General features: G+C 47.2%; 49 protein-coding genes, 2 rRNA genes, 1 pseudogene and 2 riboswitches (1 of these 54 running past the window's edge). Of the genes and pseudogenes, 32 read left to right on the forward strand and 20 right to left on the reverse strand.

Features of this window, described 5'->3' with window-relative positions:
- The 5 genes from BLV50_RS10865 to BLV50_RS10885 all read left to right on the forward strand — a co-directional run.
- Positions 1 to 110 (forward strand): 23S ribosomal RNA (locus tag BLV50_RS10865); the annotation flags it as partial.
- A 143-nt stretch (positions 111 to 253) separates the two neighbouring features.
- Positions 254 to 370: ribosomal RNA gene (rrf, locus tag BLV50_RS10870) — 5S ribosomal RNA — on the forward strand.
- Positions 371 to 594: 224 nt separating this feature from the next.
- Positions 595 to 1218: a deoxynucleoside kinase gene (locus BLV50_RS10875; RefSeq protein WP_063568458.1), complete on the forward strand. Its 624-nt coding sequence runs from the start codon at positions 595 to 597 to the stop codon at positions 1216 to 1218.
- Positions 1215 to 1871 (forward strand): deoxynucleoside kinase, encoded by a 657-nt coding sequence (locus BLV50_RS10880; protein WP_072735026.1) that lies wholly within the window; start codon positions 1215 to 1217, stop codon positions 1869 to 1871. Before BLV50_RS10875 ends, BLV50_RS10880 begins: the two co-directional genes overlap by 4 nt.
- Before the next feature lie 264 nt (positions 1872 to 2135).
- Positions 2136 to 2618 (forward strand): hypothetical protein, encoded by a 483-nt coding sequence (locus BLV50_RS10885; RefSeq protein ID WP_083584822.1) that lies wholly within the window; start codon positions 2136 to 2138, stop codon positions 2616 to 2618.
- A gap of 385 nt (positions 2619 to 3003) precedes the next feature.
- Here the strand turns inward: BLV50_RS10885 and BLV50_RS10890 are convergent, their stop codons facing one another.
- The 12 genes from BLV50_RS10890 to BLV50_RS10945 form a co-directional block, all read right to left on the reverse strand.
- Positions 3004 to 3747, reverse strand: a complete 744-nt coding sequence (locus BLV50_RS10890) for a MerR family transcriptional regulator (RefSeq protein ID WP_090807608.1) — start codon at positions 3745 to 3747, stop codon at positions 3004 to 3006.
- A 172-nt stretch (positions 3748 to 3919) separates the two neighbouring features.
- On the reverse strand, positions 3920 to 4585 hold the full coding sequence (gene thiE, locus BLV50_RS10895; RefSeq protein WP_090807610.1) for a thiamine phosphate synthase: 666 nt from the start codon (positions 4583 to 4585) through the stop codon (positions 3920 to 3922).
- Positions 4585 to 5397 carry a bifunctional hydroxymethylpyrimidine kinase/phosphomethylpyrimidine kinase gene (gene thiD / locus BLV50_RS10900; RefSeq protein ID WP_090807612.1) on the reverse strand — a complete coding sequence of 271 codons (813 nt, stop codon included), beginning with the start codon at positions 5395 to 5397 and terminating at the stop codon, positions 4585 to 4587. The genes thiE and thiD overlap by 1 nt, the downstream gene beginning before the upstream one ends.
- A complete protein-coding gene (gene thiM, locus BLV50_RS10905; RefSeq protein WP_072735030.1) occupies positions 5394 to 6206 on the reverse strand; it encodes a hydroxyethylthiazole kinase in 813 nt (270 codons plus the stop codon). The genes thiD and thiM overlap by 4 nt, the downstream gene beginning before the upstream one ends.
- Positions 6207 to 6463: 257 nt before the next feature.
- Positions 6464 to 7531 (reverse strand): ABC transporter substrate-binding protein, encoded by a 1068-nt coding sequence (locus BLV50_RS10910; protein ID WP_090807614.1) that lies wholly within the window; start codon positions 7529 to 7531, stop codon positions 6464 to 6466.
- A gap of 47 nt (positions 7532 to 7578) precedes the next feature.
- Complete coding sequence (locus BLV50_RS10915; RefSeq protein WP_371129242.1) at positions 7579 to 8391, reverse strand: ABC transporter permease; 813 nt, start codon at positions 8389 to 8391, stop codon at positions 7579 to 7581.
- The gene (locus BLV50_RS10920) at positions 8378 to 9145 is read right to left on the reverse strand and encodes an ABC transporter ATP-binding protein (RefSeq protein WP_090807616.1); all 768 of its coding nucleotides are present in this window, start codon (positions 9143 to 9145) and stop codon (positions 8378 to 8380) included. Before BLV50_RS10920 ends, BLV50_RS10915 begins: the two co-directional genes overlap by 14 nt.
- Positions 9146 to 9319: 174 nt before the next feature.
- A riboswitch (TPP riboswitch) is annotated at positions 9320 to 9422 on the reverse strand.
- A 108-nt stretch (positions 9423 to 9530) separates the two neighbouring features.
- Entirely contained in the window at positions 9531 to 10652 is a 1122-nt protein-coding gene (gene hisC / locus BLV50_RS10925; protein ID WP_090807618.1) for a histidinol-phosphate transaminase, read from the reverse strand.
- A 24-nt stretch (positions 10653 to 10676) separates the two neighbouring features.
- A complete protein-coding gene (locus BLV50_RS10930; RefSeq protein ID WP_090807620.1) occupies positions 10677 to 11453 on the reverse strand; it encodes an ATP-binding cassette domain-containing protein in 777 nt (258 codons plus the stop codon).
- Between the two features lie 23 nt (positions 11454 to 11476).
- Complete coding sequence (locus BLV50_RS10935) at positions 11477 to 12262, reverse strand: ABC transporter permease subunit (protein ID WP_063568384.1); 786 nt, start codon at positions 12260 to 12262, stop codon at positions 11477 to 11479.
- 27 nt (positions 12263 to 12289) lie between these two features.
- Complete coding sequence (locus tag BLV50_RS10940; protein WP_256337936.1) at positions 12290 to 13345, reverse strand: ABC transporter substrate-binding protein; 1056 nt, start codon at positions 13343 to 13345, stop codon at positions 12290 to 12292.
- A complete protein-coding gene (locus BLV50_RS10945; RefSeq protein ID WP_090807622.1) occupies positions 13342 to 14484 on the reverse strand; it encodes an iron-containing alcohol dehydrogenase family protein in 1143 nt (380 codons plus the stop codon). Before BLV50_RS10945 ends, BLV50_RS10940 begins: the two co-directional genes overlap by 4 nt.
- A gap of 295 nt (positions 14485 to 14779) precedes the next feature.
- On the opposite strand from BLV50_RS10945, the gene BLV50_RS10950 reads away from it, so the two are divergent.
- From BLV50_RS10950 to BLV50_RS10995, 11 genes and pseudogenes are all read left to right on the forward strand, one after another.
- A complete protein-coding gene (locus BLV50_RS10950; protein WP_064640556.1) occupies positions 14780 to 15655 on the forward strand; it encodes a radical SAM/SPASM domain-containing protein in 876 nt (291 codons plus the stop codon).
- Between the two features lie 280 nt (positions 15656 to 15935).
- Complete coding sequence (locus BLV50_RS10955) at positions 15936 to 18746, forward strand: S-layer homology domain-containing protein (RefSeq protein ID WP_090807624.1); 2811 nt, start codon at positions 15936 to 15938, stop codon at positions 18744 to 18746.
- A gap of 325 nt (positions 18747 to 19071) precedes the next feature.
- Entirely contained in the window at positions 19072 to 19740 is a 669-nt protein-coding gene (locus BLV50_RS10960) for a pectate lyase (RefSeq protein ID WP_090807626.1), read from the forward strand.
- A gap of 319 nt (positions 19741 to 20059) precedes the next feature.
- A riboswitch (TPP riboswitch) is annotated at positions 20060 to 20170 on the forward strand.
- A 241-nt stretch (positions 20171 to 20411) separates the two neighbouring features.
- Positions 20412 to 21005, forward strand: a complete 594-nt coding sequence (locus BLV50_RS10965) for an ECF transporter S component (protein WP_063566052.1) — start codon at positions 20412 to 20414, stop codon at positions 21003 to 21005.
- 90 nt (positions 21006 to 21095) lie between these two features.
- A pseudogene (locus BLV50_RS33780) lies at positions 21096 to 21446 on the forward strand (ATP-binding cassette domain-containing protein); the annotation flags it as partial.
- A 21-nt stretch (positions 21447 to 21467) separates the two neighbouring features.
- A complete protein-coding gene (locus BLV50_RS10970) occupies positions 21468 to 22514 on the forward strand; it encodes an ATP-binding cassette domain-containing protein (protein WP_371129255.1) in 1047 nt (348 codons plus the stop codon).
- Positions 22489 to 23283, forward strand: coding sequence for an energy-coupling factor transporter transmembrane component T family protein (locus tag BLV50_RS10975; protein ID WP_090807630.1), 795 nt, complete (start codon positions 22489 to 22491; stop codon positions 23281 to 23283). Before BLV50_RS10970 ends, BLV50_RS10975 begins: the two co-directional genes overlap by 26 nt.
- A gap of 109 nt (positions 23284 to 23392) precedes the next feature.
- Positions 23393 to 25675 carry an outer membrane protein assembly factor BamB family protein gene (locus BLV50_RS10980; protein WP_090807632.1) on the forward strand — a complete coding sequence of 761 codons (2283 nt, stop codon included), beginning with the start codon at positions 23393 to 23395 and terminating at the stop codon, positions 25673 to 25675.
- Positions 25676 to 25806: 131 nt separating this feature from the next.
- On the forward strand, positions 25807 to 26625 hold the full coding sequence (locus BLV50_RS10985; RefSeq protein ID WP_090807634.1) for a methionine ABC transporter ATP-binding protein: 819 nt from the start codon (positions 25807 to 25809) through the stop codon (positions 26623 to 26625).
- Positions 26612 to 27283, forward strand: coding sequence for a methionine ABC transporter permease (locus BLV50_RS10990; RefSeq protein ID WP_090807636.1), 672 nt, complete (start codon positions 26612 to 26614; stop codon positions 27281 to 27283). Before BLV50_RS10985 ends, BLV50_RS10990 begins: the two co-directional genes overlap by 14 nt.
- 76 nt (positions 27284 to 27359) lie before the next feature.
- Positions 27360 to 28199, forward strand: a complete 840-nt coding sequence (locus BLV50_RS10995; protein ID WP_090807638.1) for a MetQ/NlpA family ABC transporter substrate-binding protein — start codon at positions 27360 to 27362, stop codon at positions 28197 to 28199.
- Positions 28200 to 28324: 125 nt separating this feature from the next.
- On the opposite strand, the gene BLV50_RS11000 is transcribed toward BLV50_RS10995, so the two are convergent.
- Positions 28325 to 29188, reverse strand: a complete 864-nt coding sequence (locus BLV50_RS11000) for a helix-turn-helix transcriptional regulator (RefSeq protein ID WP_090807640.1) — start codon at positions 29186 to 29188, stop codon at positions 28325 to 28327.
- A 142-nt stretch (positions 29189 to 29330) separates the two neighbouring features.
- Between BLV50_RS11000 and fabF the strand changes: the two genes are divergently transcribed.
- From fabF to BLV50_RS11025, 5 genes are all read left to right on the forward strand, one after another.
- The gene (gene fabF / locus BLV50_RS11005) at positions 29331 to 30569 is read left to right on the forward strand and encodes a beta-ketoacyl-ACP synthase II (protein WP_090807641.1); all 1239 of its coding nucleotides are present in this window, start codon (positions 29331 to 29333) and stop codon (positions 30567 to 30569) included.
- Between the two features lie 307 nt (positions 30570 to 30876).
- Positions 30877 to 31296, forward strand: coding sequence for a hypothetical protein (locus BLV50_RS11010; protein ID WP_090807643.1), 420 nt, complete (start codon positions 30877 to 30879; stop codon positions 31294 to 31296).
- A gap of 23 nt (positions 31297 to 31319) precedes the next feature.
- The gene (locus BLV50_RS11015) at positions 31320 to 36305 is read left to right on the forward strand and encodes a DUF4132 domain-containing protein (RefSeq protein ID WP_090807645.1); all 4986 of its coding nucleotides are present in this window, start codon (positions 31320 to 31322) and stop codon (positions 36303 to 36305) included.
- Positions 36306 to 36617: 312 nt separating this feature from the next.
- Positions 36618 to 37076: an acetyltransferase gene (locus BLV50_RS11020; protein ID WP_079694976.1), complete on the forward strand. Its 459-nt coding sequence runs from the start codon at positions 36618 to 36620 to the stop codon at positions 37074 to 37076.
- A 51-nt stretch (positions 37077 to 37127) separates the two neighbouring features.
- Positions 37128 to 38114, forward strand: coding sequence for a WXG100 family type VII secretion target (locus BLV50_RS11025; RefSeq protein WP_072735047.1), 987 nt, complete (start codon positions 37128 to 37130; stop codon positions 38112 to 38114).
- 203 nt (positions 38115 to 38317) lie between these two features.
- On the opposite strand, the gene BLV50_RS11030 is transcribed toward BLV50_RS11025, so the two are convergent.
- From BLV50_RS11030 to BLV50_RS11040, 3 genes are all read right to left on the reverse strand, one after another.
- On the reverse strand, positions 38318 to 39106 hold the full coding sequence (locus tag BLV50_RS11030) for a formate/nitrite transporter family protein (protein ID WP_053784134.1): 789 nt from the start codon (positions 39104 to 39106) through the stop codon (positions 38318 to 38320).
- 104 nt (positions 39107 to 39210) lie between these two features.
- The gene (locus BLV50_RS11035; RefSeq protein ID WP_256336496.1) at positions 39211 to 39429 is read right to left on the reverse strand and encodes a hypothetical protein; all 219 of its coding nucleotides are present in this window, start codon (positions 39427 to 39429) and stop codon (positions 39211 to 39213) included.
- Between the two features lie 393 nt (positions 39430 to 39822).
- A complete protein-coding gene (locus tag BLV50_RS11040; RefSeq protein WP_079694978.1) occupies positions 39823 to 40812 on the reverse strand; it encodes a quinone oxidoreductase family protein in 990 nt (329 codons plus the stop codon).
- A 137-nt stretch (positions 40813 to 40949) separates the two neighbouring features.
- On the opposite strand from BLV50_RS11040, the gene BLV50_RS11045 reads away from it, so the two are divergent.
- From BLV50_RS11045 to BLV50_RS11060, 4 genes are all read left to right on the forward strand, one after another.
- A complete protein-coding gene (locus tag BLV50_RS11045; protein ID WP_090807651.1) occupies positions 40950 to 41825 on the forward strand; it encodes a LysR family transcriptional regulator in 876 nt (291 codons plus the stop codon).
- Between the two features lie 6 nt (positions 41826 to 41831).
- Complete coding sequence (locus BLV50_RS11050) at positions 41832 to 42932, forward strand: threonine aldolase family protein (protein WP_090807653.1); 1101 nt, start codon at positions 41832 to 41834, stop codon at positions 42930 to 42932.
- 209 nt (positions 42933 to 43141) lie between these two features.
- Positions 43142 to 43612: an SMI1/KNR4 family protein gene (locus BLV50_RS11055; protein ID WP_072735051.1), complete on the forward strand. Its 471-nt coding sequence runs from the start codon at positions 43142 to 43144 to the stop codon at positions 43610 to 43612.
- A gap of 32 nt (positions 43613 to 43644) precedes the next feature.
- A complete protein-coding gene (locus BLV50_RS11060) occupies positions 43645 to 44538 on the forward strand; it encodes a LysR substrate-binding domain-containing protein (protein WP_090807655.1) in 894 nt (297 codons plus the stop codon).
- Between the two features lie 45 nt (positions 44539 to 44583).
- Here the strand turns inward: BLV50_RS11060 and BLV50_RS11065 are convergent, their stop codons facing one another.
- On the reverse strand, positions 44584 to 45573 hold the full coding sequence (locus BLV50_RS11065; protein ID WP_090807658.1) for an aldo/keto reductase family protein: 990 nt from the start codon (positions 45571 to 45573) through the stop codon (positions 44584 to 44586).
- A 140-nt stretch (positions 45574 to 45713) separates the two neighbouring features.
- The gene (locus BLV50_RS11070) at positions 45714 to 46745 is read right to left on the reverse strand and encodes a PocR ligand-binding domain-containing protein (RefSeq protein WP_090807660.1); all 1032 of its coding nucleotides are present in this window, start codon (positions 46743 to 46745) and stop codon (positions 45714 to 45716) included.
- A 371-nt stretch (positions 46746 to 47116) separates the two neighbouring features.
- On the opposite strand from BLV50_RS11070, the gene BLV50_RS11075 reads away from it, so the two are divergent.
- From BLV50_RS11075 to BLV50_RS11090, 4 genes are all read left to right on the forward strand, one after another.
- On the forward strand, positions 47117 to 48259 hold the full coding sequence (locus BLV50_RS11075; RefSeq protein ID WP_090807662.1) for a glycerol dehydrogenase: 1143 nt from the start codon (positions 47117 to 47119) through the stop codon (positions 48257 to 48259).
- A complete protein-coding gene (gene dhaK, locus BLV50_RS11080; protein ID WP_090807664.1) occupies positions 48260 to 50029 on the forward strand; it encodes a dihydroxyacetone kinase subunit DhaK in 1770 nt (589 codons plus the stop codon).
- A 450-nt stretch (positions 50030 to 50479) separates the two neighbouring features.
- Complete coding sequence (locus tag BLV50_RS11085; RefSeq protein WP_090807665.1) at positions 50480 to 51655, forward strand: alanyl-tRNA editing protein; 1176 nt, start codon at positions 50480 to 50482, stop codon at positions 51653 to 51655.
- Positions 51656 to 51731: 76 nt separating this feature from the next.
- Positions 51732 to 53036, forward strand: a complete 1305-nt coding sequence (locus BLV50_RS11090) for a DUF1963 domain-containing protein (protein ID WP_090807667.1) — start codon at positions 51732 to 51734, stop codon at positions 53034 to 53036.
- Positions 53037 to 53243: 207 nt separating this feature from the next.
- Here the strand turns inward: BLV50_RS11090 and BLV50_RS11095 are convergent, their stop codons facing one another.
- Both BLV50_RS11095 and BLV50_RS11100 read right to left on the reverse strand, forming a co-directional pair.
- A complete protein-coding gene (locus BLV50_RS11095; protein ID WP_090808749.1) occupies positions 53244 to 53585 on the reverse strand; it encodes a DUF1801 domain-containing protein in 342 nt (113 codons plus the stop codon).
- A gap of 2 nt (positions 53586 to 53587) precedes the next feature.
- Positions 53588 to 54163 carry a GNAT family N-acetyltransferase gene (locus BLV50_RS11100; RefSeq protein WP_090807668.1) on the reverse strand — a complete coding sequence of 192 codons (576 nt, stop codon included), beginning with the start codon at positions 54161 to 54163 and terminating at the stop codon, positions 53588 to 53590.
- A 256-nt stretch (positions 54164 to 54419) separates the two neighbouring features.
- Between BLV50_RS11100 and BLV50_RS11105 the strand changes: the two genes are divergently transcribed.
- From BLV50_RS11105 to BLV50_RS11115, 3 genes are all read left to right on the forward strand, one after another.
- Positions 54420 to 54875, forward strand: a complete 456-nt coding sequence (locus tag BLV50_RS11105) for a GNAT family N-acetyltransferase (RefSeq protein ID WP_090807670.1) — start codon at positions 54420 to 54422, stop codon at positions 54873 to 54875.
- Between the two features lie 357 nt (positions 54876 to 55232).
- The gene (locus BLV50_RS11110) at positions 55233 to 56585 is read left to right on the forward strand and encodes an amino acid permease (protein WP_143038108.1); all 1353 of its coding nucleotides are present in this window, start codon (positions 55233 to 55235) and stop codon (positions 56583 to 56585) included.
- 253 nt (positions 56586 to 56838) lie between these two features.
- Positions 56839 to 57671 carry the start of an ATP-binding protein gene (locus tag BLV50_RS11115; protein WP_090807671.1) on the forward strand. Its footprint extends 2269 nt past the window's final position, so the window shows 833 of its 3102 coding nt (coding positions 1-833); its start codon is at positions 56839 to 56841; its stop codon lies off the right edge, out of view.

The raw sequence follows: 57671 nt of genomic DNA on the forward strand, positions 1-57671 counted from the left end.
GATTTCCCAGTATGTAAGACCCCTTGAAGACGACGAGGTAGATAGGCTGGGGGTGGAAGTGCAGCAATGCATGGAGCTGACCAGTACTAATCGGTCGAGGGCTTATCCAATATGCAAGTTATAAATCGCACATTTCGTTTCGGATCTAGTTTTCAGAGAATAATCTCTGAAATGAAAATCGGTACATCACAGAATGTGTGTATGATTTTCAGTTCTACAATGATTTCAAGAAGCAATGCTTCGACAAATCGCGTTTGGTGGCGATGGCGGAGGGGTTCCACACGTACCCATCCCGAACACGACCGTTAAGCCCTCTAGCGCCGATGGTACTTGGACCGCAGGGTCCTGGGAGAGTAGGACGCCGCCAAGCAATCAAAAGACACGATCGTAGATAAGCGATCGTGTCTTTTTCTGTTATTATGATCATGGGAATGAATATAACTCCTGTAGGCTGTTTTATATATCTTGGTCTTAGAGATAAAACTCATTTTATACATAAAATACTGGCCTTCCCATCATCCAAGCTGTGATACAATAGGTGGGGTCTATATAGAAACGGAAACACGCATGAGTACGAGGAGGAACTGAATCACGATGAAATCAGCCCCGTTTATTGCCGTGGAGGGTCCGATTGGTGCGGGGAAAACAACGTTAGCAACGATGCTTTCTCAGGAATTGAACCTTCCGCTGGTCAAGGAAATTGTAGAAGAGAATCCCTTTTTGGCTTCCTTCTATCAGGATATAGATGAGTGGAGCTTCCAGCTTGAAATGTTTTTTCTGTGTAACCGGTTTAAGCAACTGGAAGACACAGGCGTGCACTACATTAAGAAGAATACACCCGTCATTTCGGACTATCATATCTATAAAAATATGATTTTTGCCGATCGTACCTTAAAGGGCACGAAACGGGACAAATACCGTCAAATCTATCACCTCTTAACGGATGATCTGCCGAAACCCAATCTGGTGCTCTATATTGAGGCTGAGCTCGATACATTAATGAACCGGATCAACAAACGTGGACGGTCTTTTGAGCAGGATATGGACCCCGCTTATATGGAGCAGTTAATTGCAGATTATAAAACAGGTATGGACTACCTGGCTAGCAGCCCGAATCCGCCAATTATCATTAAGGTGAATGCGGAGCAGCTCGATTTTGTAGAACATCCCGAACATTTCAAACAGATTGTTAATCAGGTAAAGGAGTACATCACATGAACAATTATGGCATTCCGGCCAATGCATTAATTACGGTAGCAGGTACCGTTGGGGTGGGCAAATCCACTCTGACAGCGGCACTGGCAGACCGTTTGAGCTTCAAGACTTCGCTCGAGCAAGTCGACCACAATCCATATCTGGAGAAGTTCTATCATGACTTTGAACGCTGGAGCTTCCATTTACAGATTTATTTCCTGGCAGAGCGTTTCAAGGAACAGAAGAAAATCTTTGAACTGGGCGGTGGATTTGTACAGGATCGTTCCATCTATGAGGATACAGGTATCTTTGCACAAATGCATGCGGATCAGGGCACAATGTCGGCTACGGATTTCGAGACGTACAGCAGTTTGTTTGAAGCTATGGTGATGACACCGTATTTCCCTCATCCGGACGTACTGATTTACCTGGAAGGTAGCCTACCATCCATTCTGAATCGGATTACGGAACGCGGACGGGAGATGGAGATTCAGACGGACCGTTCCTACTGGGAGCATATGCATGAGCGCTATTCGGTATGGATTAATCAATTTACGGCCTGTCCGGTACTGCGTTTGAACATCGATGAGTATGATGTGAATGACCCAGCATCGGTGGATGCCATTTTGGCGCAGATTGCTGCTGTCATTAATCCTTCCAACGCGACGCAATTATAAACATTAACTTATCTAAGTATGTTATTCATAGGTTAATGAAAGAGTTATTAAATTAATAAGATTAAATGAGATCCCCTCGCTGCCAATTCAAGGCTGATAGAGGGGATTTTTTGCGTTATATTGAGATAAAAGCATTGGTGCAGAACCTATTTTAATGATTATAAGATAGTAGAAATTTGTTGAATAAAAGGAGTATTTGTGGTTTCATAGGAAAGGTGAATTCTGGAAAAGAAGCATAAGCATGACTCAGGAGGGAAAGACAACGTGGAAGAGAAACAAGGGATCAAGATCGGCATGCCAATCGTTGGTGGATTATTGGCAGCAGTTGTAGGGGGCATTGTGTGGGCAGTGATCGCTGCCATGACGGAAAGGGAGCTTGGGCTCATTGCTATCGTTATTGGGGCGCTCACAGGCTACGCGGTTGTATTGTTTTCGAACAAACGGATCGCGACAGTACACAAAGCCATTGCAGTCATCTTTGCACTTATCGGCATTTTGCTTGGGAAGTATCTGACGGTGGTGTATTTTACTTCCGAGTTGTTCAGCGATGCAAGCATGTTGGATCTGGTGTTCGATGGTGAGATGGTTAGTGCATTTGTGGACACCTTTACGGATTATTTCAGCGAGCCGGTTGACCTGTTATTCATCGTACTGGCGATCGTATCGGCATGGCAGATTCCAGGACGGATGGCGAAGACCAGTCTGGCATCGGATGCTTCCTCGTCAGATCACGCTCCTAGAGCTTAACCGATGGATAGAAGGAAGCAAGACCTGTGTAATACAGGGATTGCTCCATTAAAAAAAGTACTCAGAGTGAATAACTGTAAATGGCTTATTCACATTGCGGCTGAGATACTACAAGAGGGACGTGACGCCTTAGGGCGTGCGTCCCTTTTTGTGTAAACTGAGTAATTGTTGAATCCTGGGCTGTCCAGCACATTGCATGAATACGGAAAAGATGTGACAGAACGGAGTTCTATTTAATACGAGCATATTGCCTATAACGAGAGAGCAAGTTTTCATTAGCAATAGAAAGTTCGAAATGGAACTACTTGTCTACAACGTATACCTGATTGCGAGGGGCATCGGATAATACGGATAATGCTATAGGTGGAATCAATGTAGGCCTAGATTAGCTGTTTCGATCAGCAAACACAGCCATGGCATCCCTCATAAATACAGCCAAGCCTTCGCCGAATTGATCAATATTACGTGTAAAACGTTCGTCGTCTACGTACATTTGGCCTAACCCTCTGAAGACTTCAGGAGAATAATTGCCCATGTTGTTCAGATAGCTGTACCATTCCGAGATTCCGGCTTGAGCTTCGGCAGAGTTTGGATCCGTGTGACGAATTGCTGCAAGACGAGAGTAGATTGAATTCATTTGATCGGATAGAGCTTTTTGCTCCCCAGTAGACTGGTTGTGTAACTTTTGATTAGCCTGATCCACTGCTTGGTCTCCCCAACGTTCCCGCGCTTCCTGCTCATACGGATTATGACTGAAATTAAACCCTTCAAATTGTTCTTTGGCTGTCATCTTAATTTCTCCTCTCACGTGTTGAACCGATTTATCAATGGTGGCGATCATTTGGTCCAACCGCTGGCGTTTCTCCAGCAAAATACGGCGATGCATATTCAGGGCTTCTTCTCGATCGAACGATGGATTGTTTGTAATCTCCTTGATATCTTTCAGAGAGAAATCGAGTTCTTTAAAAAATAAAATCTGCTGCAGCATTTCCAGATTGGCATCTGAATACAGTCGATATCCGGCAGAAGTCACTTCGTCCGGTGTTAACAGTCCGATCTCATCATAATGATGCAGTGTGCGCACACTGATCCCGACAAGTTCGGCCACTTCTTTTACTTTCATGGCCATGATGGAAACCTCCTTACACCACCGATTGTACAGCGTCACGTTACGTGAGAGTCAACAGGTGAAAATGAAAAAAATAAGATGCAGGCACGGAAGCTGCATCTTGAGAATAACTGAATGTGCTGCACCATCTATCTGGTGCAGCACACGGGCTAGCAGTGCAGGGAGCGCATGGCTACGCCTGCATCCCGTGCACCGCCGCAGCGAACTGCGCAGCCGCTGCGCGCACATCGGCCGCGCCCGCGATGGCGGAGATGACGGCTACGCCGTCGGCTCCTGCCGCCATCACGGCGGCCGTGGTATCGGGCGTAATGCCGCCGATACCCACCACCGGAACTGCGATGCCTGCGGCGCGCAGTTCGGCAACCCCTGCGGGGCCCAGCACAGCGTGGGCATCCGCTTTGGACCGCGTCGGGTACATTGGCCCGACGCCAAGATAGTCGGCGCCCGCCTGCACCGCACGGCGGGCTTCCAGCGCGGAGTGGGCGGATACGCCAAGCATCCGCCCTTCTCCGATGCGGGCGCGTACCAGCGCCGCGTCCGCATCGTCCTGGCCGACATGGATGCCGTCGGCCTCTACCACCACAGCCAGCTCCACATCATCGTTCACGATGAACGGTATCCCGTGCTGGCTGCACACCTCGCGAAGCCGCATCGCAAGCGTGATGCGTGCTTCGCCAACCAGAGCGCCAGTTCCTTTTTCACGGAACTGGAACAGCGTAATGCCGCCAGCGATGGCTTGGCGCAGCACTTCCACGGGGTCACGCGTCGTATTCACGCTGCCCATTACCAAATACACCTGCATCGCATGCCGTACCGCTTCTGCATCCAGTGGGCGCATTACTGTTCACCCCGCAGTCTGCGCTGATAGGCAAAATGATTCGTCGGCCCATGTCCGGCCCCAATCCCCAGCTCGTCTTCGATGGCTGCCTGAATGAATGCTCGCGCGGTGGTGACGGCAGCCGGCACAGCTGAGCCTTTCGACAATTCGGCAGTAATGGCCGCAGAATACGTACATCCCGTTCCATGGGTATGCCTTGTCACTACCCGAACGTTCTCCAGATAGTGAAAAGACTGCCCATCATAGAGCACATCGACAATGATGCCATTTCCCTCATCATGACCACCTTTCACCAAAGCATACGTGGAGCCCATCTGCACGATCTGCCTTGCGGCTTCTTCACGCTGACTCAAATTCATAATAGACATTCCTGTAAGAAGCTCGGCTTCCGGAATGTTCGGCGTCGTGATCAGTGCATGAGGCAGCAGCTCCGTAATTAGCGCTTGAACGGCCTCCTTTTGCAGCAGGGGAGCGCCGCCTTTGGCAACCATAACCGGATCGATGACCAGATTGCACCATCCGTATTGCTGCCATTTCTCGGCAACCAGTCGAATAATCTCAGCACTGTAGAGCATGCCCGTCTTCACGGCTGTAGGCTGAAAATCATCACCGGTCGAATCCAACTGTTGAGCAATACCTTCATATGAAATAGGGAAGACGCCCTGCACACCTGTTGTATTTTGGGCAGCAATAGCTGTAATCACAGTCATGCCGTATACGCCGAGCTCCTGAAAGGTCTTTAAATCAGCTTGAATTCCGGCTCCGCCACCATTATCGGAACCAGCAATCGTCAAAGCCTGCGCAATACTCATTGCGTACCTCCATCAATCTGGCGAACCTGTGACCGATGCGCGAGAACGTCAGGTGTCACTTGAGCCAGTTGATTCAGCAATTCGATCTGGAAGCTGCCCGGTCCCAGGTCAGCGGTACGTTCCGCCGCAATCTCTGCTGCAACGCCATAGAAAACGAGTGCCTCCACAACACTGCTCAGCAAGTCGTCTCCCGGTTTCGCTATGGCTGCAAAAGCACCAATCACGGAGCTGAGTAAGCAGCCTGCACCAGTTACTTGGGTAAGCAAGGCATGTCCATTACTCGTCAGGAACGTCGTTTGTCCATCCGTAATGACATCCTCGCGTCCGGTAATGACGACCACACAGCCGAGTTTTTGTGCTGCCCGTTCCGCTATTCCGATTCGATCTCCATCGCCTTGACCTGCATCCACACCTTTGATGCTCCAACGCTCACCGATGACATTGGCGACTTCTGCCACATTGCCCCGCAACACCGTGAGGCGAAGCTCACGAACGAGCATCTGAATGGTTTCCGTACGATAGGCGGTTGCGCCAGCTCCAACCGGATCGAGCACAACAGGTACGTTATTTGAATTAGCTGATCGACCAGCCAAACGGATCGCCTCAACCACCTTTTCGTCCAGTGTGCCAATGTTCAGTACAACTGCTCCCGACATCTTGGCAACATCAGCAACTTCTTCATGCGCATAAGCCATAAAGGGAGATGCACCTAGTGCGAGCAAACCGTTGGCCGTAAACGGAGCGACGACAATATTCGTAATGTTATGAACAAGCGGATTTTGCGTACGAACACGTTCCAGATAAGACATATAAGTTCCTCCTTATAAATAAGCAATTTGATCAATAAAAGTGTCAGGGCAGGGTGGGCCATTAAATCATGGGAACTAAACGCTATTCTCGGATAGCTGGAAAGTCCATATAGAAAGCTTAATTAAAGAGTCCTTATCCTCGATAAAGATTCTAATCGTACAGTTATTGAATTCCGTAACTACTCATGTTATCGACATCTGATAATGAATTTACAACTTTCAAATTTCCCTTGATCTCGTCCAGTAATCGATTTTACTTACTCACCCTGCAAGTTGATAAAAGCATCCTCAGCCTTTACGGAATCCGGAATCAGTTCACTTTGAACCAACCATGCACGTACATTTTCCCAAGAAGAGGCGTCCTGCCTGCCAAACGGCTGACCTTCTTCATTCATCAGTGGCAGTAAAATATTTAGACTTTTGGTTTCGATCTCCGGGTCAAGTGGAGACGTTTCGTTCTCATGTGCGAGCAGAATGTTCAGCGCGTCCTCGGGGTGCTCTGTTACATATTTCTGTCCTTCCTGCATCGCTTTGATGAAGCGGGTAAGCTGATCTTTCTTCGCTTCAATGCCCGCATCACTTGCAGTGAGGACCAGTTCATAATAATCAGGTACGCCGTAATCGACGGGATTGATCGCTTTCATGGCATGGCCTTCCTTTTCCAGAATCAATTGTTCATGGTTAATAAAACCACCCATAATGGCATCTGCCTGCCCGGAAGCCAGGGAAGGGATCAGGTCAAATCCCACATCCACCAGATTCATCTTGTCGGGATTACCGCCATCCTGGCTGATCATGGTACGCACCATTGCTTCATACAAAGGGATTGAGGAATAGCCGACCGTCCTCCCTTCAAGATCTTTTGGCGATTTCACTTTACCGTTGGCTTCAGTCAACAGATGCACGAGCGGATGGCGAACGACGGCTGCAATCGAACGTACAAGAATGTTCTCCCCACGCGCGAGCAAAATTTGCGGCTGGTAGCTTAGTGCAAGATCGATTTTCCCGGCGGCAACAAGTTTGAGTGCATCATTCGTATCGGCAGGCATCTGGATATCGACATCCAGACCTTGATCCGCGAAGTAACCATTCTCCTGAGCAACATAGATGAAGGAATGCACTGCATTAGGATACCAATCGAGCATGATGGACAGCTTGTCTTTGGATGCCGATGACCTCTCGGCCGCAGATGATTCTGTATCTTTTGCATTGGAAGTTGAATCTGTAGCAGGTGTGTTGGTACCCGTATTTCCGCATCCGCTGATAATCAGTAACATAGATATGAGCAGAATGGGGAGTAGGGAGTAGATATGTTTTTTCTTCATAGCTTCAAATTCCTCATTTCCGTTTATCTGTTTTTGAAATCCGAAAGTTATCCAGTTTTTCTTCTACCTGCATGACGTGGTGTACTGAATCTTCTCTCCATCCATGCAATGAGTACAAACAGGGCGATACCGAGCAGGGATAACAGCACAATGGCGGCGAACATGGCATCCGTGTTCATATTGCTCGACATTCTGCGGCTGAAGTAACCGAGACCCTTGCTTCCACCGAGCCATTCACCGATCGTTGCACCGACCACACAATACACCACAGACATTTTCAGTCCCGAAAAGAAGGAGGGAAGGGCAAGTGGAATCTGGAGTTTGCGAAAAATATCCCACTTGCTGGCCCCCATCGTCAGCAGCAGTTCACGCTGCTCCGGATCACCCTGGCGCAGGCCATCGTAGGTGCTTACTACAATCGGGAAAAATGCGATCAGGAACACCACCGCGACTTTACTCCACAAGGTGTAGCCAAACCATAGGATGAAGACGGGGGACAAGGCAATCAGCGGGATCGTCTGACTGATCACGATGAAGGGATATAACGCTTTTTCAATCGACCGATTCATATACATACCTGTTGCAAGTGCAATTCCGGCACCAATGGACAAGCCAAAACCAACGACAACTTCCATCAAGGTAGCGGGCAGATGTGTAGCCAGCAAGAGGCGGCGATGTTCATAAAGCGTACGGGCAATCGCCGTCGGGGCTGGAATGATGAAGGAAGGCACCCATCCCATACGCACAATCCACTCCCAAATGACAAGCAGCAAGATCATGAGCAAAAGAAACAGACCATAACGGGCAAGCCAACCTCTTACGCTATGCTTCATGCTGTCTCTCAAGTTACCGTCTTGCATGCAATTGTTCCTCCAGTTGTCGTCTCATCTGAACGAGAGCCGGTTCGTAGACCATGTCCGAATGTCTTGGACGTGCTAAAGGTACCGACAGATCCTGCAGCTGTTGACCTTGGCCCACCGGAGTTAACAGGATAATCCGATCACTGAGCAGCAGGGCTTCTTCAATGTCATGTGTGATGAACAACACGGTTTTGCCCAGGCCTTCCCATAGCTCCAGCAGCCAGCGATGCATCTCCCGTTTGGTCAGGGCATCGAGTGCGCCGAATGGTTCATCCAGCAGCATAAGTCGGCCACCTGTCAGCAAAGTACGAAGCAGCGCGACACGCTGGCGCATGCCACCTGAAAGCTCGTCCGGGTAAGCATGCGCGTGGCCGGATAAGCCAAATCTGTCGAGGCCAGCCAGGATATCTGCTCGAATCCTTATCTTATCCTGCCGACCTGCAGCCAGTTCAGAGGGAAGCATGCAATTCCCCATGATCGTTCTCCAGGATAATAGGAGGTCCTTTTGCGGCATGTAGGCCACCTGCCCCAGTCGCTTTCCTTCTTGAACCCAAGGAATTTCAATGGTTCCGTGTGTTGGCTCAAGCAGGCCTGCCAGCAGCTTGAAAAGGGTACTTTTACCGGAGCCGCTGGAACCGATGAGCGAGACAAATTCGCCTTTGGCTACAGTCATCGACACATTGGAAAGCACGGGGGAATCCCTTTTTCCCGGGAAAGCGTAGCTCATGTTGTGAATGGTTATATCGTTATCCATCTCGTTCCGTCCCCCTTGTATTCATAATTCAACTTCAAACCGCGGGATCTTTAATTACACCTTCTGATCTGCTCGAAGAACGCGAAAAAGACCCACCCATTTCCGGAGAAATGAGTGGGTCTGTAAGTTCAATTCACATTAAATTCCATCATCAACATGAAAAAATCCGCTTACTGAGAGGCCACTCCACTTCCCTCCGCTGGTATGATCCAGATCAGGTTCAAAGGGTCCGAATCGTTCGATTCGTCTCAGCCGCAAGGCTCCCCTAGTGCAATGTTTAAGATATGCAGTTGTGTGTTCAGCATATATCACATGCAAGTGGAATGTAAAGAGGGCGGCTTAAAAGAAGTGTGCGTGATGTGAGTTAGGAAAGTAACCTAGGATTCTAATCGTTTGAATGTAACAGTGAATCAAGCTCACCGATCAGCCGGGCAATCTGCTCAGGTGTGCCAATCGTAATCCGAAGCCAGGTAGGCATACCGAATTCGGCACCGCCGCGAACAGAGATGCCTCTGTTCAACAATTCTTGGGTAATCGGGCCACTATCCTGCAACAGATCCACCATGATGAAATTTGTTTCGGAAGGGATGTAGGGTAAGTTCCACTGCTCAAAGGACTGCATTAACGTTTCCCGTCCCTGACGATTGTAGTGCAGGCAGTGAGAAACAAACTCATGATCATCCAGGCTGGCCGAAGCAGCGGCTTGGGATGTGGCTGTCAGACTGATGGGCAGCTTGACCCGGTTAATGCCTTCAATAATGCTTTCATTCCCGATGCCATATCCAATTCGCAGGCCAGCTAGTCCATATATTTTGGAGAAGGTCCGCAAAATAATCAGATTATTATACTGTTCCAGCAGCTTAACCGTATCAGGGTAATCTTCACTTTCCGCGAATTCATAATATGCTTCATCCAGGACAACCACGACGTGGGAGGGAACATGTTCGAGTAGATCAAGCAGGGCATTTGTCGTGAAAATGGTTCCGGTCGGATTATTCGGATTGCACAGCCAGATGATTCGGGTAGAAGTAGTAATCCGTTGCCGGAATTGCTCCAGGTCCAGTGAGTGGTTGACCAAAGGCACTTCATGAATAACCCCGCCTGCCAGCAGCGTAGCGCCCTTATACCAGTTAAAGGAGGGCACCGGAATGAGTGATTCCTCCCCGGGATTAAGATAAGCTTGGGCGGTAAGGGTTAGCAGCTCGAAAGATCCACTGCCAAATACCAGTTGGGAAGTACGCACCCCCAGACGTTCCGCAAGTTTGTCACGCAGCAGTTGGCTGGAACCGTCGGGGTATTGAGCCAAAAGATCGGAACTCAGCGATCTGACCGCTTCCGCAGCCAGGGGAGAGGAACCAAACGGATTCTCGTTCGCTGCAAGTCGATCCACACTTTCCAGTCCCAACTCCCGCCGGATCTGTTCCATGGATTTGGCAGGCGTATAAGCCGGAATTTGAGTTAAAAGGTCTTTAACAGGTGGAGAGGGAACGGGTGAAAGGGATTGCATAATCATGCCTTCTTTCCAGTGGAATTAGATCGAGAATGATATCTGTTTCTGAGCAATCTGCTGTGGTGTCTCTTGTGGAGGAGTCAACAAACGATTCAGAATCAGGTTTTCAAAATGAGCAAACCCGCTGTCCCGAACGCGTGGCCGCTCCAGCGTAATTCGAGTATCCATCGTTATATGACCATCCTCGATTAACAGCACTCTGTCTGCCAGCGCAACCGCCTCACTGACATCATGAGTGACCAGAATGACAGTCAGATCTTCTTCTACCCACAAGCGTTCGATTAATTGCTGCATCTCAATTCGTGTCAATGCATCCAATGCACCCAGCGGTTCATCCAGCAGCAGTAAGCGTGGATGACTTGCGAGTGCCCGTGCCAAGGCGACACGTTGTTTTTGTCCGCCAGATAATACCCCCGGCCAATCACCTTCACGCTCTCCGAGTCCTACATTGCGAAGCGACTGGCGTGCATCTTCCTTGTTCTTGTCGGGGATGCCCAGTCGTACATTGTCGAGCACGGATTTCCAAGGTAGCAGCCGGGCTTCCTGAAACAGAAACCGTGTCTCGGGTGCTGTACTGCCAAGCTTTCTGTTGCCCAGCATAATGCTCCCGGAAGAGGGGGGTTCCAGCCCGGCGATCAGACGCAGCAAAGTACTTTTGCCACAGCCGCTTCGTCCAACGATGGCTACAAATTCCCCTTGTCTTACATTGACGTTGATGTTGGATAGAATCGTCCGCTGATCATACGATTTCTGAACCCCATCTACTTGAAGAAAAGGACTGATCTGACTTGTGCTCATGGATCAATACACACTCCTTTGCTTTACTTGCGGGATAGGGCCGGGTTCCAGCGCAGCCAGCGCCGTTCCAGCCATTTAGCGATGGTATCGGACAGCTTGCCCAGCAGGGCATATAGCAGAATGCTTAAGACGATTACGTCCATCTGCATGAATTCCCGCGCGTTCATCGCCATGTATCCAATCCCCGCATCCGCCGCAACCGTCTCGGCTACGATAAGTGTCAGCCACATAATGCCAAGTGCATAACGAATGCCCACCAGAATGGAAGGCAGTGCACCAGGCAGGATAATGTCCTTATAAAGGGACCAACGGCTGAGGCCATATACTTTGCCCATTTCAATCAGACCGGGATCGACTGATCGTATGCCGTGAAACGTATTCAGATATACCGGAAAGAATACACCCAGGGAAACGAGGAATAATTTTGCTTCTTCACCGATCCCGAACCACACAATAACGAGGGGGATCAAGGACAGATGCGGAATGTTGCGGATCATCTGCACCGAGGAGTCGGCGATCTTTTCCGCAAGGGAGGAGATGCCGTTCAGCACACCCAGCAGGAAACCGAGACCCCCACCAATGAGGAATCCTCCCAAAGCTCGTCTGGCGCTAATACTGATATTGTTCAGTAGTTCACCGTTACGAAGCAGACGAATGAAGGCCTCCAGTACCTGAGCGGGCCGGGGCAAAATATTGGCTGCAACAACTCCAGATGCAGTCAGCCATTGCCACAGAGCCAGAATGAGTAGTGGTACAACAAAAGGAATGAACTGGTTAAACCATGCCCGGTTAAAGGTTTTGGACCGCACGTTATGCCTACCTCCTTGCTTCCTTCGTTATTGGCTACCTGGAGCTGGAAGTTGATCTTGAAGTGCATCACTCCAGAATGTGCTCACATCGACTGCCTGCTCAAAAATTCCCGCTTGCTGAAACGTATCCGCTACGTCCTGTTCAGACTTGATGGCCTCGTCAGAAATGGCAACAATACGTGATGGGCGTTGTGCTTCTCCATCCGTGTAGGTTTTAAGGGCTTGATCCACGGGCTGGTGGGTGTTGTCTGCTGTAATTTGAGCCCACGCATCCTTATTGGCACGAGCCCAATCATTGAATTTGTTGATTCGCTCCAGATAATCGGCAAGGGCCTCTTTCTGTTCCGCATTTGCAATAGCCTGATCGGAGGCGGCTACAAGGAAGCTGCCTGACAGGATATCTTTGGCGCTGGCGAGCGTTGTTGCTTCATTCTGATGTGCGGAGATGATGGCATTGCCGTAACTGGCAAGTGCATCCACTTTCCCGCTTATCAGGGCGCTGAGTCCATCGGCTGTTGAAAGTTCGACCGGACTGATGTCACTCCAGGTTAATCCGGCTTCTTCCAGCATTTTGAGCAGGAAATAGTGGGCCGTTGTATTTTTTACGAAAGCAACTTTCTTGCCTTTCAGGTCAGCAACCGATTTGATCGATGAACCTTTGGGAACAACGACCTCCTGATTTAAGGTGCTGCCTTGTTGTACCGCAATAATCTTAAAGCTTCCACCATTGGCAGCTTGAGATGCAAAAATGGGCGGAATTTCACTGGTCACACCAAAGTCCAATTGGTTTGCAGCCATCGCTTCAAGGATCAGGTTACCTCCCTGAAATACGTTATAAGTGACTTTATAGGGGGTTTCATCGAGTCCGGCGGCTTTTAGCCCCAATTCGAGATTGCCCCATCCGGTCTGACCAACACGAATGGTAACGTCTTTATTCGAAGCAGCTGATGCCGCTGTCGGTGTTGTGCCTGTACCCGCGGCCTGATTGTCAGTTCCGGCAGAGCAGCCGGAGATCAGCATCAACAGAAGCGCGCTCAGAAAGGCAGTTAAGGGAAGAGTGTAATGGCGGTTTGGACGGATCATAGGGAGGAAACCTCCTTGGTGTATGTACTGCTTTCACTGGACTGACTGGATTCTATGAATGTTTGGCCGATACGGTCTGCCTGAAGAATGGCTTCGGTTACCTGCGCCGTACTAACTCCGAAGGAGAGATGCGCCGCACTGCCTTCCCGCAGCTGTAGTCCTGCTGCAATGCGCGCAGCAGCTTCCTTAGGCTGTTGTTGTATGCCAAGCTCGGCAAGAGTGATAGGCAGATTCAGCTTATGTAACAGAGTGATCAGCTCATGAAGCTCATCCCCTGCTTTGCCTTCAAGAATCCACTGGGTGAAGAGTCCAAAGGCTACCTTTTCTCCATGTAGTGAAGCGTGTGTTTCGGGTAATTTGGTGAGGCTATCATGTAGCCCATGAGCAATCGCGGCATGAAGTGATCCATCGCTAATGCTGCCTACAAGGCCTGCGAGCACAATAATGGCATCGGCAACATCACGGAATTGAGGTGTACTACCGGTTGTATCGGTGGATTCATAGACATCGATGGCGTGCGCTTCAAGAATATCGAGTGCAAGCTTGGCGGTGCTGACACTGTTTCGGAGAGTGAGGCTGGTGGCGTTGCCACTTAGATTAACGGCGAACTCATGCCATTTTACGAGTGTGTCACCGATCCCTGCGGCCAAATATCGCCTTGGTGCACTCGCCAGAATATGTGGATCAGCCAGAACGAGATCAGGCGAACGACGCAGGGGACGATATCCTGCAGATTTCCCCTGTTCATCATAGAGCACGGTTAAGGCGGACCAGGCAGCGCAGGTTGCGGCAATCGTTGGGACCGTTACAATGGGCAATTGGGCTTGCTCGGCCACCGCTTTGGACAGATCGAGCACTTTACCACCACCGACGCCGATAATCAGATCAACATCCAAATCGAAGGCTTGCTGTGTGAAAGTATCAATCTGGCCTGTTGTAACCTCACCGTGAAACAATTGCACATGGAACTTGATCTTATGCTCCTCCAATGAAGGAAGAAGGTAAGGCTGTACGGCTTTTAATGCAGACTCACCGGCGATGATGAGAACATGCTGCCCAAGCTGTGCAATCCGCGAACCACTTTGCTCAAGAATGTTAGCCTCGTGTACATATACTGCGGGTGCCTTAACAGTAATCATGAATACACTCCCCTTATAACTTATTATTCTTACGTTTTAACTTGGTTTTAAATTGTTTAGATTCTAGCATCGCGTCTCGGCAACTACAATGACCTGGACAATCAATACATCCTATACTTCGATTGAAAGAATCTATAGGTGAACGTAGTTAACGAATTCGATGAGAAAAAGGGAATTAACATCCTAGTCGATTTACCTTGTCCCTTGAACCCGATATAATAGTGGTGGCACACATGGGCCGGATCACAAATGAGGGTGGGACTGTTCTCCCTCTAAGCAGAATGGGGACCCCGAGTTGAAAACGTTCAAGAAAGTATATATTGAGATCACAAGTATATGTAATCTGGCATGCAGCTTCTGTCCACAGACCAAACGTGCCAAAAATTTCATTGACCCTGAAGTCTTCAACAATATATTGGATCAGATCAAACCCCATACCAAACATATTTATTTACATGTCAAAGGTGAGCCGCTGCTTCATCCCAAAATTGATCTGTTACTGGATTCAGCGCATGAGAAGGGATTCAAGGTCAACATTACGACGAACGGTACGCTGCTGCCCAAGACCCAGCACAAACTGCTCGGCAAACCGGCACTGCGTCAGATGAATTTCTCCCTGCACAGCTTTGATGGTCACGAGGGTTCCACAGACCGTGAGGGCTATCTGGGCAATGTGTTGTCTTTTGTCCGGGAAGCAGTGAAGCATAATGTCATTATTTCATTTCGACTCTGGAATCTGACACAGGATAACTTCACGAATGCGCAGATGAACCGAAACCGGGAGACGCTGGAGGTTCTTGAACGGGAGTTCAATCTAGATTTCCGTATTGAGGAGAAAGTGGTGCCGGGGAGCGGTGTCAAAATTGCCCCGAATGTGTATCTGAATCAGGATCATGAATTCCAGTGGCCGAGTCTGGATGCACCCGAAGATGATGGTAAAGGTTTCTGTCATGCACTTCGTAGTCAGGCAGCCGTGCTTGTCGATGGAACTGTGGTTCCATGCTGTCTCGATGGTGAGGGTGTAATTAACTTGGGCAACGTTCACGAAAAATCGTTCTCGGAGATTGTGGATGGTGAACGAGCCAACAATCTGTTCTATGGTTTCTCCAAACGGGAAGCAGTGGAGGAATTATGTCGGAAGTGCGGATATCGTCAGCGGTTTGGCGCTTAAAATAAAGATATAACAAGTATATAATTGAGAAACGTACCATTTCTGAAAATTGCATTTCAGAAATGGTACGTTTTTGTTTTTTTATACAGGTTAGTCCTTGGAAGTAGAATTTTAAATGAATGCAGTAAAACAACTTTTTTGTAAAATGATAGATTAATAATCTTGTTTTTATAAATTTACATGGTATTATTATCCTATTGATAAGGAGGTGTTTTAGTTCTAAAGATTCATATTTTAATATTTTACCTACCAGAAGCCTATTGAGGAGTGTGTTTTAATTTTGAATTCAAAATGGAAAAATTTTAATCGAAAAGTATCACTAATGCTTTCTACTTCGCTGGTTGTCTCTATGTTATCGATGAGCTTATCTGTATCTGCAGAAATTGATAAGTCTAAAAATGCTCTTACTGATATTGATAAATCGTATGCCAAAACGGAGATTTCAAAATTAGTGGAACAAGGGATAATTACAGGATATGCAGATGATACATTCAAACCCTCTCAGTCCGTAACAAGAGCTCAATTAGCCAAAATCATGGTTGGTGCACTCAATTTGAAGCCCGATGCTTCGGAAGCAACCCAATTTAAAGATGTTAATAAGGATTTATGGTATGCCGGATATATCGGTGCACTTGTCAAATCTGGAATTGCTCAAGGTACATCAAAAGAAAGTTTTTCACCTAATAAAAGTGTTACAAGAGAAGAATTAGCAGTATTTTTTGTCAGAGCTTTTGGTTGGGAACAACAAAGTGTAATGAGTCAATCTTCCAAACCTCAGTTGTCTGATCTAGATCAAGTATCTAACTGGGCGAAAGAATCAGTATCTATGGCTTATCAATCGGGTTTCATCAAAGGGTTGGTGCAAAAAGATGGAGCGGTGAAATTTAACCCTTCAGGTGTTGCAGATCGACAGGCGTTGGCAAGGCTCGCTTATGAGTTTGTAATGAATAAGTCTACATATGATGAGTACATGGCTCCTACCAAAACGGAGGAAGGAACTGAAGAAGCAAAACCAGAAATCTCAAAGCCATCTGATAGTAGTAATAAAGGAAATAGTGGAAGCACTTCCGGTGGTAAGGGTAACGATAATAGTAATGGTGGAAATACTGGAGGTGGGGAACAAGTCTCCAATAATATCAAAGCTCCAGGTACCTATACTCTTGGTGAAGTAACTGGGAATGTGACAATTAGTTCTCAAGATGTTGTATTAAAAAATACTAAAATAAATGGTAGTTTGAAAGTGCTTGAATCCGTTGGGAACGGTGATGTGATCCTTGATAATGTAAGTGTTACAGGAACTACCGAGCTTCAAGGTGGAGGACCTAACAGCATTCACGCTATTAACTCAGTTCTTGCAACAGTCATCGTCAACAAAGCAGACGGAAGCATCCGTTTGGTTCTTGAGGGTGGGAGTGAAGTTCAACAAATCGAAATCAAATCCGGGGCGATAATAGATAATAATTCAACCGGTAACGTTGGGCCGATAGAATTAGCAGAATCAGTTCCGCATAATGCATCTGTAAGACTCAACGGAAGTTTTGATTCTATTCTGGTTCATGCCGAACAAGTTTCGGTAGAATTTGGTGATAACTCTATGATTGGTAATCTTGAAGTGTTTGAACAGGCACTGAATTCTACGTTCAAAATTGGACAAGGGGCTGTAGTGAACAGAGCGATTTTAAACGCAATAGTCGAGTTTTCTGGACAAGGGATACTAAATTCGGCTTTAGTTAATGTAGATGGTATTGACTTTAGTCGACTCAGTCAGTCGCCCAATATTGTAGCAGATCCGACAGTGACTCAGGTCGTTTATTCTCCTGAGGCAGTAGAATTATCTGCAATAGATTCAACACGTCAGATCGTTTTCACTGGAATCACTGACACATCATTCAAAGATATTACAACCATTGCGAAATGGGATGTAGAGAATAACTCCATTGTTGTTGTTAACTCAGGCAAAATTCAGGCGAAGAGCAATGGTACAACGCAAGTAAAAGCAACATATGGTGAATTTGTAATCAATGTTCCTGTAACGGTGGCTGTATACAATGAAGAGGAAACTTATCCGACTCTTAAAGCAATCCATGTCACAAATGGAAGTGCAAAACTAGAGTTTTCAGAAGGTATTGATGTTAGCGATCTGAGTTCAGATAATTTCATAGTTACAGCATATTTAAATGGATCAGAAAAGCGTCTAAATAATCTGCAGTATGCTAATGGAGAATTTACTTTTGAACCTGTTAACAGTTATGGATCTACTCTATATCTGACTGTAGAGTCCGATGTAAATAAGACTTTTTTTGCAGGAAGTCAAAGTGGAGCAATCAAGCTTACGGGTTTCGGTGGCCACATTAAGGATGTTGCTGGGAGTGCAGTTGCAAATCTACAAATTGATTTCAGAAAAGGTCTGGATAACAAATCTGGCGAAATTGTAGGATCAGTAACGACAGACTCCTATGGAAATTATAAGATTTATCTTCCCCCTGGCATATATACAGGTGAACTGGGCGGAGGAAATACAAAATATATTAAAACATTTTTAATTGGTGTATCGGCTTTAAATGTGGAAAACAGAAATGAGAATCAAACCGCTATTGAGATTCCTACTCAAGATGAAACACGTATCGTTTTAACTTGGGGTAAAGATCCGGTTGATTTGGACTCCCATCTTATCGGTCCTGGAGGTTCGGGTGACATTTTCCATACGTATTATGGTGACAAGAAATACTATTACGACGGAGAAGTTTTAGTTGATTTGGACTTGGATGATGTCACGTCCTATGGACCAGAAACAACAACAATTCGTCATCTTCTTCCAGGCACGTATACTTTCTATGTACATCATTACTCAGGAGTAAGTACAATTAAGAGTTCTGGTGCTAAAATTGAAGTATTCAATGGGGCGGTGGCCACACCAAGTGCAGAGTTTATCGTTTCTGAAGGAAGCGGAAGCGAAAGATACTGGGTTGTCTTCAAAATGGTTGTTTCGGAGACTGGAACAGTTACTTTTGAAACCGTGAATGAATTCACAGACATGACCCCACTTTACACACTTCAATCAACGAATAATAATATTGAGGAAGAACTATAGGAATCTTACAGATTGTAGAGAAACCCTGTCTTTTATAGATTAGGGGTTTCTTTTTTTTGTTATAGTACTTTTGATTTACAGATACAAATACAGCATACCCGAAGTTGAGATCGGCACATTACACAATGGAGTACGATGCAAAAAATGCCGAGAACACAGGCATACTGCTGTCGTTTCTATATCTAAGCTAATGATTATTATCGTAACATCCCTTTTTTGGTAGGATCAGGGTAGGTTCCGAGCCAGAGGTGCACCTCTGATCGGTTCCTTGAGGACAAGCTTATGCTTGTACGCCAATTCATCAGAATAAGGGAGGATTTAAATTATGAAAAAAGTGTTGACGTTGCTGCTGTCTGCGGGTCTGGTCGCTTCATTATTAGGTGCAATTCCGGCTTTTGCTGCACCTACTGTTGTAAACTCAACGATTATTGTAGCCAAGGGAGAAACTTTTGATGGCAAAGGCCAAACGTATGTAGCCAACCCTTCCACCCTGGGAGATGGATCTCAAGCGGAAGATCAGAAGCCGGTATTTCGGTTGGAGGCAGGCGCCACGCTCAAAAATGTGATTATCGGTTCACCTGCAGCTGACGGTGTTCATTGTTATGGTAACTGCACGATATCAAATGTGATTTGGGAGGATGTCGGTGAGGACGCTCTGACTCTGAAATCAGCCGGAACGGTTAACATCACTGGTGGTGCAGCTTACAAGGCCTATGATAAAGTATTTCAAATGAATGCAGCCGGAACGATTAACATTAAAAATTTCCGTGCAGACGATATTGGCAAGCTGGTACGTCAGAATGGCGGAACAACCTTCGCCGTGAACATGACGCTAGACAACTCGGACATTTCCAATGTCAAAGATTCCATTATGCGTACGGACAGCAGTACATCGCAAGGGAAAATTACAAATACCCGTTACTCCAAAGTACCGACCTTGTTTAAAGGCTTTGCATCGGGCAAAACAAGTCAATCCGGGAATACACAATATTAAAACAGAGCATACCGGTTCTCAATAATTTTCCTCTAAAGGATATGAAGCATAACAATTAAAGGGGATGTCCTATAAGTCATGAATATGACGGGGACATCCCTTGTTCGCGTTATCTTGGTCTAATGAGCCTGGCACACGTTATTCGCTCTCATTTGCACCTTTCTGAGATGTAACGAATTACAGAGACGTTATTTCTTGAAGCAGAGGTATATGACGCATAAATGAGACATATAGTTAATCACTCTTTCTTCTAGTTTAAACTGATTTTTTCTTATCGGGATTGTCACAAATACCCATGTGTTGTACAGTAGAAGCAATGAAATAAGTGAACCGGGTGCTCAATGAAGTTGGGCTGAGAGAGCGGCCTTGTGCTGCTGACCGTATATCTGATCTGGGTAATGCCAGCGTAGAGAACATGAATTTGCGATGAGCAATGGTAAGTGATAAGGGATAGAACATAAATGTCAGCGTTTCTTGGTTGCAACGGGATTTCTCTGATGTGACGGGGATGGTGTCGTTTGTTTTCTTCTTTCTCTATATCTGCCTAATGCGTTGCATCGTGAGAATTGTAAACTGTGCGTATGGCCTGCCTGTGAACCGGGGAGGCTTTTTTTGTTTGTTTTATTGTTTTTTTTATAAATCTAGGGAAACAGAGGAAGGAAGTAGAGAACATGTCAACAGCAGTAGGCAGCAACAGATTGAAGTTAACCGATATTTTGGTAACAATTGTGATTGCGGTAGTCTTTGGGGTGATCTACAAAATATGGGGACCTACATATGATCTGATGAAGCCATTCGGCGTTCATGCGGAGCAGATGATTTACGGCATGTGGTTCATGGCGGGCACCTTTGCCTTTGTAATTATTCGCAAGCCGGGTGTAGCCATTCTGGCCGAAGTTGCGGCATCAACGGTGAGTGCTTTTCTAGGTAGTGAGTGGGGCATGTCGACACTGGTGTATGGGCTGCTGCAAGGGCTGGGTGCAGAGATCTTCTTCGCCGCATTTCTGTATCGGAAAAGCAATCTGTTCGTTACCTGCCTTGCGGCTATTGGTGCAGCAGCGGCTTCGCTTGTACTCGATTATCAGTATGGGTACATTGATTCCCTCACAGCTTGGAACTACACGCTGTTTATCGGATTCCGCTTCATTGGAAGTATTCTGATTGCGGGTGTATTCACCTATTATCTCGCCAAAGCGCTGGAGCTTACAGGTGTAACACGATCCCTTAGACCGGTGTCGAAGCAGGATTATGAGGCGCTGGACTAGATGAATGAAGTGGAGAATGTGCAAGCGGTAGGTGTTACGAATCTAAGATGCAAGTTCCCGGGAGAGAAGGCCTTGGTGTTCCAAGGCTTGTCTCTCTCTGTGCGTCAAGGGGAGAAAGTATTGTTGCTTGGACCAAGCGGCTCTGGCAAATCAACCTTGTTGCAAATTCTGAGTGGTCTGATTCCGCGATCTGTGGAGATTCCGATGAAATGTGATGATATTCAGGTTCCTGAGCAGCCCGGCATTGTTTTTCAAGATCCGGATACCCAGTTCTGTATGTCGTATACGGATGAAGAGATTGCTTTTGTACTGGAAAACCGGAATATTCCACGCGAGCAGATGTCTGCTCTTATTCATCGATATCTGGAACAGGTGGGGTTATGCTTTGAACATAATCGAACACTCATTCAATCCATGTCACAGGGCATGAAGCAGCGTCTTGCGATGGCTTCGATTCTGGCCATGGAGCCAGACGTACTCTTTTTGGATGAACCAACGGCACTGCTGGATGATGAAGGAACCTCTCAAGTATGGGAAACGGTGAAACAGATTGCACAGGACAAAACACTCATTATCGTAGAACATAAAATTAATGAAATCGTCGAGTGGGTAGACCGAATCATCGTATTGTCGCCTGAAGGAAAGATTGTGGCAGATGGCCCGGCGAATCAGGTGTTTACAGATGAGCGGAATATGCTCAGGGAATACGGAATCTGGTATCCAGGAGTTTGGGAAGAGCGAGGGCAGACGAAAGCACAGACGTTGGTCACAGGAGAGTTTATTCGTTATGGGGCAACAGAAACTGAAAGTATGGATAACAAGGAGGAGCGAGCTTCTGCGCAGCCCCAACCAGCCCTGGAAATGCAGCAATTCACCGGATGGCGCGGAAAAACACCTTTCATTCAGGTGGAACAGGCCAAGGTATGGCACGGAGATTGGGTGGGGATTGTCGGGGCTAACGGGGCAGGTAAAAGTTCGTTATTGCTATCCATGATGAATATTCTAAAAACGACAGGTCATTATGTTGTGGAAGGACAATCGGCCGGAAAAACCGAGCAGCTTGCAGATCACATTGCCTTTGTATTCCAGAATCCTGAATTTCAATTCGTGACCAATACAGTCCGGGATGAAGTGGGATTCTCCTTGCTGAGCGGCAAGTTAACTGCCGAAGAAAGAGGTATCAAAACCGATAATATGCTGGAGCAATTCGGACTGAGTGAGCTGTCCGGTAGGCATCCATACCAATTGTCGATGGGACAGAAACGACGACTGAGTGTAGCATCAGCTCTGGTACGGGAACAGCGTATTTTGTTACTGGATGAACCTACCTTTGGACAGGATGCGCGGAATACTTTTGCCATGTTATCACAGCTGGAACGGCTGCGACGTGAAGGGACCGCCATTGTGATGGTTACACATGACCGTGAAATCGTGAAGCGTTATTGCACCCGGATCTGGACGGTGCATGAGGGGAGGTTAACGGATGCAGCTCTCGTTTCCTCATCGTGAGACTTGGCTTCACGCGGTGAATCCGGGGTTGAAAATGATTTTCCTGACATTGCTGTTTATCTTCGTCATCCTTGTTCACAATCTGAATGTAATGGCTAATGTAGCAGTTGTCATGCTTTTACTGCTTGGCTGGACAGGTCACGCATGGCCCAGATTATTGCTGTATGCATCTCCGTTCATTCTGGTATTTATATCAACTTCCACAGGTATGATCATGTTTGGTAAAGGGGAGACCACCTGGTTTCAGTGGGGATTAATTCATATTACCGAAGAGAGCTTCTACCGCGGGTTGCACCTAGGATTTCGTTCTCTAAGTATGGCGGCAGCTGGATTGTTGTTCGGTCTGACGACCAAGCCTGTCCGTCTCTTTTATTCCCTCATGCAGCAGTGGAGGCTCCCACCCAAGTATGCCTATAGTTTTCTGGCGGCTATGCGTATGATTCCGATTTTGCTGGATGAATTCCAGACGCTGCGTTATGCCATCCGCATTCGGGGAACGAGGCAGCATGGTTCCCGCTGGAATGTATACGGCATACTGAAACGATATGCAATTCCACTACTTGCCCAGAGTATTCGCCGTGCGCAACGTATGGCGGTGGCGATGGAAGCAAAAGGATTCAAGGAAGGCGGGAGCCGGACCTATTACATTCAGATCGGGTATTCCCGAGCGGATGTATGGTTTATGGGGTATTTTATCATCATGTTAACGGCTGCTTATATATTGGGAACCACATTCCCTTATAATTCAACCCTATTGGATGTAAGGTGAGACCTGTAATTATTTCGTACCTTGTAAATATATTTGGGAGTAACAGTAACTTTTCCTAGTTCAAAACGTCTTAAATGGAAATAACTTCAAATGATTGGAGTGGACTGACGTGAAGACGGGGCGTAAAAGGCAATGGACGGGCTACCCATGGAATATCGCTGCTGGTGTCTTAGTTGTGCTGGTTACGGGGGGACTGCTGTTGTACAACCATGCCAGGGCGCTGGAGGGGCAAGGTTCGGGTTCAGTAACGCAAGTGCTATCGGTGAAGCTTAATTATAAAAAGGGGGATAAGGTCACAGTTGCAAAGGGAGTACCTATTTACAGCCAAGTGGTCGAGAGCAGTGTTTCCCCTGATCGGATGGACATAGACGGGTATAGCTCCGCTCAAGGGAGCTTGCAAATCGACGCTGTTCGCGGGGAATGGGTCAAACTAAAAGGTAGCGATTACACTGAATTCTGGATACCTGGCTGGTATACCTCCAAAGAAAGCCGAAGCCTGACGAAATCCATTCCACAAACGTTCAAGCTTCAATCGGGCAGCAAGCTGTACCTGTTTCCCGGAAGTCAGGCAACATGGTCTTCAGGGGCATTCCTGAAAGAGCAGGCGTTCATTGTTGCAGCGACGAAGGACTGGTATGGCGTGTCCATTGCCCCGCGCGTCTGGAACAAGGAATCGTCCACTTATCGTCCAGCATTGCTTTGGGTTAAGGCACAGGATGTAGCACAGCATACCAAGGTAGCGGATGGCTGGTTCAGTAGACAATTGGCGATGCCCACGTCCACTATACGTCATTTGATAGATATTTTGCTGAATTCAAAAACGACCTCAAAACAGGTGGCGCAGTGGCTTGGCGAACCGGATTGGCAAGAGCATTCCGGCAATTTAAACGATACGGGTTATGCCATGAGCATAGGAAAGACCTGGCGGTACGAACGAGCAGATGCTCATTTTCTCGTGATATTTAACAAGAACGGCAGGCTGGTTCGTACGCGCTGGAATATACCCCAGGACGATCGAAACGGTGTAGTGTCTAATTGGGAATTTGGTGGTTCAGATGAATATCAGTTCACGACTAAAATCTATGGCACAATGCTGCCTGCCACCTTACCCTGGAAATCGGTATGGACCAATCAGGGGGATATTAATTACACCTTTCTACAAGCAGCAACGGAGGATGTGCTCCTGATGAAAGGGGATGACGGTGGATTTAGCGGTGGATATTACGAAGGTTCCATATATGCTCTTGACCGACATTCCGGCCAGAAATTATGGGCGATCAATGGTGGGTTTGGAAGACAGCAGGCAGAGGTGGATGCGGGACGCCAATACGTTACCATCTACACCGATTATGACCCTGACAAGAAAAAATACGTGGATCGTATACGCCATCTGGGCTTGAAGAACGGAAAGGTCGAGTGGGAGTATATCCCCAAGCAAAATTTCAGATTGAATGGGATCACGGCAGCGAAGAATGTCGTCATTGTGGACAGCGCGGTTGTTGAAGGCTCAAGCAATAGCTGGTTAACGGTGCTGGACAGTGCAAACGGAAAAACATTATGGAAGCGAAAACTGACGACCGGTTATGAATTATTGAATAAGAGCGCGGAAGATCCTTATGTCATGTATTGGGAAAAGGATAAACTGATTGCAGCTGATCCGCGATCAGGCCGCACCGTGTGGAGCATTGCAGCAGGGAAGTCAACGATAGAGCATCCCGAACGGAATCCTTATTTTGACGGAATTGCTCGTATCGATCCGTTTGTGCCCGCACAGCCAGAACGCTGGATGCTGCTGGATGACCAGTGGGTGCTGGTTGATCTGAACAACGGACAGAAGCTTGCACAATTTCCGGCCCGGGTTGGACAGCAAATTGAGGTGCTGAATGACGGCATGGTGCTCATTCGAGAGAACAACAACGGGGAAATGTATGGTGAATACGAGGATTTCACAACCACTCTGTACGATGCCAAAAGCGGCACAAAACGTTGGACGCAGAATAACAAGATCGAACGCGCACTTGTGGAGGGCGATCAATTATATGTAATCAAGAACGGCTATCCGGCAGCCCTTGCCTATGATACAGGGGAGACCCGCTGGACTGCACAAAACACGATTGCTGCCTTTCAATACCCTACCAATCAGGGGAGTTACGTGGTGATTGAAGATCAGCTTTTGCTGCCGATGGGTGAGGATCTTCTGGTGATGAACAAACATGACGGTTCTTTGCTTGGTCGTGTGCATGACGTTGTGATGGGAAGCCCGGAACATCGTGATCGGGATGCGAAGAATGGAACCATGAACCGGCTTGGAAATGAAGTCTATATTGGGTCATCCAACGGACGGTTTAGTATATATGATGCTAATGATTTGCACACAGATATCTCACCTTAAAGCTTGTTTCATGTCGAATGATGATTTATTATGAATAAACAGGATTGCTCGCGCTCCGGTTATCGGCTGTGCGGGCTTTCTTCATGTGTTCTTGAAGGACCATGTACGATCAATCGCAGGAGGAATCTCCCATGATTTCATTATACGGGGTAAGCAAGCGTTATAACGAGCGTGGGTCCCGTGAAGATCAGGGATTCGAAGCATTAAGCTCGGTTTCCCTGGAAGTAGGCCAGGGAGAGATCCACGGCATTATCGGCTCTAGTGGTGCAGGGAAATCCACACTTCTGCGTATGCTCAATGGATTGGAGAAGCCTGATGACGGCGAAGTCATTGTGAATGGGCAGCATTTGACCCGGATGAGTGAGCCGAGTCTGCGTCAGGTACGGAGGTCCATTGGCATGATTTTTCAGCACTTCAATCTGGTCAGCAATCGGACCGTAAGTGGCAATGTCTGTATGCCTCTGGAACTTGCGGGCGTCTCCCGGACCGAGCGGGTTGCACGAGGACTTGAGGTATTGAGATTTGTCGGACTTGAAGATAAGGCCAACCAGTATCCTGCACAGCTAAGCGGAGGGCAAAAGCAACGTGTTGCCATCGCCAGAGCACTTGCCAGCCGCCCGGATGTGCTGCTCTGTGATGAACCAACATCTTCGCTTGATCCGCAGACCACGAATGGAATTCTGGATGTGCTGCGTCATGTCAATGAAACGCTGGGTGTAACTATTGTACTCGTTACACATGAGATGGAGGTTGCCCGAAAGCTCTGCAACCGGATATCGGTGATGAAAGAGGGACGGATCATCAAAACGCTGTCGGAAGCGGAAGTACGCAGCATACCGGCACCGAAGCCTGATCTTCTAACATCCTTGTTGATGGGCGAAGATGTATCCATGAGCGGACGAAATACCTCTCTTCATGGCGATCAGGAGGACCATAATGATGATACCTGAGTCCGTTGTGAAGTATCAGCATGAAATTTGGCAGGCCATCGGAGAGACGTTTGTCATGGTGGGGATCTCCATCACGGCAGCCGTGTTAATCGGGTTGCCTCTGGGTACACTGCTGTATCTGTTCAGAAGAGGGCAACGTTATCAGAATCGACCTCTGTTCACGATTTTGGGAAGTCTCGTCAACATCATTCGTTCCTTCCCGTTTCTGCTGCTAGTCGTATTTATGATTCCGTTCACACGTCTGATCGTTGGAACATCCATCGGGACGCTCGCAGCAACCGTGCCGCTCTCGGTCATCGCCATTGCGTATTACGCCAGACTGGTAGAACAGGCTTTGCTTGATGTCCCGAAGGGTGTGGTTGAAGCTGCTTCTTCCATGGGTGCATCGACCATACAGCTTGTGGTGAAATTCCTGTATGTGGAGGCCCGCTCAAGTCTTGTACTCGGCTTAACAACGGCAAGCATCAGCTTTATCTCTTACTCTACGGTCATGGGTATTGTCGGTGGTGGCGGTGTTGGTGATTTTGCGATTCGTTACGGTTATCAGCGATTCGAGACGGAGATCATGGTATTTACGATTATCATTATGATTATCCTGGTACAGATGATCCAATTTACTGGCAGCAGACTGTCCCGCTGGCTCGATCGCAGATCCTGAAGAAGGACAAGCAGTGCAGAAAGATTGAATTACAGCATGAACAATACAGATTACATGATGAAGGGGTTTATATCAGATGAAAGCAAAACTAATGCTCATGCTGCTGGCAGTGACGCTCGTAGCAGCCGGATGCGGTAAAAAAGAAGAAACACCTGCGGCGGAAGGAAATAAGGAAGGCACTCAAGCCGGACAAGAAGTAACGTTGAAAGTAGCTACTTTGATTCCGCCAATGACGGATGTGCTGGATATTGTGAAGCCATTGCTGAAAGAAGATGGTGTTAATCTGGAAGTTGTGGTACTTTCCGATAATGTTCAACCGAATACTGCACTGGCGAACAAGGAAGTAGACGCAAACTTCTTCCAGCACGTACCTTACATGAATCAGTACAATGAAGCAAATAACGCTAACTTGGTGGCTGTTCAACCGATCTACAATGCCATCTACGGAGCATATTCCAAAAAGGTTAAGTCCATTGAAGAATTGCCTGAAGGTGCAACGGTAGCGATTGCAAACGATCCGTCCAACATTGGACGCTCGCTGGTGATGATGGAACAGAACGGCCTGATCAAGCTGAAAGAAGGCGTCGGTTTTAATGCAACGCAAGCAGACATCACGGAAAACACGAAGAACTTCAAGTTCAAAGAAGTGGATCTGTTGATGTTGGCCCGTATGTTGGATGATGCGGATCTGGTTGCCATGACGCCAGCCTATGCGAGTCCGCTTGGACTTACACCGAAGAAGGATGCGCTGTTCACTGAGAAGGATGATTCCCATTTTGCCATTACCTTGGTTGCCCGGGAAGATAACAAAGATTCGGAAGCCATTCAGAAGCTGGCGAAGCGTATGGCGGGTCCTGAAGTGAAAACCTTCTTTGAAGAGAAGTATGCAGATATTGCGATCCCGGCTTTTAAATAACATCCGTTAATCTGCAACTGAAATGATTGTACAGATAGGTTCAAGACAAACATGAAGACCCAGGCCTCATCGCCTGGGTCTTTTTTTGTTAACTTGTATTACGGAGTAAAGAAGAAAAAGCAACATCAGCTTTTGTCAGAGTCGTGTTCTACCTTTGGTTCCATGAGGCGAATCAGTTTCCGCTCTGTAGCCGTGTCTGTTGCAGGTGTGTAGATGCTGCACCGCAAATCGGCATTTCCCTGAACCTGGAGTGAGGTAAGATCAAAAAGCATTTTGCCAGCTCTGGAATGTCTGAATTCAATCAACACATCCGGGGCGCTGCTAACACTGCTTTGTTTCCAAAGGGGTTGAAAATCAGGATATCTGTCCATCATGTCATCCAAAAACAAGTTGTACCATTCATCATCGACATATTGACCGTAATAAGCACGGAAAATAGCTAGGAATCCGCTGACAAAATCCTCCCAATTGACGGCCAGCCTCCGAAATTCCTTTCGTTCAAACAACAAGCTGATCATGTTCCGCTGTTCAGCCGGAATCTGTTCAAAGTCCATAAACACATGCCGTGCTGCGTCATTCCAGCCCACAATGTGACAGCGTCGGTCTGAGATGATTGTGGGACAATTGCGAAGTTCCTGCAATATTTTCTGCAAAGAGGGATGAACTTGGAGTGGCTTCTCATCCAGGATATGAAGTTCCGAATGGTAATCCAAGCCAAGGGAAAACAAATACTTCCGTTCATCTGCTGTCAGCCTGAGAGCTGAGGCGATGTTATCCAATACGGAATGAGATACCTGAATATCTCGGCCCTGTTCAAGCCAGGTGTACCATGTTGTGCTCACACCTGCCAATTGGGATACTTCTTCTCTTCTTAATCCAGGCGTTCTTCGCCGGGAGCCCGCGGGTAATCCGACGGATTCCGGAGAGATTTTGGAACGCTGGCTTTTCAGAAAAGCGGACAGTGCCTGCAGCCTGACATCATGGTTCATTCCATCACCTTCGTTCCTGAGTTTATCATAGTAGTCATTATACTATTATAATTGACAACTTGTAATAGGATAATACGAATGGCAATATAAGTGCATAACTTAACTAAACAAGTATGGAAAGAGCACTAAAGGAGGATGCATTATGGAGCGTGTTGTTATTACAGGAATGGGGATTATCTCTCCTTTGGGGAATGATGCGCATACATTTTGGAATGGATTGGTGGAAGGCAAATCAGGAGTTTCGCCAATTGAAGCGTTTGATACAACGTCCTATAAAACGAAGATAGCAGGGATGGTCCGTGATTTTGACGGAGAAGAACGGTTTGGACGGAAGGAAGCACGGCGTATGGACCGGTTCGTGCAATTTGCTGTTGCGGCAGCAGATCAGGCTTTATCTGACTCCGGTCTCGAGATGGAGCATGTGGACAGGGAGCGCGTTGGCGTGTATATCGGTTCCGGCATCGGCGGAATCCAGACCCTGATGGAACAAGGCAAACTCCTGTCTGAACGCGGGCCTGCAAGAGTCAGTCCAACACTGGTGCCCATGATGATATCCAATATGGCGGCGGCTATGGTGAGCATGAGATTTGGCTGTTGGGGACCTACTCTCTCGCCAGTGACAGCCTGTTCGATCGGCAACACCGCCATAGGTGAGGCTTTCCGGCTGATCCGTCACGGTGGAGCAGATGTGATTTTTGCTGGAGGGACGGAGGCAGCTGTCACCGAAGTATCACTGGCAAGCTTCGGCAATGCGACGGCGCTATCTACACGAAACGAAGCGTACGAAGGAGCGAGTCGACCATTTGATGCAGGCAGAGATGGTTTTGTCATGGCTGAGGGTGCCGGGGTCTTGGTTGTAGAGTCTTTGTCCCACGCCCTTGCGAGAGGTGCAAACATCCTTGCAGAGATCGTAGGTTATGGTGCCAGTTCAGACGCGTATCATATGGTAGCAACCCATCCCGAAGGACGTGGTGCATACTTGGCCATGAAAGCCGCTCTGGCGGATGCACAGCTTCAGCCGCAAGACATTGATGTCATTAATGCTCATGCTACCAGTACGGAAGCGGGTGATCTTTCCGAGACACGAGCAATCAAGCAGCTGTTTGGTGCGGAAGCCTATCATATTCCGGTAACAGCAAACAAATCGATGACCGGACATATGCTGGGGGCGGCTGGTGGTGCGGAAGCTATATCGCTCATTCAAAGCTTGCGTAGCGGCATCATTCCACCGACAATCAATCAAGAGCAGAGCGATCCGGAATGTGATCTCGATTATGTCCCCAATGTTGCAAGAGAAGCTGACCTGAAGATTGGCATGTCCAACTCATTTGGCTTCGGTGGTCATAATGCGGTCATTATTTTGCAGAAATATTCATCGTAAACTTACAGAGAGCAGTGACTGCCCAAAGGCGCACTGTTCTCTTTTTATTTGCTGTGGGAAGACTGTTCCGACTGCGAAAGTGCAATATAGGCCATTAGTTCGCTGGTTGCATGTAAACATGAGAAATGGCCCATGAATATGGTCGGGATATTCGTTAAAATGTTCAATAGGGGCACATATGTACGCATAATTGAATGGATAACGAAATAGGCCGAAGTTTAAGTTTGGTCCGTTTTCCATGGTGGTATAGATATAAGGGCTGATAGAGGCTTCTTATAACATAAAGCTATACATAGGAGGGTAAGCAGTGAATGTATGGATTACGGTGAAAAGTCTGGGTAAACGCAAGCCGGCACTTGCCAAACAGGCTGCCGAACTTCCGGAAACAACCGATACGTTGAGACAGCTTATTAAGAACATGGTGGCTCAACAGCTCAAGGTTCTTCAGGACAAGAAGAATGAAGCAGAATGGCTTGCCTACCTGATGCCCGAGGACATTCAAGAGCAGGGAGCAGCAGGAAAAGTAGGCTTTGGCACGATATATAACGAAGGGGTTCCCGATGTAGAAGGCGCCATGGATACAGCTGTAACCGCATATGAAGATGGATTATTTAAGGTGTTTCTCAATGATGAAGAGTTGCAGGCATTGGATGAGCCGTTGATTATACAGGAAGACGATAATGTGGTGTTTATCCGCTTTACAATGCTTGCCGGACGTATGTGGTAGAGAGTGATGAGGAGGAGAATGGAATGAATCAGGAAGATAAAGTTCAACAGTATCAACAAGAGTTGCAGGAAAAAGTGAAATCGCTGAAGGGTGTGGAGCAAGAACTCGCAGGCTATGTTGCAGAGATGGCTGGATTCACCTATTTGCGCGAAGACGAAAAGGCCTATTTGGATGCAGTGCAGCAATTGCAAGGTATGTCCGCTGAGACGAAAACGCCATTGTTCCGTCCATTGCTGGATGTGCTGGAGCAACTGGTCAGTGGATCCTTCCTGCCTCGATTCCGTTACATTGCAGAACGTGCCGTGAATTTTCCTTATAGCAAACATTATGAGCGCAGACCATTTCGTACAACCGATCCCGAGCAGCATATTGGACAGGTTCTTCGTAAAATGATTGCCTTATTCCGTATGGAGATGCATGGCTTCTCTCTGAACGAATATGTATCCATGCGGGAGTACAAGTTTGATTATCTTCATGAGGTTAGAGCCGTTATACCGGATTGCATTGCCTATGAACTGGATCATGAAACCGGCGATATGAAGCAGGCGCTGCATGATATTATCTATGGCGACAATCAGAATGCATTGCTGACCACTGAAATGATCAAAGGTATCTTTATGAGCGATCAGGTGGATGCTTACCAGATGGTTGGAGAATTGCTGGTAGCAGCCAGACTGCAGGAGGGGTTGCGCCAGAGCATTGTAGAACGGATGGATGAAGGAACGCTTGAGGCGTATATATACATATTAAAAATAATCATCGACAACAACCTGATTCGGTTCAGTTCAGTGGTGAGAGCGCTCGCCGTATGGACAGGTATTGGAATTGAAGCGGCTAATCAGCGTGTTGCTGCGCAATTAATTACACAAGCGCATCAAGCATTGACTGATTCTGCGGTGCGAGAGGAATGGCAGCAAAGTGCCAATGCAAACCAATTATTCATTAGTCTTTGGGCAACCGCAGTCATCGAAGAGAATGAATTGGAGCGAAAAGTCATCCAAATCATGGATCACGGGCAAGTATATCAGCAGATTGTTGCACAATACGTACTTGCTAACAGTCAGAACAGAGGGCTGCGCTTAAACATGGCACGTCAGTATCTTGAAGTACAGGATCTGGAGTTGCTGCATTGGGTGATTGAGAATTATGATGCCATGTACATGTTTAACTGGAGCTTTGAAAATGGGGAGAATCAACGTAGTGTTCACGTCTGGCCCCTGCCTGTTTTTGGAGATAAAGCCGTGCGTCGTCGTGACTTTGATCTGTTTAAACAAATGCTGGCCTACATTCCGCAGGGAGGGACAGGTGGACCATCCGGTGTTCTTGAATTTGTTCAATATCGGATCGATCCGGATGATGTAGTGAAAAAAATGCTGTACCTTGCTGCGTATGACATGGACCCGGAATGGATTGGCGAGGTCATTGCACTCAAGGACAAACTAAGCCCGGATTTGCGAGGAGAATTGTTGTCCCAATTTGTCCATCATCCCGAGAACGAAGTACAAAGACAGTTTATTTTTGATAGTCTGTCGGATAAGAGCATGAACAATCGTGAGAATGCTCTGCTCAAAGCCAAGCTGCTGACGCTTACGCTCGAAGAGATGCTGCAAATGGAGGCGTTGCTCAAACTGAAAACGGGATCTTTGCGTCAGAAGACCATTCAGGTGTTACTGCTTCAGCCAACCGATCAGCTGATGGTATCCCTGAAACGACTTGTACAATCCAAAACTGAATTGCAACGATTGGGTGCGCTGGAACTGTTGACCGAGATCTCCGCAGATTCACAACGCATGGAGCAGCAGGAGCAGATGCAGCCAATCATAGCGTTAATCAAGACACCAACAGCCAAGGAGCAGAAGCTGCTGGACAAGCTTACAGAGCAGAGCAGCAGGTATACGGCGGCTAATGGATTCGGTTTGTATGATCCTTCATGGGAAAATCCATTGCTTCAGGAAGAACGTGATCTCGGCAGCTTCAAGCCGAAGGACATGTTTACCCTTTCCCTGGAAAAAGCGAAGCAGTTTCTTGATGGTTTGGATGCGTTGTTACATGAGCACAGAGACCATGAATATGAGGCAGAATATTATGCCGGTTACAAAGAAACCTTGCTTGTAGGTGCGACATTGCGTGCCATGGTCTTCATTCCTTATGATCAGCGGCAAGATATAGCATTATTGGAGCAGTTCCCTCTCCATAACATATGGGGAGAATATGTTCAGAAGAGTGGTCTGGATAGTAAAGAACTGCTGCAAATTTTGTTTGTGATTCGTTTGGAGGATCTGAACAAGAAGCTGGATAGTTATTACCGTTACTATTCCAACATATACGAATATAGTGAATTGGAGAAACACTGGCTGCTGGAAGGATGGCGCAAGGAATTTGCCGAAGAGGTCTATCCGGTTCAGTATATCCAGGACATGAAAAAGATGGTCAGTGAGCTTCGTTACACAGATCAGGTGAAAACGCTGATTGAGGCCGTTTATGAGGACAGTGATAAGTCAGATACATTTGAAATCGCTGAGCGGACATTGTATGCGTTGATGAAAATGATGCCTGAGGAACAAATGGAAAAGGAATCGGGCATACTTGCTCTCTTGTCTGGTCCATGGTTCTATATTGTCCGGGATCGTGTATATGACGATGAGAGTTTCATGCGATACTTCCAGACGATAAGCCAATTCGACCGATTAAATAAGGAAAGTAACCGAGGCTCCTTCCTCACTCTGGACGATTACCTGCGTGCTTATGAATTGGACTTCATTGATGCACAGGAAGTCTACAAGCAGCTGCTTGTGGGAGATTCTCGTGCCCAGTTTATTCGGGAATTGACATCAAGCCGGTCCGACTGGATTACGGAGAAACCGGTATTGGCAGAACTGCGAAGAACAGTTGTTGAACGAATTTTGGAGATTGAGTTAACCCGAGGAGAGCTCTCAACAGAAGTAAGTACGCTGGCCATGAAGCTTGAACGCATTGAAGGTATGGAGCATTGGGTGCATCTCGTTGCAGCCATGGATCAGGATACCTTTGTCCGTGGATATATCTACAGCTACGGTGACAATACGACACGTAAAGAAACGTTCAGCCATCTGATCCAGGTTTGCCATCCACGTGATGGAGAGGACGAAGTACTGTTGGGACAATTGCTGGCGAAGCATCCCATCCAGGAGAAGAAGCTCCTGGAAGCCGCAATGTACGCACCGCAATGGATGGAGATTGTTGCGAAGCATCTCGGATGGGAAGGACTGCGCAGTGCAGCCTGGTACTTCCATGCTCATATCAATGAACGGTTCACTGCTGAAAAGGAAACCATTGTGGCGCATTATTCTCCAATTTCACCTCAGGACTTTAACGAAGGTGCATTTGATATCGCCTGGTTCGAGGAGGCATATGAAGCCGTCGGTGAGGAACGGTTCAGTCTGTTGTACGATTGTGCCAAATATATCTCCGGGGGAGCCAATCACCGCAGATCACAGTTGTTCGCGGATGCGGCACTTGGGAAACTGAAACTTGAAGATATGCGTCAGTCCGTGGAAGATAAGCGTAATAAAGATCATTTGTTGACCTACAGCCTGATTCCATTTGCAGAAGAACGGGAACAGGACCTGCGTGAGCGGTACGACTTCATTCAGAAGTTTCTGATGCAGAGCAAACAGTTTGGTGCACAGCGCCGTGCCAGTGAAGGTCTGGTATCCCAGATAGCGCTGGGCAACCTTGCCCGTAATGCAGGATATGCCGATGTTACCCGGCTGATGTGGGATATGGAAGCTCGCAAGCTGGATGAGATGAAATCCTATTTTGAGCCGCATGAACTGGATGAGGCTACTACAGCCCAATTGGTCATTGATGAAGAAGGCCAGCCGGAACTACTCATCGTAAGCAAAGGCAAAACACTCAAATCTGTACCTGCTCGGTTCAAGAAAGATGGATACATCACCGAATTGAAGGAATTAAAAACAGATCTGGTTGATCAGTATCGCCGGGCAAGACAGGAATTGGAGCGTTCCATGACGGCAGGAACATCCTTTACGAGTGAGGAAGTTTCAAGTCTACTGCAGAATCCGGTTCTTCGTCCACTGGTTCGCACGCTTGTGTTCCAAGCAGATGACAAGCTTGGAAGATTCGATGTAACGTCCGGTGGGTTGGTTACTCCGGCTTCGGATGATTCGACAAGCACGATACAAACCTTGGCGGCACATGATCGCCTACTGATTGCCCATCCATTGCATCTGTTCCAGAGTGGAAGCTGGAGTGAATTCCAACGGGATCTGTTCAACCGTCAGGAACGTCAGCCATTCAAGCAGGTGTTCCGTGAACTCTATCTTCCAAATGAGGATGAGCTGGCTAATGGAACGGTATCCCGTCGGTATGCAGGTTATCAGATTCAGCCGAAAAAAGCAGTTGCTCTGCTTAAAGGACGTCAATGGACAGTCAGCTATGAGGAAGGACTGCAAAAGGTAAGCTATGAGCATAATCTGATTGCCAATCTCTATGCCATGGCAGACTGGTTCTCACCCGCAGATACAGAAGCGCCTACTCTGGAGACGGTGCAGTTCTATGATCGAAAAACGTATAAACCTGTTGCGTTGAAGGATGTACCGCCGGTCTTCTTCTCGGAAGTCATGCGTGAAATTGATTTGGTGGTTAGCGTTGCACATGTTGGCGGAATAGATCCGGAAGCCAGCTTGACCACGATTGAGATGCGTCATGTGATTGTGAATGAGTCACTGCGTCTGTTGAAGGTCGATAACGTACGTCTCGATGGAAATTACGCTCGAATTGATGGTGAACTGGGCGAGTATGCTGTTCATCTTGGCAGCGGCAATGTGTTCAAACAGGCGACGGGCGCGCTTCATATCGTTCCTGTGCACAGTCAGCATCGAGGCAGAATATTCCTGCCATTCCTTGATGAAGATCCGAGAACGGCTGAAATCTTATCCAAAGTGATGTTATTGGCTGAAGACAAGAAGATCAAGGATCCGCAAATCCTTGCACAATTGCAGCATTGATTAGTAATGTTGAATGATGCTGCAGCCAAGCGGCATTAGATTGACGATGCCGAGTGAACTTATCGAATATCAGGCAGCTAGAGCACCAGGGTCAAGGTGACTTTAGCTGCCTTTTATTTTCTGTTTTTTTGGTAAGGAATCCTTAAATAGCAGTAAAATTTGGCTCAAGATTGGTAATGGTGGGTACAGATTGAGTATTGGGCATGGTAAAATATAAATAGAGTTATATAAAATTTCATGTATTAACCAAGTCCAATCGCAGGATCGGATGTTTACATAATTGTTTTCTAGGAAAAGGAGAATACGTTGGACATGTTAATCACTTCATATCGTGAACAGGATCATGACAAGTTGGTCGAGATTTGGGAGAGAGCCGTTCGGGCAACACATACGTTTTTAGAAGAGCATCACATCCAGTTCTATAAAAAAGTAGTGAGCGACGTGTTGCAGCAAAGGCAAGTCGAGGTATGGGAAGCGCTGGATGCTGGCAATGAACCCGTTGGTTTTATCGGTTTGGATGATAACTTTATTGAGATGTTGTTTGTAGATGTCAGTCAGCACGGGCAGGGCCTGGGGCGTCTTCTGATCAACCATACCCTTAACATCAAAGGTCGTCACCTCAAGGTGGATGTCAATGAGCAGAATGCTGGAGCAGCCCGATTCTACGAGAAAATGGGATTTGTACAAATGGGTCGTTCCGAGTTGGATGGTTCCGGTAATCCGTTTCCGCTGCTGCATCTGGAGATCAAGGCAGATCAGGCTGCAAGATAAAGAACGGTGGACCACGAAATAGGAGGAATATGACGAAGAGGAGCGTGCAGGATGACACAGATTAAGGTAACACCGGAACAACTGGATACAGTCAGTGGGCAATTCGCCCAGGCACATCAGCAATTGTCGGAGTTTATGTCCACATTGGATAGCCAGATCCGTGTCATGCGCAGCAATTGGGACGGAATGGAGCGGGAGCGCTTTTATAACGATTATGCAACGGCCCAAGCAACAATGAAGTCTGTTCTTGAGCTGGTCTTGTCCATCCAATCCGAACTCAAGAAAATTGCCGAGCGTTTCCGCACCACGGATGAAGATGTTGTGAACAAGGCTCTTATGGTGGCTTTGGCTGCGGCACAGACTCTTACGTCCCTCGGTAAACATAAAGGTGATGGCTCGGGCAAAACGTCAGGTCCTCCGGAGAATATGGAGGATTGGGATAAGAAGGACGCCGAGGATTACAAAAACTATGAGGAAATGTTGAAGAAAGCCGAGGAAATGGGTGACGAGAAACTGGCGCAGCAGCTTCAGGCCAGCATGAACGTTATTCGGCTTCAATATGAGGACGAAATCTATCAAACCGATCCGAACACAGGCAAGACGGTGAAAATTACCGAGGATTCGATTGTAGGTACGTATCAGGTTAAAAGCGACAAGGGTGAAACGACCAGCATCAGCTTGGATAAACAGGGTAACGTCGTGGATTACAACAAGGATACGAAAAAATACGAGTATTGGGAACAAACCCATACGACCAGTCAAGGGGAGCATCTCTTTGGCAAAGGAGCACAAACGGCTACAGCTTATGGAATCGGCCTGCTGTTGACCAGCAAGAGCGGATCTGCCTTTACAGAACATGCGACAGGGCTCGGTTCCTCCTTTGTTGCGGACAAGTTCCTGTTCTCCGTGCCGGAAGAAGGCGAGACGCGTACGATGATCTACCGAACCAACAAGGATACAGGCAAAATCGAGAATATGATTGTGGTCACGCGTGGCGACAACGATATTGAATATATTCCGTGGCGTGAGTATAACTAAGCTACGGAGCCAAGCCTTGTAGCCCCATTCGGGTACAAGGCGGGTAGAACCGAGGGCAGATATATAGGGAACCTGCCCATAAACAAACACCCGCGCAACCTTCATCACAGGATGGAAAGGTTGCGCGGGTGTTTGTGGTCTGGCTTACCGTCCAGCCAAGGTCAGGTGACCGGGCCAGTAAGGGGGCTTTTTTTGCCCAAAGATTAGTGTGTCTCTTCGTCCAGAAACGGTTTGTTCACCGCATAATACATGAAGCCCATCAACAGCACGCCGCCCACCAGATTGCCGAGCGTGACCGGAATCAGGTTATGAATAACCCCGCCGAATGAGATCGTCCCTGGATGGTTCAGTACCAGCGCAATCGCAAACGTACACATATTGGCGACGCTGTGCTCATATCCCGAGATGAAGAAACAGAAGACAAAGAGCATCATGGCGAACATTTTCGCACCATTCTCCTTCATGAACATTGGCACAAAGAACGCCAAACATACGAGCCAGTTACACAGAATGCCCCGGAAGAAGAGCTGCATGGCTGGTGCCTCCATCTTGTGCTCTACGACACTCAGCAGAAAACCATTCACCTGAGATGAATCGAACAGACCCGTCAGGTAGATTAACAGGGCAAATACCGCTGCACCCATCAGATTCCCACTGTAACTCGCGATCCACAGCTTCACCACTTCGAACCATTTCAGTTTTTTGCGTAAGGCAGCATAAGTGTAGTAAAACGTATTTCCAGTGAACAGATCACCGCCACCATAGGCAATCAGAATAATTGCCGCGCCGAACGTGAGGGCAGCCATAGGGTATGTAAAAGGGGAATCCTCCATATAAAAGAAGTTACCCGTCTTGAACGCCACGATGACGCCAAACCCGATAAACATGCTGGCGAGCATGGAGCGTGCAAGGTACCTGATCAAGCTTTGTTTGTAAATCTTGTGTTTCTTCAGCGCCAACTTCTCAACGTTGCGTAAACCTTCCGTTTCCATAATTCTCCTCCCGTTTTCCTGATGTCTTGTTTACATTATAACGAAAATATGGAAGTTGGGGAGGGTTGGCCTGGATTTGTGATGTTTATTTAATAGGATAAGAACTAAGGGCTGGGCGGAAGAATGATTGGACGAGCAGCTAGCGCCTCCTCCACAATCTGTTCGGGTGTCAGGTCTCGATCATCCCAGAAAATCAGATTGCTGATCTCCGCGTAAGGCATCTCTTGCTCTAACTCGGTTAGCATCTCATCCAGTTCATCTTCGGTTCCTTCGGCATTCATCAGCTTGCGAACCCTTTCTACCAAATGCAAATGGTTAGACATATCGATACCTCCTGAATGATTCATAGAGTGAACAAACTAGTCTTTCATGGGTTGATCCAATGGATCATACGTAACGATCACCGGTAAAAATTTGGGCTCAAGCATCAGGCTAATGAGTTGTCCGTTTTGATCAGCATAAGAAATGAGATAGCTTCCAAAATGAGATTTATAGATGAAATCCCTGTATTGAAAGGATCGTTCGGGGTACTTTATGTTCACATATAGCGTAGTTACCCCGCGGGCAAAGGTTGCTTTCAACATCGGAATTTGGGCCAAAAGTATAATCGCGACAAGAACAATTGCTGTACGTTTAGCGAGACGGGTCAGATGGATTCACCCCATTATCGTAAAATGATTTTACCTAATTAATGAAGGTCCATCTAAAACCAGATGTCACTCCACGAGTATAGCAAGATTGCCAAACTGCTCTCCCTTTTCCATACGTTCGAATGCTTTCACTGTGTCCTGTAGCGGATATATACCATCGATCACAGGATGTATATCATGTTTCTCCACCCATTGCAGCATCTGAATAAACTCTTCACGGCTGCCCATGGAGGTGCCAATCAGGCTAACTTGCGGGAAAAAGATCGAGCGGATTGGAACAGCCAGATCATCTCCCGAGCTTGCGCCATACATCACGATACGGCCACCTGGTCTGATTATATCAAAATATTTTGGGAACATGGCTTGTCCGATGCTATCCAAGATGAAGTCAACAGGATCAAGATCATTCTGCAGACTCCAGTCTGCATGACTGTCTAGAGCTTGGAAAGCGCCCAGACGCAGGGCCTCATGTCTCTTGGCTTCACTTCTGGATGTAACGGTTACCTTGGCACCCGCAGCTACGGCCATGAGCAGGGCATAGGTCGCTACACCGCCGCCAATACCGGGAATGAGGATATGTTCACCCTGCTTAAGTCCGCCACGAGTGAATAAGGCGCGGTATGCTGTCAAAGCCGAAAGGGACAACACCCCTGCTTCCACCCATGATAGATGAGAGGGTTTGGGCAAGGCATTTCTAGCAGGCAGCGTAATATATTGTGCGAGAGTTCCATCCGTAGGGCCTCCTACAATATCGGGCACAATAGGTACTTCAACAGCGTGGTCCCAACCGAGAGTAGGGTGAATAATGACCTCATCACCTACAAATAAGTTCTCTACATCATCTCCAATTGCTATGATTACACCTGCTCCATCGGAACCAAGAATGAGTGGTGTGTCCTGGGATGTACGACCTGCCATGATGAACAGATCACGATGATTAATTCCAGCAGATTTTAGTTGGATCTGTACTTCACCGGCTTCGGGTGCTCGAGATGTTGACTCTGTATATTGAAGACCTTCAAGGCCGCTATGGCCGGAATGTATAATAGCTTTCATTTTCAAAATTCCTCCTTGTGTATATAAAAACTTCACTACTGAGCCTCATTGTACAGATGGGGCAGATTCACGTAAAATGAACAAAAATGAATGTCAGTATCAATTCAGATAATAGATAACAAGCAGGTGATCAGGGCATGGATGCAGGAGATTTAAAAATATTTCAGGCGGTTGCCCGCGAAGGCAGTATCAGCAAAGCAGCATTAGCGCTGAATTATGTGCAATCCAATGTAACAACACGAATTAAACAGTTGGAAGATCAGCTGCAAGTACCGCTGTTTCATCGCTCCAACCGGGGCATGTTGCTCACACCAGCGGGTGAGAATTTGCTGGGATATGCGGATAAAATATTACATTTATTATATGAAGCGGAGCAGGCAACGCAGATCGGAAATCCACCTGCAGGGATGCTTCGTCTTGGTGCGATTGAGACCGCTGCCTCCAGTTATCTGACGCCGCTGCTCGCTGAATATCGTTTATGTTACCCCGAGGTTCAGCATTCGTTAATTACAGGGGGGACACATGAACTCAATCAGAAGGTCATTCAACATGAGCTGCATGGAGCTTTGGTATATGGCCCGATCGACCACCCTGAGCTGAACTATATGAAAGTGTACGACGAAGAGTTGGTACTGATTGCAGAACCCGGAACCCATGAAATGCATGCTCTATTGTGCAAACCGATGTTGTTTTTTGAAGTAGGCTGTACCCATCGCGCGCAGGCAGAAGCCTTTTTGAAAGATCAAGGCGTGCACACCCTCAACGTTACGGAATATGGAACACTGGACACCATTATGAATGGCGTATCTGCGGGAATAGGTGTGTCATTGCTCCCACGATCCTCGGTTACGAAAGCCGAAAGGAGAGGCGAGGTTACAGTGTTATCTTTGCCTGATCCGTATCGCAGGTTGGAAGTAGGATTTGTGCATTCCCGGAGTGAGCATCAATACGGAGCGCTGGGTGCACTGGTGCAGATGATAACGAACCAAAAAACCAGAACAATAAAGGAGTAAATAACCTTGAAGAATACAGAGTTAACATTAGCGGAAGCTTTTAATCAGGCAGAGTTTATTATAGGCGGCCACGGAAGTCGTAAAGTCAAAGTACTTCAGGAAGCGCTGGAGCAGGTGGATGGGGAACAATATAGTGATCATTATGGCAACGGCAAAATCATTGATCAATTCCAGCAGCAGATGGCTGACGTTCTGGGCAAGGAATCCGCTGTATTTTTCCCCAGTGGTACGATGGCGCAGCAAATTGCGCTACGTATCTGGTGTGACCGCAAAGGCATCAAGCGGGTAGCTTATCATCCTTTATCTCATCTGGAAATTCATGAAGAGGACGGACTGAAGGAACTACATCACATTGAATCCATTTTGCTGGCGGATAAGGACCGATTGATTCGATTGGAAGATGTGGAGGGGATGAATGAAGAGATTTCCTGCCTGCTGCTTGAACTGCCCCAACGCGAGATTGGTGGACAATTGCCTGCCTATGAAGAGTTGGAAGCAATCTCGGCTTATTGCCGTGAACGTGGAATCAAGCTTCATCTGGACGGGGCACGTTTGTTCGAAATCACGCCATACTATCAGAAGACACCAGCCGAGATTTGCAGTCTGTTCGATAGTGTCTACGTGTCTTTTTACAAAGGCATTGGAGGAATCGCTGGGGCTATATTGGCAGGAGATACGGATGTTATGCAAGAATCGAAAATATGGAAGCGTCGGCACGGCGGCGATCTGATCGGCCTATATCCATATATTCTTAGTTCTCAATATTATTTCAATGAACGGATTGGCAAAATGGGGCTTTATTATGAGCAGGCGAAGGAACTTGCTTCCTTGTTAAATGCGTGTCACGGTATACGTACATTGCCAGAAGTACCCGTCTCCAATATGTTTCACGTACATTTTCCCTTGGCCCAAGCCGAGGTGGAGCGTATTCTGGCATCCATGACTCAGCAATTTGGCCTAGGGATTACTTCATACTTGCAGCTGACCAGTGCGCATAGCTGTGCCTTTGAATTGTCAACGGGGGATCGTTATCAGAATGTACCCAAGGACAAGCTGCGTTCAGCGCTGGAATGGCTGGATGAAGAACTGCGGAAACATGTGAACTAAAATATGCCATGGTTATTATGTTTTATTCTGCCTTATCCACTTGCTGGATAGGGTATTTTTGTTGCAGGAAAAGAAAGATAGGTGACGAAAGGTACTTTAATGCAGCAATAACAGTAATAATGTAGCTTCTGGTATCATCGTGTCGTTAATAGTGAACATATTTTTGGACCAAAATTTCATTGATTTTCATTTATAGAGGAGGAGTTCAAGTGGAGTCGAAAGAATTGGAACCCATTCGTGATCTTTTGGTTGAAGCTTACAATACAACAATGGGAGAAGGGTGTACTCCTGAAACGCAACAGAGCATTGAGGATTTTGAGCAAAAGTATAACGTGAAATTGCCCGCAGTGTATCGTGAGCTCTTGCTTGAATTTGGTGCATGCAACTTCGGCGATCCTGCCTTGTATTCGGTGAAAGAATTGAATTGGGCATATCCCGAGTTCCTGGATGTATATCGTGAATATGAGAAGGAATACGAGTTGCCCGCTGATCTGCAACCATTTCCAATTGGTGGGTTTGGCGAAGGAAGCATTGCTATACTGGATCAAAATTCTGGCAAGGTCCTGATGTTAATCCACGATGCGGGAGAACTGCCTCTTCGTGAGATTGCCGTGGACTTTAATGAATTAATGACGATGCTGGCTGAATCAGCTGTTTGGGTTCAGGAACAGATGAAGTAACAGGCTAGTCGGAAGGGAAGTACACCAGACGTATGGATATTCGAAAACTACGATACTTTATCACCGTGGCGGAGGAGCTTCATTTCCACCGTGCGGCTGAGAAATTAAATATGACGCAGCCGCCGCTGAGCCAGCAGATTCAGAATCTGGAAGAAGAGCTCGGGGTGAAGCTGCTGGAACGCACGAAAAAAATGGTTCGTCTCACGGCAGCCGGTGCCGTATTTCTGGAACAGGCGAGGCTGATCATGGCCCAACTTGAGCGATCCATCCAGCTTACGCAGAAGGCTGACCAGGGCATCATTGGACATTTAACGGTTGCTTTTGTGGATTCGGCTTCAGGGAGTATTATGGTCGATGTGTTGAGAAAATTCCGTGCGGCGTACCCGCAGATTGAACTTACGTTGCACGAGATGACCTCGTCCGAACAATTGCAGGCACTAGCAGATGGACAGATCCATATTGGATTTTTGCGGTATCAGGATCATACCGGACATTTGTCGTTCCGGGTCTGTCAGACGGAAACATTAATCGCAGTGCTGCCAGACCATCACCCTTTAGCTTCACAGACTCAGATGTCAATAACAGAACTAGCGGACGAAGATTTTATTTTATTCCCACGGCATCTGGGTTCTCCGTTCCATCGTCTCGTTCTGGATTATTGCAGGGAGCATGGTGTAGATCCTCGTATTACACAGGAAGCCATTCAGATGTACACGATTGTGAATCTCGTGGCAGCGGGTATGGGTATATCCATCGTTCCTTCTTCAGTAGATGTGTTCGAGCGGAGGGGTGTGGTATTTCTACCATTAGCAGAAAGTCCGCCCTCCGTACCGTTGTACACGGCATGGCGGACGGACATGAATCAGGAAGTGATTTCCCGTTTTATGAATATTGTAGATGAAATCGTTGATGGGAATATAAGTTGAGCTAAAGATTATTACACTTGCACTACGATGACCGAACAACCTGTTCTAACCCGTCTTGGCAGGGTTTCTCTCAATCCATTCACCTAATATTTCATCAATGCGGGACAGGATGTCCCGATCCAGTTGAACACCAGAGGCTTTCACATTCTCAAGGACTTGCTCTGGGCGCGATGCACCAATAATGACGGATGACACATACGGATGCTGGAGAACCCAGGCAACGGCGAGTTGAGGGAGTGTCAGTCCGATCTCTTTCGCCAATGGAACAAGCTGTTGCACAGCAGTTAGAACATCGTCACGTACCCACCGACCAGCCAGATTGTTGAAAAAGGGTGCTCCAGCATCGGCCGCTGCACGTGATCCGGCTGGCAGCGCTTCGTGCGGAATATATTTACCAGATAGTATGCCCTGGGCCAGGGGAGACCATGTAATGTGGCCAAGGCCTGCTTGTGTACTTGCTGGTACAACTTTCTGCTCAATAACCCGCCATAACATCGAATACTGTGGTTGGCTCGCAATAAAAGGCACGCGAAGCTCCCGAGCTAATGCGGAACCTTCTTCAATCTGAGCAGCAGTCCATTCGCTAACTCCAATATAGTGAACCTTGCCCTGACGAACCAGATCAGCAAACGCAAGGAATGTTTCCTCCAGCGGCGTATTTGGATCATAACGGTGAGCATAATAGACGTCGATATAATCCGTTTGCAATCTTCGCAATGAAGCGTTGCAGGCCTCCATGATATGTTTGCGGGAAAGTCCTCTGTCGTTGCGACCTGAGCCGGTTGGATGACAGACTTTAGTGCACAGTTCAATACTTTCTCTTCGGATCTCCTTCAGAGCATGTCCTAACACCGTTTCTGCCTTGGTGTTGGAATAGACGTCTGCCGTATCAAATGTTGTGATGCCTGCCTCCAAAGCAGCCTGGACACAAGCTTTTGCGGTTCCATCATCCACTTGTGCTCCATGCGTAATCCAGTTGCCCAGTGAAATCTCACTGACGGTTAGACCGCTGTTTCCCAATTTGCGATATTCCATTCGTGACGCCTCCCTAAGTAATCTGGACTCCATTGTAGCAATGGCAGATTAATAGGTGAAATATCTTTTAAGCCCATCTTTAATATGAAAAAGATATCACTGAGTTTTCTCTTGTAACGAAAACGTTTGGTTAAACGTGCTCATTGTTCCTGCATGTATTTGCGATATAAGGCAGGCGTAATCTCCTCAAATTTTTTGAATATTTTGATGAAATAACCCGATTCATTGAACCCCAGTTCATCACTGATCTGTGACACGGGCATGTCCGTAACTTCCAGCAATTGCTTGGCCCATTTGATTTTGAGTCGTGCAATATAAGTCGTGAAGTTCTCACCTGTTTCCTTAGCAAACAGCCTGCTGAAATAACTTGGACTCAGGTGGCACAGATCGGCCATTTGTTTAAGCGAGACTTGCTCACTCTTGTGACTGTGGATATATTCAAAGGCAGGTTGGAGCACCGGGCTGGAGCTCTCTGTATCACTTGGACTGTTTTTAAGATAGGCATCTGCAATCGCATTGGTCATTTCTTTTTTGATCGACTCAATATTACGGATGGAGTATCCAGGCAAAATAGTGGACAGATTCAGAGACTCCTGATGACCCGAAGCTTTCTCGAACATTTCCACCAGCAAATTTTTGTTCAGTGCTTCCTCCACGATGTAATTACAGAGTAAAGAAAGCATGTTGGAAATTTTCACAACCTCTTCATAGGTCATGACAGGCAACTGGTCATAATCGTCCTGTAATTCCTTTAGCTTTGCAGCATGCATAGGCACGTTCTTGGACGTGACGATCTGTTCCAGTTCCGTCCCTTTCTCCGGGTCAGCGAGCTTCACCTGTCCTGCCATTACCGCACCGATATATTTTCCATCAATGGTGATTGGAATCGCGATATCCACGATATTAAAATGACACAGATATACATAAGGTTCGTTCAATCGAACGGCTTCCAGACCACCACGAGAATCACATTTCTGGCAGTAGGGGAGCAGTTCGGGATCTTTGCGAACATTTTGGCAAAAGGCCTGACAGCTGCTATGGCTGGTTACGGAAATGCCTTTATAATCAACGGTTAGAATAGCCAGCTTGGTCACAGTGGCAAGAGAATCCTGTAGACGCTTCCATTTATTCAGATCAAGGATTTTATTGATGTGCAGATATTCTTTAATCATGGGTGGAACCCTCCATAGCTAACCTGATGAATGATTACGTTCGTTAAAAGTTAGCAAGTTGTACATATTAAGATGAGTTAATGACGGGTAATGTATAGATGATGTCAAAAATTAACCTATCGCATGACAATAAGATACCATGATTCCGTTGAAAAGCAAAAAATTACGATTGCAAATTATAATAATTTGTTATCAAAGTCCACTGTAAACCTCACATGCATGGTATATATTTAAGTTAATTGTGAGTATTTAAAATTTAATGTTTAAGTTCATCTAAGAATTACATCAGATAGCCTTGTTGAAGGTATGCAGGTCATTTATGCAGTAGACGAAAACGAACTTATATCATCCATAGGAGGGTTTATATCATTATGAGAAAAGCATTTATTAGTCCAACGAAATATGTGCAAGGCGAAGACGAATTGTTGAACCTCGGTTACTTTGTGAAATCCTTTGGTGAATCTGCATTGTTAATTGCACATCCTGATGATGTACAGCGTGTAAAGGCCAAGCTCGATGCAACAGCACAGAAATTTGATATTACATTTGTTGAAAGCGGTTTTAGAGGAGAATGTTCGCGCGAGGAAGTCGCTCGTCTTCAGGAAATTGCGAAAGAAAAAGGATGCACTTGTACGATTGGTCTTGGTGGCGGTAAAGCGATTGATGCAGCCAAATGTGTGGCAGAAGGCGAAGCGCTAATCATCTGTCCTACCATCGCAGCAACGGATGCACCAACAAGTCACTCGGCTGTGTTGTACACGCCAGAAGGTGCTTTTGATGACTACGCTTATTTCAAACAAAGCCCAAGTGTTGTTCTCGTGGACACAACAGTTATTGCAAACGCACCAACACGTTTCCTCGTATCGGGTATGGGTGATGCGTTGTCGACGTACTTCGAAGCAAGAGCTACAGCAAAATCATACTCTCGTGTGAATGCAAGTTTGCCGATGGGATCACGTGAAGGATACACACCGTCTGCCGTAGGAACGAATGCAGCTCTCGCGCTGGCGAAATTGTGCTACGAAATGCTGCTCAGTGACGGTGTAAAAGCGAAAGTGGCAAGTGACAGCAACATGGTCACTCAAGCGCTTGAGAATATCGTAGAAACGAATATTCTGTTGTCTGGTCTTGGATTTGAGAGTGGTGGTCTGGCTGCAGCCCATGCGATCCACAATGGTTTGACTGTTCTGGAGGGTACACATCACTTCTTCCACGGTGAAAAAGTATCATTCGGTACGATTGCACAACTCGTCCTTGAAAATGCACCAACCGAAGAGCTGCATGAAGTCATGGACTTCTGTCTCGCAGTGGGACTGCCTGTAAGCTTGGCGGATATCGGTGTAGATACCATTAGTCAGGAAGAGTTGTTGAAGGTGGCCGAGATCGCGTGTATTCCTGAAGAATCCATTCACGCTATGCCGTTCCCGATTACTGTTCCTGAAGTGGCTGCTGCCATTGCGGCAGCTGACCGTATGGGACGGGACTACAAAGCAGCTCGCCGGGAGGCGAAATAAATGAAGAAAATCATCAATCAGGCTGAAAATGTTGTCATGGAAATGTGCAACGGCATTGCGCTGGCGCACCCGGAGCTTGAATTTTTGAAAAAATATAAGGTCATTAAACGTAGAGAGATTAATGGGGATAAAGTTAGCCTCATCAGCGGCGGTGGTAGTGGTCATGAACCTGCCCATGCAGGTTACGTTGGTAAAGGCATGCTGGATGCTGCGGTCTGTGGAGATGTATTCGCATCTCCTTCCCAGATTCAGGTATATCAGGCGATCAAGGCCACAGCTAGCAAGAAGGGTACGCTGCTAATCATTAAGAACTACAGCGGCGACATGATGAACTTCAAGAACGCGGCGCATCTTGCCGAGGAAGATGGCATTGATGTGCAATATGTACGGGTTGAGGATGACATTGCTGTTCAAGACAGTCTGTATACGGTAGGGCGCCGCGGCGTTGCCGGAACCGTACTGGTACACAAAATCGCTGGAGCTGCAGCCGAAGAAGGCCGCAGTCTGGCAGAGGTGAAATCCGTTGCTGAGAAAGCAGCCCAGAACGTTCGCAGCATCGGATTTGGATTCACTTCCTGTACCGTGCCAGCCAAAGGAACACCGACATTTGAAATCGCTGAAGATGAGATGGAATTCGGTGTGGGAATTCATGGTGAACCAGGCATTCGCCGCGAGAAATTAGTATCTGCGGATGAGCTTGCAGGACGCATGGTTGAAGCACTGCTTGCAGAAATGAAGCTGGACAACGATGCATCCGCTGAGATTGCTGTGCTTGTCAACGGATTTGGTGCTACACCTTTACAGGAGCTCTATCTGCTCAACAACTCAGTTCAGCGTGAGCTGGCACAGCGTTCAGGACTGGGTGTAGCCACTACGTTTGTTGGCAATTACATGACGAGCATCGATATGGCAGGCGCATCGGTAACCATCCTGAAAATGGACGATGAATTGAAAACATTGTTGTTTAAGGAAAGTGATACACCTGCTTTCAAAGTATCTGGCCCTCCAGTAGCGCAAGTGGCATATTCCGAAGCATTGGAAGCCGTCGTAACTGAAGATGCGCCAGTATCCTATGAAGTGGAAACACCTGCAACGTCTGCGGTGATCAACAACAATCAATTCTCCCTGGATAATATCGTCTACCTGATCGATAAGATGAGTGAAATCATTATCAAGAACGAAGTACCATTCTGTGAACTGGATTCCCATGCGGGTGACGGCGACTTTGGTATGAGCGTAGCGAAGGGCTTCAGACAGCTCAAGCGCGAATGGAACCATATCGGGAACGAAGAGAACAAGAATATCGGTTCATTCCTCGATGCATGCTCTCTTGTCATTATGGAATACTGTGGCGGTGCATCCGGCCCAATCTGGGGTTCGGCATTCCGGGCAGCAGGCAAAGCCGTTGGTGACAAGCAGCAATTGAACGTTGCAGAGTTCGCTGACATGATGCAGGCGGCAGTACAAGGGATTCAATCTACAGGTGAACGTTCCTTCGGACGTGGTGCCGTTGTAGGTGACAAGACATTAATTGACGCACTTGTCCCTTGTGCAGACTCATGGACGCAAAGTTCGAAGTCTGGAGCTGACTTCAAAACGGCGTTTGCCAAAGGTGCCGAAGCGGCAGTAGAAGGCGCGAAGAAAACAGAAGACATCGTGGCACGTATGGGCCGCGCGGGTGCTGTTGGCGATCGCAGTCTGGGCTACCCGGATGCTGGAGCGTATGCGCTGGGTGTTATTTTCACAGAGCTATCCCAGGCAATGAAATAAATATGGAGTGCAACGAGATTACACTTGGTCACTCCGATTGCAGACCATACTTGATTTAGACACTCAGGAACTACACAGACAGAAAACCTTTCGATCTCTCTTACCCCCGGATTTCAATGATTTTCCCCTGAAGGGAGAAATCCGGTGATAAAGGAGTACGCTCCGCTTCTTCAGGTCCTTTCTGTCTGTTTCGCTCTTGTGTCTATACCAAATTAATATGACTGCATCTCGTTTTTGTGTAATTATAAGGTTCAATCCATATCCAACGTTTCATTAACGTGGATAGTGGATATAAGTATGGAGACCGATCTGTAGCTTGGCTTACAGAGCGGTCTTTTTTGATATGGAAAAGCGAAGATGTGAGTCGGAAAATTTGGCTTGGAGGTTCCAGATAGTGTAATCTGGAGAGTATGGACAGCCATTTGAACGAGAAGGGATCGGGATGATTCGATGACGCAAAAAATCTATTATGACTCCGCGTACACACGGGAGTGGCATACACAAATTACAGGCAGAGTGGACAAAGAAGATGGTATATATGTCACGCTGGCGGAGACGGCTTTTTATCCGCATGGGGGTGGACAGCCTTGTGATCTGGGGCAGATCGGCGGCATTGATGTGTTGGATGTGATTAGTGAAGATGGTGAGGTGCTGCACAAACTGGAGCGTGCGACGGAGCAGAATGACGTGGATTGCCATATCGACTGGCAGCGCAGATTCGATCATATGCAGCAGCATAGCGGGCAGCATTTGCTGTCGGCTATTACGCTGAAGCTGGCAGATGCGATGACGCTCAGCTTTCATCTGGGCTCAGACTACATCACGATCGATGTGGCAGCCGAACTGGGAGCGAATCAACTGGCTGCAATTGAAATGGAAGTTAATCAGCAGATATACCGGAATGCCAGAATCAGCAGTTCATGGGTCACTGCGGAAGAGGCGGCACGTCTGCCGCTGGTGAAGCAGCCTTCCGTAACCGAAGATATTCGCATCGTGGAGATCGAGGGCGTGGAATATAACGCTTGTGGTGGAACACATGTGTTAGCCACAGGAGAGATCGGAATTATTAAACTGTTGAAAACCGAGAAAGTGAAGGGCGGCACCCGGATTTATTTTAAATGCGGATACCGTGCACTGAATGAGTTCAGCGCCGCGCAAAGCGTGCTGACCGGAATTACAGCCAAATTGAAGACCAGCCGGGAAGAGCTTGCGGATCGGATCGACAAAATGGAAGCAGAACAAAAGCAGCTGCAAGCAGAGCTGAACGCTGTGAAATCTTCCAATGACGCTTATTATGCACAAGAGCTTTTATCTGCACGGGAAGGGCTTGTCATTGCTCAAATCTTTGAGGACAAATCGCTCAAGGATATGCAGAGTCTGGCGACCAAGCTGACATTAGAACATGAGGGACTTGTACTCTTTGCGAGCATCTCGGAGGCAAAAGTTGTATTGGCGCAGAACGGGCAGCCGCCGGAGTGGGCTTGTGGACCTTTCTTCAAGGGCAATCTCGGAGCCTACCAGGGCAAAGGTGGCGGCAGCGAAAAAATGGCTCAGGCGGGTTTTGCCAGCAGCGAAGATGCGCTCGCATTTTATGAATTTACGAAGGACCAACTGGGACATCACTAATCTACCATCCCACTGATCGACATGATTGAGCTTGTAGAACGTGAAGAAGGATCAAAAGCATAGGGGGTACCCATAGATGACAGAACGCATTCCGTGCATACGAGAGGGGTGCCCAAATACGATTTTGCCAGCAACGGCTGCCAGAACAGGTGGGTACTGCATGCCTTGCAAGCAGGAGATGGAGCGCGAGGCACATCAGAGATACATTGAAGCCAATCGGCGCGACGTTGACTTGTATGAGGGAATCACGAACCCTGTGGAGATTTTGAAAATCATGCATACACGTCAGGATCATGATCCACTAATCCGTTATGTGGCATACGAGCATTCCAAAGAACAGGTGTATCTGTCCTTGTCTACGGAGCAGCAAGCCCTCATGATCGAGTATGCGATGCAACTGATTCGTACGGGGGATGACGATACAGGTAAAGATATTTTGGTGTATCTGGTCTGTTACCATGATACGTCGTTGTCTGCACAGATTCCTGAGCTGTTGGAGCACGAAATCTATTATCCTGTCATTTTGTATAAGAGCGCCTCGGCTGAAGTACGTGATCAACTGTTGCAGCGGGTGAACACCGATGATGAGAATCGGAATAATCTGTTGCTCATGCTCGCCTATATTGGAGATGAAGTGGTTGTACGTCAGTTCCAGCAATGGAGGCAGTCTCCGCCTCGCTGGGCAGATCAGCTGCATGTCGCACCAGAACACTATACTACCGAAGCCGGTTGGGAGTTAACGAATGAAGGCCAGCGCAAGGATTTATTTATCATTCCAAGTTATTCACTCTATAAAGTAAAAGAGAATGAAGGGGCTGACGACACATCTATTGGCGATCCGATCTCCATGCTGTTGACCGGTGACGATAACTGTGAGTGGTGTGGCAGTCCGTTAACGACCTTAATTGATCTGGATGTACGGCATCCAGCATTGCAGGACGTTGCTTGGAACAGTGAGCGACTTCAAGTGCAGACTTGCGTTATGTGTAGCTGTTATGGCGTCGTATATATGGAGATGGATTCAGCAGGTGAACCTTTCTGGAGTTCGCATAATGTGATGCCGATGGGAGCGGATGATCTTGACCCGGACGACAATATTCAGCTTGCACCGGATACAGGCCGGCAGTTTCGGATTGCGACTGCTCCACGTCATGCGTTCCATGGCAGTGAGTGGGCGATGGAGCCTTCTACATCCCAGATCGGGGGCCACCCCGGATGGGTTCAGGACGCGGAGTACCCGAACTGTCCATGCTGCTCTTCTAGGATGAGGGCCGTTGGACAATTGGACTGGAGCGAGGTTGAGGAATACGGGGATGGCATGTATTACATGTTCATTTGCGAGCCGTGTCAGATGACTGCGGTATCTTATCAACAATCCTGATGAGGGAGCTCTAATGATCTGTTATTGCATAGATGCGATTTAAATTGTATTGATAGCTGTATACCCAAAAGGGGCTATCCCATATGTTTTCAACATTATAGGAAGCCCCTTTGTATGACTAGGTCAACCAGATATGCTGGTTGGCCTTTTTAATGGTCGCTAGAGCCGGTTGAAAGAAACTGAGACACCTTATATCCTCAATTCCAGCTAGAGTTCTGCCGATGCCTGTGTCAGAAGTGCAGCCAGCCACTCATAGTCGGGCGTATCTTTTTCCTTGATCTTAATTGTTTTACGTTCCGCTGGGCCTTCGAATATCCCATCTGGCAGCTCAAGTCCAATTGCATTGAAGATCGTGAAGGATACTGCCGGCTTGGAAGGGGAGATAACTGCTGCATATTTACCGTTTTTCAGGAAATGAGGTTTCTTGTATTGCACACGTTCGTCTACTTCAGGAATGGACTCATGTACCAACTCCCGCAGTTTACTTGCAACCTGGGCTTGCCAGGGAACCGGGATCTGTTCGATAAATTCAGTGACTTCCGTATTCATATTCATGCTTGTCCACCCTCCACATTGATCTGATTGTGTGCTTCCCATTCAGGTCTTAGAATTCCCATCAATAAGCGATCATAGCGTTTTCCATCACGATACACGGCTGATCTAGCACGACCTTCCAACTGAAAGCCGACCTTCTCATAGGCACGAATGCCCTTTGCATTATAGGCGATGACATCCAGACCTACCCGATCCAGATTCAATTCATGGAAGGCATACCGCAAAATAAGATTCAAAGCTTCTGTTCCGTACCCCTTGTTGCGATGCTCTGCGAGTCCAATGCCAATGGCAAGTTGTCCGCAGCGGTTGTTCCATTCAATGCTGTGAATGACAACGAATCCGATCAGTCGTTCATCCTCAAGCGTTCGAAGCCGAAAGTAAACTTCCTTGTCCTTCGTCTCGCCTTCATCTTCAAGCTGCTTTTCCGAAAATGGAATGGCAATATCCGTATCCACATTTCGCAAATATTCGGGATCTTCATTCCATTGCAGCATGGTCTGCACATCTTCTGCACGGGGCGGAGTCATTTTCAATCGTTTGCTATAAAACAGATTTTCAGTCGATAGTGTCATGATGGTCTCCTTTTCACAAATTAAGTTCGCTTCACCTCAGTACGACAATTAGCTATATGGTTTCTACGCAATATTCCTCGCTCCTTTGTAATCAGATAGCCTCACTATAATGGAAATTTAAGGGTATCACAATAGACATTTCATTCGTGTTTTTGAAGCTGTTGTCAGAAAACCTGCCATGGTAGTACTATATAATCATTGGACATGTATTCAGTGTTAACAACCCACAACAAAATTGTCGGCAGGAGTGGTAGATATGGAGATCAAAGTAGACGATTTGAGCGGTCATCAAGTCATTGGATTAATTGCAGAACATTTGCAGGGTATGGCAGCAGATTCGCCACCGGAAAGCATTCATGCTCTGGATCTGGATGGGTTAAAGAAACCTGAGATTACATTCTGGTGCGCATGGGAAGCGGAGGATCTGCTGGGCTGCGGTGCCATGAAGGAATTGAATTCGGAGCATGCGGAATTGAAATCGATGCGTACAGCATCAGCCCACCTGAGAAAAGGCGTAGCAAGACAAATCCTTGCCCATATTATCGAGGTTGCCAAGGATCGGGGTTACAAACGGATCAGTCTGGAGACGGGTTCGATGGATTCTTTTATTCCGGCGCGCAAGCTGTATGAAGACTTTGGGTTTGTATACTGTGAGCCATTTGCAGATTATAGTTTGGATCCGAACAGCGCTTTTATGACGAAGGAATTATAAATTACACGATAGGCAGTAAACATAGCAGGAACACAGAAAACCAGCATTCTGTTGCATACAGACCGCTGGTTTTTTTGCGTTTAATGATTGTTTCGCGAAGTGCTAGACTGCAACAAATCATACATATTGGAGATCGTAAGAAGAGTAGAATGTATTCAAATGAACGGATTGAATTGCATACAGATTGCTTTGTATCATTGTGGGGTATAAAACATAGGTCATGTCAGCATTCGTTTGGGATGAATTGGCCGTACGGAACTGCTGGGCTGATCCATGAACAATAGGGTATACTGGAAGTTATGTTTCAGAAAACATAACAGAAGATTACAGACGTTTTTTACATCAGGAGGACTTGAATTGGCTCAGACAGAAGGAACATTGCAGAAGAAACTTAAACCAAGGCATATTAGCTTTATGGCTATGGGCGGTGTCATTGGAACCGGAATTTTCAAAGGAAGCGCCGAAACGATTGGACTTGCAGGTCCAGGAGTCATTGTAACGTACATTTTTGCAGGCTTATTGTTACTGGTTGTCATGGCTGCGATGGCGGAGATGGCTACGGTGTACAAGAACAAAAATATGAAAGACTTTGTGCAGGAAGCGTTCGGCAGCAGAGTCTCCTTTATCATGGGATGGATGTATTGTTTCCTCTGGTTGTCGGTTTGTGTAATTGAGGTCATCGCAGCAGGGAGCTTTTTGCAGTACTGGTTCTCGGAAGTGCCGCTGTGGATGCTGAGTCTAGCATGTGCGGTGTTTATTATACTGATTAATCTGCTGAGTGTAGGCGTATTTGGGGAATTTGAATTTTGGTTGGCTGGCATTAAAATCGCCATGATTATTATTTTTATTATCCTTGGGGCGGGTCTGATCTTCGGGATCATTCCAAGTGACAATACGGCTTATCTGCATAATTACACGCAAGCAGGCGGTTTCTTCCCTAATGGATGGTCATCGATCTTCTCAGCATTATTGGTTGTCATGTTCTCGTATGGAGGATCTGAGCTGATTGGCTTAACCTTAACGGAGACGGAAAATGCGGACAAGGTGATGCCCAAAATTGTAGGGAACTTTATGCTGAGAATTATTTTATTTTTCACGCTGCCGATTCTCATCATCTGTGGGCTCATTCCGTGGAATGAGTTGGGGCCTGAAAGCAGTCCGTTTGTACAGGTGCTGGCTTCCACGGGGCTTCCGGGAGCAGCACATATTATGAACTTTATTCTGGTGACTGCCGTTCTGTCTGCTGCGAATTCGGGCATTTATGGCGCATCCCGTATGATGCATTCCATGGCGGTAGGTGGTGAAGCTCCCAAGGCATTATCACATACGAATCGCAACGGCAGTCCGGTAAATACACTGCTGGTATGTGCTGTGATTCTGCTTGGGGGCTCCATGCTGGGGCTATTCGCACAAGATCAGCTCTTCCGCGTGCTGCTGGCGGTTCCGGGGTTTGTCGTGATGCTCGTGTGGATTTGTATCGCCACATCACAGATGAAGCTGCGGAAAAAATATCCGGTGCAACCGACATTTAAAGTTTGGGGATTTCCTTACGTAACTGGAGCTGCTGTGCTGTGTCTCGGCATTATTGCAGTCATGTTCGTGTTTGATGAAGGCAACCGTTTCAGTATTAGCATCTGTCTAACTGTACTCGTATTACTGATTCTCTGGTCTCTGATTCGATTCAGGAAGACAAAGGGACGGGTTTTATAATCCTGTAAGAGTATAATATTTGTACAATATCAAAACATCCTGGCGCTTGCGTCAGGATGTTTTTTTGTCGAAAACGAGAAGCAGACAGCTCATTTGAGTTGGGTGAGATGTTTAATTTATACAATCAGCGGACGATCGATGTCAAAATTGTTATGATAATGTCGAAGGCTTTTTAATAGTTTTTTTTGAAATACTTCGATATGATAAATCTATTTCGAATCTTTTCTCCGATGACAGGAAGGAATACGCAGTCATGAGAAGACAATTACTTGTTCTAATTGGTATGGTCGGCGTTTTTGCTGGAGCGACCTCAATCTTTATCTATGAATGGCTTCATCCCAACGTGCACTATCCGGAGGCGAGGGAAGGCGTACTGGATGCCAGACAGTGGGATTTTGCTGAACAGGGGATCCTCCCGCTTCGCGGGGAATGGGAATTCTACAAGGATCAACTGCTGACACCCAGCGACTTCGCCAATGGGGGCGCGAATCAGCAACTAAAACCGCACATTCTTCCTGTTCCCGGAGGATGGAAGGGAGAAGTGTCGGAAAGCGGCTATGGTGCGGGGACGTACCGTCTGCGACTGTTGGTAAACGATCCCGAGGATTATGGACTTAGAGCCAAAAAGATTCGGATGGCGAGTCGTATTTATATGGAAGACGAGGAGCTTGGCGGTACTGGACAACCCGGATTATCGGCAGCCGAATTTGTGCCCAGCAATTTTCCGTTCTTTGGAATGATCAAGTCCGAAGACCGGACCATTGAGATTCTTGTCCAGGTGTCGAGCTATCGGTACTTGCAAGGTGGACTTGTGCAAGCACCTGAGTTTGGACTGGCAACGGATGTTATGACCCGGCGGGACAATGCCCGAATGGCTGACGTCATCGTTATCACCACGTTGTTCGTTTTTGGCATTTATTTTGCAGGCATGTTCAGGCAATGGCGGCGGGAGCCTTATCTAATTTTCTTTAGCTTGTTCTGTCTGACACTAGGATTGTTTTTCAGCATCGACAACGAGATCGTTATGGCGACTCTGTTTCCCTCGATGTCGTTTCTGCTGCTGCAGAAGCTGCTCTTCATTCTTCC

The organism is Paenibacillus sp. 276b (genome assembly GCF_900107875.1).
Taxonomy (GTDB): Bacteria; Bacillota; Bacilli; order Paenibacillales; family Paenibacillaceae; genus Paenibacillus; species Paenibacillus marchantiae.

What these genes read in the sequence shown, in the direction of transcription:
- BLV50_RS10880 (WP_072735026.1), top strand. Translation starts at nt 1,215, where the DNA reads ATGAACAATTATGGCATTCCGGCCAATGCATTAATTACGGTAGCAGGT.
- BLV50_RS10915 (WP_371129242.1), bottom strand. Translation starts at nt 8,391, where the DNA reads ATGCAAGACGGTAACTTGAGAGACAGCATGAAGCATAGCGTAAGAGGT.
- BLV50_RS11025 (WP_072735047.1), top strand. Translation starts at nt 37,128, where the DNA reads ATGACACAGATTAAGGTAACACCGGAACAACTGGATACAGTCAGTGGG.
- BLV50_RS10930 (WP_090807620.1), bottom strand. Translation starts at nt 11,453, where the DNA reads ATGAGCACAAGTCAGATCAGTCCTTTTCTTCAAGTAGATGGGGTTCAG.
- BLV50_RS11015 (WP_090807645.1), top strand. Translation starts at nt 31,320, where the DNA reads ATGAATCAGGAAGATAAAGTTCAACAGTATCAACAAGAGTTGCAGGAA.
- BLV50_RS10960 (WP_090807626.1), top strand. Translation starts at nt 19,072, where the DNA reads ATGAAAAAAGTGTTGACGTTGCTGCTGTCTGCGGGTCTGGTCGCTTCA.
- BLV50_RS11085 (WP_090807665.1), top strand. Translation starts at nt 50,480, where the DNA reads ATGACGCAAAAAATCTATTATGACTCCGCGTACACACGGGAGTGGCAT.
- BLV50_RS10990 (WP_090807636.1), top strand. Translation starts at nt 26,612, where the DNA reads ATGATGATACCTGAGTCCGTTGTGAAGTATCAGCATGAAATTTGGCAG.
- BLV50_RS11100 (WP_090807668.1), bottom strand. Translation starts at nt 54,163, where the DNA reads ATGACACTATCGACTGAAAATCTGTTTTATAGCAAACGATTGAAAATG.
- dhaK (WP_090807664.1), top strand. Translation starts at nt 48,260, where the DNA reads ATGAAGAAAATCATCAATCAGGCTGAAAATGTTGTCATGGAAATGTGC.
- BLV50_RS10995 (WP_090807638.1), top strand. Translation starts at nt 27,360, where the DNA reads ATGAAAGCAAAACTAATGCTCATGCTGCTGGCAGTGACGCTCGTAGCA.
- BLV50_RS11090 (WP_090807667.1), top strand. Translation starts at nt 51,732, where the DNA reads ATGACAGAACGCATTCCGTGCATACGAGAGGGGTGCCCAAATACGATT.
- BLV50_RS11040 (WP_079694978.1), bottom strand. Translation starts at nt 40,812, where the DNA reads ATGAAAGCTATTATACATTCCGGCCATAGCGGCCTTGAAGGTCTTCAA.
- thiE (WP_090807610.1), bottom strand. Translation starts at nt 4,585, where the DNA reads ATGCGCCCACTGGATGCAGAAGCGGTACGGCATGCGATGCAGGTGTAT.
- BLV50_RS10965 (WP_063566052.1), top strand. Translation starts at nt 20,412, where the DNA reads ATGTCAACAGCAGTAGGCAGCAACAGATTGAAGTTAACCGATATTTTG.
- BLV50_RS11075 (WP_090807662.1), top strand. Translation starts at nt 47,117, where the DNA reads ATGAGAAAAGCATTTATTAGTCCAACGAAATATGTGCAAGGCGAAGAC.
- BLV50_RS11065 (WP_090807658.1), bottom strand. Translation starts at nt 45,573, where the DNA reads ATGGAATATCGCAAATTGGGAAACAGCGGTCTAACCGTCAGTGAGATT.
- BLV50_RS11020 (WP_079694976.1), top strand. Translation starts at nt 36,618, where the DNA reads ATGTTAATCACTTCATATCGTGAACAGGATCATGACAAGTTGGTCGAG.
- BLV50_RS11070 (WP_090807660.1), bottom strand. Translation starts at nt 46,745, where the DNA reads ATGATTAAAGAATATCTGCACATCAATAAAATCCTTGATCTGAATAAA.
- fabF (WP_090807641.1), top strand. Translation starts at nt 29,331, where the DNA reads ATGGAGCGTGTTGTTATTACAGGAATGGGGATTATCTCTCCTTTGGGG.
- BLV50_RS11030 (WP_053784134.1), bottom strand. Translation starts at nt 39,106, where the DNA reads ATGGAAACGGAAGGTTTACGCAACGTTGAGAAGTTGGCGCTGAAGAAA.
- BLV50_RS10875 (WP_063568458.1), top strand. Translation starts at nt 595, where the DNA reads ATGAAATCAGCCCCGTTTATTGCCGTGGAGGGTCCGATTGGTGCGGGG.
- BLV50_RS11095 (WP_090808749.1), bottom strand. Translation starts at nt 53,585, where the DNA reads ATGAATACGGAAGTCACTGAATTTATCGAACAGATCCCGGTTCCCTGG.
- BLV50_RS11035 (WP_256336496.1), bottom strand. Translation starts at nt 39,429, where the DNA reads ATGTCTAACCATTTGCATTTGGTAGAAAGGGTTCGCAAGCTGATGAAT.
- BLV50_RS10920 (WP_090807616.1), bottom strand. Translation starts at nt 9,145, where the DNA reads ATGGATAACGATATAACCATTCACAACATGAGCTACGCTTTCCCGGGA.
- BLV50_RS10970 (WP_371129255.1), top strand. Translation starts at nt 21,468, where the DNA reads ATGGAGCCAGACGTACTCTTTTTGGATGAACCAACGGCACTGCTGGAT.
- BLV50_RS11105 (WP_090807670.1), top strand. Translation starts at nt 54,420, where the DNA reads ATGGAGATCAAAGTAGACGATTTGAGCGGTCATCAAGTCATTGGATTA.
- BLV50_RS10910 (WP_090807614.1), bottom strand. Translation starts at nt 7,531, where the DNA reads ATGAAGAAAAAACATATCTACTCCCTACTCCCCATTCTGCTCATATCT.
- BLV50_RS10975 (WP_090807630.1), top strand. Translation starts at nt 22,489, where the DNA reads ATGCAGCTCTCGTTTCCTCATCGTGAGACTTGGCTTCACGCGGTGAAT.
- BLV50_RS10890 (WP_090807608.1), bottom strand. Translation starts at nt 3,747, where the DNA reads ATGGCCATGAAAGTAAAAGAAGTGGCCGAACTTGTCGGGATCAGTGTG.
- BLV50_RS11000 (WP_090807640.1), bottom strand. Translation starts at nt 29,188, where the DNA reads ATGAACCATGATGTCAGGCTGCAGGCACTGTCCGCTTTTCTGAAAAGC.
- thiD (WP_090807612.1), bottom strand. Translation starts at nt 5,397, where the DNA reads ATGAGTATTGCGCAGGCTTTGACGATTGCTGGTTCCGATAATGGTGGC.
- hisC (WP_090807618.1), bottom strand. Translation starts at nt 10,652, where the DNA reads ATGCAATCCCTTTCACCCGTTCCCTCTCCACCTGTTAAAGACCTTTTA.
- BLV50_RS11060 (WP_090807655.1), top strand. Translation starts at nt 43,645, where the DNA reads ATGGATATTCGAAAACTACGATACTTTATCACCGTGGCGGAGGAGCTT.
- BLV50_RS11045 (WP_090807651.1), top strand. Translation starts at nt 40,950, where the DNA reads ATGGATGCAGGAGATTTAAAAATATTTCAGGCGGTTGCCCGCGAAGGC.
- BLV50_RS10985 (WP_090807634.1), top strand. Translation starts at nt 25,807, where the DNA reads ATGATTTCATTATACGGGGTAAGCAAGCGTTATAACGAGCGTGGGTCC.
- thiM (WP_072735030.1), bottom strand. Translation starts at nt 6,206, where the DNA reads ATGTCTTATCTGGAACGTGTTCGTACGCAAAATCCGCTTGTTCATAAC.
- BLV50_RS10940 (WP_256337936.1), bottom strand. Translation starts at nt 13,345, where the DNA reads ATGATCCGTCCAAACCGCCATTACACTCTTCCCTTAACTGCCTTTCTG.
- BLV50_RS10945 (WP_090807622.1), bottom strand. Translation starts at nt 14,484, where the DNA reads ATGATTACTGTTAAGGCACCCGCAGTATATGTACACGAGGCTAACATT.